The organism is Streptomyces polyasparticus, from assembly GCF_014493765.1.
Classification (GTDB): Bacteria; Actinomycetota; Actinomycetes; order Streptomycetales; family Streptomycetaceae; genus Streptomyces; species Streptomyces polyasparticus.
Window position 1 is genome coordinate 508,481 of sequence record NZ_JACTVJ010000004.1, and the last position, 55,552, is coordinate 564,032.

Consider the following 55,552-nt stretch of genomic DNA (forward strand, 5'->3'; position numbering starts at 1 on the left):
CCACCCTTCGGACAGTTGTCGGTCGCTCGGTACGGACCGTGCGGATCATTCCGTACGGAGCCGCTTGGCGAACTCGGCGGCCGCGGCGGCCGGATCGTCGGCCTCGGTGATCGCACGGACGACCACGACCCGGTCCGCGCCGGCTTCGAGCACCTCGTCCAGATTGCCCAGGTCGATCCCGCCGATCGCGAACCAGGGCCGCTCCGTGCCGAGTTCGGCGGTGCGGCGGACCAGGTCGAGGCCGGGGGCGTGACGGCCGGGCTTGGTGGGGGTCGGCCAGCAGGGGCCGGTGCAGAAGTAGTCGGCGCCCGGCTGTACGGCGGCAGCGGCAGCCTCGGACTCGGCGTGCGTGGAGCGTCCGATGAGCACGTCCTCGCCGAGGATCGCGCGGGCGGCGGGGACCGGCAGATCGCCCTGGCCGAGGTGGAGGACGTCGGCGCCGACGGCGTGCGCGACGTCGGCGCGGTCGTTCACGGCGAGCAGCTTGCCGTGGCGGCGGCAGGCGTCGGCGAAGACGGCGAGGTGCTCGAGCTCCTCGGCGGCCTCCATGCCCTTGTCGCGCAGCTGCACGATGTCGACTCCGCTGCCGAGCACCGCGTCGAGGAACTCGGGCAGATCGCCCTGGCGCCTGCGGGCGTCGGTGCACAGGTAGAGCCGGGCGTCGGCGAGCCGGTCGCGGCGCGTGCCTGCGGTGACAGACATGGGATCCCCCCTGTTTCGCGGCGCACGGGCCCCGGACCAGGGTGCCTTGCGGCGGCCTCGGTCACGGGGCCCGTATGCCGATTACTGGTTGCTCCGCCGGCACAGCGGCGGGGCGGCGGCTGTCAGACGGCGAGCGCCTGGGCGCGGCGCTTCACCTCCGTGCCGCGATTCTCGCTCAGCGCCTGCGCGGGGGTGCCGGGCAGGGTGTCGTCCGGCGTGAAGAGCCACTCCAGCATCTCCTCGTCGGAGAAGCCGTCGTCGCGCAGGAGCGTCAGGAGTCCGGGCAGACCCTTGACGATCTTGTAGCCGTCCTCGGCGTTGCCGTCGATGAACGGCGCCGGCACGTACAGCGCCTTGTTCTCGCCACGGCGCACGGCGATCAGCCGGCCTTCCTTGACATGCTGTCGCACACGCGTCACCTCGACGCCGAACATTTCGGCGATTTCGGGGAGGTTCAGCCACGCAGGGACGAGAGCATCGATCTTTGCGTCAATCTCGGTCACGGTTATTAGGGTGCCACGCCTTGGACGGGTTGGGGGTCGCGTGAGCGCCCGGGCGGGCGTCGCGACCGCTCCCCCGCCCCCTCAGGCCCCGGTCATCGCCTTCTTCAGCGGAAGCGCCGGGTCCGCGGCCAGCTCGGGGTCCAGGGCCGCGCCCATCTCGATCAGCTTGCGGCCCTGGGCCAGGTCGCGGGGGCGGCCCACCGCGAGGACCGCCACCAGGACGCCTTCGCGCAGCCAGCACACCGACCAGGCCGGGGTCGTCGGGTCGCCGCGCCACACCAGCCGGTCCGCGGTGCCGTGGTGGCCCGCGTACTGGACGAAGCGGCCGAACTGCTCCGACCAGAAGTACGGGACCGGGTCGTAGACCGCCGGCTGCGTACCGATCACGTTGGCGGCCACCGCGCGCGGGCCCTGCAGCGCGTTGTCCCAGTGGTGGACCAGGAGGCGGGCCCCGTAGCGGGCCGAGGGGAAGGAGGCGCAGTCCCCCACCGCGTACACATCCGGGGCCGAGGTGCGCAGCGCCGCGTCCGCGACGACCGCTCCGTCCCGGCCGAGCTCGATGCCCGAGTCCGCCAGCCAGGCCGTGGCGGGGCGCGCGCCGATGCCGACGACCACGGCGCCGGCCGGCACTCGGGTGCCGTCGGACAGGACCACCGCGCCGGGCTCGATGGCCTGTACCCGTGCGCCGGTGCGCAGCACGGCGCCCGACTCCGCGTACCAGGCCGTCATCGGCGCCGCGACCTCGGCGGGCAGCGCTCCGGCGAGCGGGCGGTCCGCGGCCTCGACCACGGTGACCGCGCAGCCCGCGTCCCGGGCCGCCGTGGCGAACTCCGCGCCGATCCAGCCCGCGCCCACCACCACGATGTCGTGCTGCTCGGTGAGCACGGGGCGCAGCCGCTGTGCGTCGTCGAGCGTGCGCAGCAGATGGACGCCGGGGATGCCCTCGGCGCCCGGAAGGCGCAGCGGTTCCGCTCCGGTGGCGAGGACCAGGACGTCGTACGGTACGGGCCCCTGCGCGGTGTCGAGCTCATGCGCGTCGACGCGCAGGCCCGTGACCTCGCGGCCCAACTGGAGCTCCACGCCGAGCGATTCGAAGTCCACCTCGAAGGCCGAGCCCTCGGCCTTGCCGAGCAGCACCGCCTTGGACAGCGGTGGCCGGTCGTACGGCTGGTGCGGTTCGGCGCCGATCAGGGTGACCGGTCCCTCGAAGCCCTGTTCGCGCAGGGCCACCGCCGTCTGCACACCGGCCATGCCGGCCCCGACGATCACCACGCGACGCTGCCCCACAGGTACCTCCCGCTGCTCGCTCATCCGGCCACCATAAACAACTGACGGACCGTCAGGAATGGCGGACCGCACAGGTCAGGACGTGACCTGTTCCACAACACTCGTGCCCTTGCCGGGCCGCGACTCCCACTCCCAGGTCTCCAGAAGCCTGATCCGCCCGTCCGGGAGCTCCACGACCTCCGAGACGCAGTGCCCGGACGCCGTCTCGCCGTCCGTCTTCAACTGCACGTAACGGAAGTCGAGAACGTCCCCTGCGCGCGTCCCGACGAGCTCGCCCCGTACGACATCCCCGCCCGCGTACGAGGCCCGGATCACGCCGTCCTGCTCGTGATACGTGAAGCGGGTGCGGGTCCCCACCTGACCTGGTGCTTGGTCCTCGACCGGGGCCATCACGAGTCCGTCGAGCGAGCGGGCAGCCATGGGCCGCTCCCTTCAAGAGCGTTGATACGTCGGGCTATGGTGGCCAACGTAAAGCACTCGCGGGAGCCCGGACGTGCCGGGCTGAGAGGGAGGCGGCGGCCTCCGACCGTATGAACCTGATCCGGGTCATGCCGGCGAAGGGAGGGGCTGGACGCCCATGTCGCAATTGTCCGTTGAAGTGCCGTCCGACGTCCTCGTCGTGGGGGGCGGCATCATCGGCCTGGTCACGGCCTGGCGGTCCGCGCAGCAGGGGCTGCGCACCGCGGTCGTGGACCCGGCGCCCGGCGGCGGTGCCGCGCAGGTCGCGGCCGGGATGCTCGCCGCCGTCACCGAACTCCACTACGGCGAGGAGACCCTGCTCGCCCTCAACCTGGCCTCCGCCGCCCGCTATCCGTCCTTCGCCGCCGAGCTCACCGAGGCGAGCGGCGAGGAGCTCGGCTACCGCTCCTGCGGCACGCTCTCGGTCGCCCTCGACGCCGACGACCGGGCGCATCTGCGCGAGGTGCACGCGCTGCAGCAGCGCTCGGGGCTCGCCTCCGAGTGGCTCTCGGGCCGCGAGTGCCGACGCCTCGAACCCATGCTGGCACCCGGGGTGCGCGGCGGTCTGCGGGCCGAGGACGACCACCAGATCGATCCGCGCCGGCTCGCGAAAGCCCTGGTCATCGCGTGCGAGAGGGCGGGTGTCACCTTCCACCGGCAGTGGGCGGAGAAGCTCTCGGTCGTACGGGACAGGGCGGTGGGAGCCGTGCTCGCGGACGGCACCGAGCTGGGCGCCGGCCAGGTGGTGCTCGCGGGCGGCAGCCACAGCGGCCTGCTCGCGGGACTTCCGGTCGACGTGCCGGTGCGACCCGTCAAGGGACAGGTGCTGCGGCTGCGGATACCGCCCTCGTACGCGCCCTTCCTGCAGCGCACCGTGCGCGCGGTCGTCCGCGGCAGCGAGGTGTACCTCGTGCCGCGCGAGAACGGCGAGCTGGTCATCGGGGCCACCAGCGAGGAGCAGGGGTACGACACCACGGTCACGGCCGGCGGGGTCTACGAACTCCTGCGGGACGCCCATGAGTTGATCCCAGGGATCACGGAGCTCCCCCTGGTGGAGACCCGCGCGGGCCTGCGGCCCGGGTCCCCGGACAACGCACCGCTGATCGGGCCGGCCGAGCTGCCGGGCCTGCTGCTCGCCACCGGGCACCACCGCAACGGTGTGCTGCTCACCCCCGTCACCGGCGACGCGATGGCGCACGCCCTGACCACAGGGGAACTCCCCGAGGCCGTCCGGCCCTTCAGCCCGCTGCGTTTCTCCGTACCGGATCCCCTGCGGTTCTCCGTACGGGAAGGGAGCACCGTATGAGCACGATCGCCGTCCTCGTGAACGGTGAGGCGCGGGACGTGTCGTACGGCACGACCCTCGGCGCCCTGGTCGCCGATGTCACCACCGCGCCGTCCGGGGTGGCCGCGGCGCTCAACGAGACCGTCGTACCGCGCGGCGAATGGCAGCGCACCGCGCTGTCCGCCGGTGACCGCGTCGAGGTCCTGACCGCAGTGCAGGGAGGCTGACGACCATGGCCGACGATTCCCTCGTCATCGGGGACCGGACCTTCACCTCCCGCCTGATCATGGGCACGGGCGGGGCGCCCAGCCTGGACGTCCTCGAGCGTTCCCTCGCCGCCTCCGGCACCGAGCTGACGACGGTCGCGATGCGCCGCGTCGACCCCGGCACCAAGGGCTCGGTGCTCTCCGTCCTGACCTCGCTCGGCATCGAGGTGCTGCCGAACACGGCAGGCTGCTTCACCGCGGGCGAGGCGGTGCTCACGGCCCGCCTCGCGCGCGAGGCGCTCGGCACGGACCTGGTGAAGGTGGAGGTCATCGCCGACGAGCGCACGCTCCTGCCGGATCCGGTGGAGACCCTGGAGGCCTGCGAGACCCTCGTCGACGACGGCTTCACGGTCCTGCCGTACACGAACGACGACCCGGTGCTCGCCCGCAGGCTGGAGGACGTGGGCTGCGCGGCGATCATGCCGCTCGGCTCCCCCATCGGCTCGGGCCTCGGCATCCGCAATCCGCACAACTTCCAGCTGATCGTGGAGAGCGCGGGCGTCCCCGTGATCCTCGACGCGGGCGCGGGCACGGCGAGCGATGCGGCCCTGGCCATGGAGCTGGGCTGCTCGGCGGTGATGCTGGCGTCCGCGGTGACGCGGGCCCAGGAGCCGGTCCTGATGGCGGAGGCCATGCGGCACGGCGTCGAGGCCGGACGGCTCGCCTACCGTGCGGGCCGCATCCCGCGCCGCCATTTCGCGGAGGCCTCCTCACCGATGGAGGGCCGGGCCCGGCTCGATCCGGAGCGGCCGGCCTTCTGAGCCCCGTGACCGTGCGTCGGCGGCGTCGGCGCACGGTCACAGGTCAGCTTCAGAACCGGCCCACCTCCCCCCAACCAGGCAAACCTCCAAGCCACGGCTCGTACACTCGCCCCGTGGACACGACCCTTCAGGACCCTCTCGTCGGGCAGGTGCTCGACGGCCGGTACCGGATCGACGCCCGGATCGCGGTGGGCGGGATGGCCACGGTCTACCGGGCCGTGGACACCCGCCTCGACCGCGTGCTCGCGCTCAAGGTGATGCATCCGACGCTCGCCGCCGACGCCGCCTTCGTCGACCGCTTCATCCGCGAGGCGAAGTCCGTGGCGCGGCTCGCGCACCCCAATGTGGTCGCCGTCTTCGACCAGGGCGCCCAGGGCGCGTACGTCTACCTCGCCATGGAGTACGTGGCGGGCTGCACCCTGCGCGACGTCCTGCGCGAACGCGGCGCCCTGCAGCCGCGCGCCGCCCTCGACATCCTGGAGCCGGTGCTCGCCGCACTCGGCGCCGCACACCGCGCGGGCTTCGTGCACCGCGACATGAAGCCCGAGAACGTCCTGATAGGGGACGACGGGCGGGTCAAGGTCGCCGACTTCGGTCTCGTACGGTCCGTGGACACCGTGACGAACACCACCGGCGCGGTCCTCGGCACCATCTCGTATCTCGCCCCCGAGCAGATCGAGCGCGGCGAGGCCGACCCGCGCGTGGATGTGTACGCGTGCGGTGTCGTGCTCTACGAGATGCTCACCGGCGCCAAGCCGCACACCGGTGAATCGCCCGCGCAGATCCTCTACAAGCATCTGCACGAGGACATCCCGCCGCCGTCCGCCGCCGTCCCCGGCCTGCCCGTCGACCTCGACGAACTGGTGGCCCTCGCGACCGCCCGCAACCCCGAGGTGCGTCCCTACGACGCTGCCGCGTTGCTCGGCCGGACCCTCCAGGCGCGCGCCGCGCTCACCGAGGCCCAGCTGGACGCGGTGCCGCCGGCCGCCGTACAGGACGCCCACAGCAGTTCCGAGGACCGTACGAGCGTGATCCCGCGCGCGGTCGCCTCCGTGCCGCGGCCGCTGCCGGCCGAGGAGCAGCTCAACCGCACCAGCCGTTTCGAGATGCCGCCCCCGCCGCCGGCCGCCCCGGCCGCGCCCGGCCGCGCGCAGCGGCCACGGCGCGGGATGTACACGGTGATCGCCGCCGTGATCTTGGCGCTCGGGATCGGCGCGGGTGTCTGGTACATCAACTCCGGCCAGTTCACCCAGGTCCCGCTGATCCTCGCCAAGACGGAGGCCGAGGCCCGCAAGAAGCTGGAGGACGCGGGCCTGCGGGTCAACGACGAGGTCCGGCGCAAGTACAGCGCCGCCTACGACCGCGGCACCGTGATGGACAGCGACCCCGACCAGGGCAAGCGGATCCGCAGCGGCGGCGAGGTCACGCTCACCGTCTCCCTCGGCCAGCGCATAGTGCGGGTCCCGGATGTCAGCGGCAGTTCGCTGGACGAGGCGAAGAAGGAGCTGCAGAAGGCCGGGCTCGAACCGGGCACGGTCACCCGGGAGTTCAGCGACGAGGTGCGCCGCGGCGACGTGATCCGCACCAGCCCCACCTCCGGTACGCAGCGCAAATCGGGCACGGCCGTCGCGATCACCGTGAGCAAGGGCGAGCCGGTCGAGGTGCCCGATGTCACCGGCAAGACCCCCGATGAGGCACGCGCCGAGCTCGAAGAGGACGGCCTGAAGGTCGAGATCTCCCAGGAGCAGGTCCACTCCGAGCACGACAAGGGCCTGGTCGGCGAGCAGTCGCCGGGCGGCGGCGCCTCGCTGGCCGAGGGCGACACCGTCACGCTGAAGATCTCCAAGGGTCCGGAGATGGTCGAGGTCCCCGATGTCGTCGGCATGAAGGTCGGCGAGGCCAAGGACGAGCTCACGGCCGCCGGATTCGAGGTCGACGAGGACCGTGGCTTCCTGGGCCTGTTCGGCGACACCGTGGAGAGCCAGTCGGTCGAGGGCGGCGAGGAAGCGGCCAAGGGCTCGACGATCACCATCAAGATCCGCTGAGCAGGTGCCGGCGGCGGACCGCCGCCGGCACCGTGCCACCCTTGAGGGCGTGAAGCACACCCGTAACCCCGTCGGCAGCCATGTCCCCGTGGCCGGCGGTCTCGCCACCAAAGGCCTCGCGTACGCACGGGAGTTGGGCTGCGAGACCGTCCAGGTCTTCGTCGCCAACCCCCGCGGCTGGGCCACCCCGCCCGGCAGCCCCGCCGAGGACGAGGCCTTCCGCGCCGCCTGCGCGGCCGAGTCGATCCCGGCGTACATCCACGCCCCGTATCTGATCAACTTCGGCTCGCACTCCCCCGAGACGGTCGAGAAGTCGGTGGCCTCGCTGCGCCACTCGCTGCGCCGCGGCCGGGAGATCGGCGCGCTCGGGGTCGTGGTGCACACGGGTTCCGCGACACAGGGACGCGACCGTGCGGAGGCCCTCGATCAGGTACGCCGCCACATGCGGCCGCTCCTCGACGAGCTCACGCACGAGGACGACCCGTACCTCCTGCTCGAATCGACGGCCGGCCAGGGCTACTCGATCTGCTCGCGCACCTGGGACTTCGGCCCGTACTTCGACGCGCTCGACCACCACCCCAAGCTCGGCATCTGCCTGGACACCTGCCACGTCTTCGCCGCGGGCCACGACCTCACCGGCCCGCACGGCATGCACCAGACCCTCGACCAGCTGGTGGAGACGGTCGGCACGGGCCGGCTCAAACTGATCCACGCCAACGACTCCAAGGACGTGGTCGGCGCCAAGAAGGACCGGCACGCCAACATCGGGCAGGGCCATATCGGCGAGGACGCATTCCGGGCCCTGATGAGGCACCCGGAGATGGACGGCGTACCCCTGATCATCGAGACACCGGGCGGCCAGTCGGGACACACGGCGGATGTCGAGCTCCTGAAGAAGCTGCGGGACGGGTGAGGCCCGAGGATCCGCCCACCACTTGAGGGAATACCCCTAGGGGGTATACGGTTCCTGTCATCGACAGGAACCGCTACCTGACGTTGGGGGCCATCCGCCATGCAGCACGAAACGCATGAGCCGCACACAGCGCACGCGCACCACCAGCATCACGAGGGCCACGGCGAGCACGCCGGCCATACGGGCCACGGCGAGCACGCCGACCACGGCAGCCATCAAGGTCACCAGGGCCACGGCGGCCACCACGGCCACGGCAAGGTCTCCTGGGCCATGGCCGCCAAAGCCACGCTGCACTGCCTCACCGGGTGCGCCATCGGCGAGGTGCTCGGCATGATCATCGGCACGGCGCTCGGCTGGGGCACCGCCCCCACGATGGTCCTGGCCATCGCGCTCGCCTTCTTCTTCGGCTACTCGCTCACGCTGTTCGCGGTCGTCCGCGCCGGCGTCTCACTGAAGGCCGCGATCGGCGTCGCGCTCGCCGCCGACACCCTGTCGATCACGGTGATGGAGATCGTCGACAACGGCGTCCTGCTCGCCGTGCCGGGCGCGATGGAGGCCCACCTGAGCGATGCCCTGTTCTGGGGCGCCCTGGCCTTCGCCTTCGCGATCGCCTTCCTGGTCACGACCCCGGTCAACAAGTGGCTGATCGGCCGCGGCAAGGGCCACGCGGTGGTGCACCAGTACCACTGACCCGCGGAGCGGAAGCCGGGATCAGAGCTCGGGACCGTCCCCGGGCTCCTCCTGGTACGAGTAGCGCTGCTCGCGCCAGGGGTCGCCGATGTTGTGATAGCCGCGCTCCTCCCAGAAGCCACGGCGGTCGGCGGTCATGTACTCGATGCCGCGGACCCATTTGGGTCCCTTCCAGGCGTACAGATGCGGGACGACGAGCCGCAGCGGAAAGCCGTGCTCGGCCGTGAGCAGCTCGCCGTCGCGGTGCGTGGCGAAGATCGTCTGCTCGGCCGTGAAGTCGGAGATCCGCAGGTTGGAGCTGAAGCCGTACTCGGCCCAGACCATCACATGGGTGACATCGGGCGCGGGCGGCGCGAGATCGAGCACGGCACGCGCGGGCACACCGCCCCATTCGGCGCCGAGCACCGAGAATTTGGTGACGCAGTGCAGATCGGCGAGGACCGTGGCGTACGGCAGCGCGCCGAACTCCTCATGGGTCCAGCAGTGCTTCTCGCCGTCGGCAGTGGCGCCGAAGACCCTGAACTCCCAGCGTTCCGGCCGGAATTTCGGTACGGGCCCGTAGTGGGTGACCGGCCAGCCCCGCTGCAGCCGCTGCCCCGGAGGAAGCTCGTTCTGCTTCGCGTGACGGCTATCCGGCTGACCCATGTCTCCATGATGACAGCCCGCGGAGGGTGGACGTGACCAGGTCTGCACCGATTCGGGCAACTCCTACTAAGCATGCACTTACTGGACGGCCCCTGAAAACCGGTGCAAGGATGCGGCGCACCTGCCCCAGTCACGCGCTTGGAAGGAGCCTCTGCGATGCAGGGCGACCCCGAGGTCATCGAATTTCTCAATGAGCAGCTGACCGCCGAGCTCACGGCCATCAATCAGTACTTCCTGCACGCGAAGATGCAGGAGAACTTCGGCTGGACCAAGCTCGCGAAGTACACGCGGCACGAGTCGATCGACGAGATGAAGCACGCGGAGGTGCTCACCGACCGGATTCTCTTCCTGGACGGGCTGCCGAACTACCAGCGGCTCTTCCACGTACGCGTGGGACAGACGGTCACCGAGATGTTCCAGGCGGACCGGCAGGTCGAGGTCGAGGCCATCGACCGACTGAAGCGGGGCATCGACGTGATGCGCGCGAAGGGCGACATCACCTCGGCGAACATCTTCGAGTCGATTCTCGAGGACGAGGAGCACCACATCGACTATCTCGACACTCAGCTCGAGCTGATCGAGAAGCTCGGCGAGCCGCTGTACATCGCCCAGCTGATCGAGCAGCCCTCGGCCTGAGGAACGCTCAGGCGGCTTCTTCCAGGGATTCGGTCAGTGCGGGCTCGGGGGCCAGAGCGGCCACCGCGTTGCCCTGCTCGACCAGCTCGCGCCTGGGGCACGCACCCCGGCCGAGAATCGCCTGGATGCGGCGTACGCAGGACCCGCAGTCGGTGCCGGCCTTGCACTTGGAGGCTATCTGCCGAGGGGTGCAGGCACCGGCGTCCGCATGGTCCTTGACCTGCTGCTCGGTGATGCCGAAGCAAGAGCAGACGTACACGCCGATTCACCTCCCGCGGGACAGGACTGGTTCGCTCTCCCGATGATCGGTGAGGCTAACCTAACCTTACCCGCCGAGAACAGCCCGCAAAAGCACTATGGGGCGCGGATCACAAGGATCCGCGCCCCATAGGTGTGTCGGGTGCTACTGGTCCCGGTACATCTCCGCGACCAGGAAGGCCAGGTCGAGGGACTGGCTGCGGTTCAGACGGGGGTCGCAGGCCGTCTCGTAGCGCTGGTGCAGATCGTCGACGAAGATCTCGTCGCCGCCGCCCACGCACTCGGTGACATCGTCACCGGTGAGCTCGACGTGGATACCGCCCGGGTGCGTGCCGAGCGCCTTGTGCACCTCGAAGAAGCCCTTGACCTCGTCGAGCACGTCGTCGAAGCGGCGGGTCTTGTGGCCCGAGGCGGCCTCGAAGGTGTTGCCGTGCATCGGGTCGGTGACCCACGCGACGGTGGCACCGGAGGCCGTGACCTTCTCGACCAGGGTGGGGAGCTTGTCGCGGATCTTGTCCGCGCCCATCCTCACGATGAAGGTCAGGCGGCCCGGCTCGCGGTCCGGGTCGAGGCGCTCGATGTACTGCAGCGCCTCCTCCGGGGTGGTCGTCGGGCCCAGCTTGATGCCGATCGGGTTGCGGATCTTCGAGGCGAACTCGATGTGCGCGCCGTCCAGCTGACGGGTGCGCTCGCCGATCCAGACCATGTGGCCCGAGACGTCGTACAGACGGCCCGTGCGCGAGTCCACGCGGGTCAGCGCCGACTCGTAGTCGAGAAGCAGCGCCTCGTGCGAGGAGAAGAACTCGACGGTCTTGAACTCCTCGGGGTCCGTGCCGCAGGCCCGCATGAAGTTCAGCGCGTTGTCGATCTCCCGCGCGAGCTGCTCGTAGCGCTGGCCCGACGGGGAGTTCTTGACGAAGTCCTGGTTCCAGGCGTGCACCTGGCGCAGGTCGGCATAGCCGCCGGTGGTGAAGGCGCGCACCAGGTTCAGCGTGGAGGCCGAGGCGTGGTACATCCGCTTCAGGCGCTCGGGGTCCGGGATACGGGCCTCGGCGTTGAAGTCGAAGCCGTTGACGGAGTCGCCGCGGTAGGTCGGCAGGGTCACGCCGTCGCGGGTCTCGGTGTCCTTGGAGCGCGGCTTGGAGTACTGGCCGGCGATCCGGCCCACCTTCACGACCGGCACGGAGGCCGCGTACGTGAGGACGGCGCCCATCTGGAGCAGCGTCTTGAGCTTGTTGCGGATGTGGTCGGCGGACACGGCATCGAAGGCCTCGGCGCAGTCGCCGCCCTGCAGCAGGAACGCCTCACCCTTGGCCACAGCGGCCATCCGGTTGCGCAGCTGATCGCACTCGCCCGCGAAGACGAGCGGCGGATACGACTCGAGGTCCGCGATCACATCGCGCAGAGCCTCGGCATCGGGGTACGTGGGCTGCTGCGCCGCGGGAAGGTCTCGCCAGGTGTTGCCACCGTTTGCGGTGGTCTTAGCGTTCACGGTCACCTCGTCAACATTACGGGGTCGGAGCGTGCGTCCATTCTTCAGCCCACCTATTGAGACAGCGGGTGAGCAGTCGTACGCACCGTGACACGGCGGCCGGTGAATGCGCTATGGTCGGCGCCATGTACACGCAGCAGCACCAGAACTGGTGGTGGACCGCTCATCCGGCGGCCCACTGACTGCGCGTTCCCTGACTCGCGAAGGCCGCCCGAGGGGCGGCCTTTTCTGTTTCTCCACGGCCGTTCCTCCCCGAGATCCCCATCCCGCCGGAAGGAACCCATGCCATGGACCACCGCCGCTTCAACCTCAGCCGACTTATCGACTCGGACACCCCTTTCGCCCTCCTCCGCCGTCGTACCCCGGGCCGCGACCACGACACCGTCGAGGTCCTGACCGGCCCGGTGCGCGAGGCGCAGCGGCTCTCGGAGCTGCCCGACACCGGCCATCCCCTCCTCGCCCTCGTCCCCTTCCGGCAGATCCGCGAGCGCGGCTTCGAGGTGACGGACGACGCCACGCCGCTGTCGTATCTGATCGCGCACGAGTCGTACGAGATGAGCCTGGCCGAGGCGCTCGATCAGCTGCCCGCGCAGGATGTACAGGTGCGCGGCGGTGGCTTCGACATCGACGACGAGACGTATGCCGGGATCGTGGAGCGGGTGATCCGGGACGAGATCGGGCAGGGCGAAGGCGCGAACTTCGTGATCCGGCGGACCTACGAGGGGGAGATCGAGGGGTTCTCGCGGGCGGACGCGCTGGCGCTGTTCCGGCGGCTGCTGGACGGGGAGAGGGGCGCGTACTGGACGTTCGTCGTGCACACGGGAGACCGGACGCTGGTAGGCGCGAGCCCCGAGGTCCACGTCCGCATGAGCGGCGGCACGGTCGTGATGAACCCGATCTCCGGCACCTACCGCTACCCTGCCGAGGGCCCGACGGCGGACGGTCTGCTCGGCTTCCTCGCCGACGCCAAGGAGCGCGCCGAGCTGTCGATGGTGGTCGACGAGGAGCTCAAGATGATGTGCACCGTCGGCGACCAGGGCGGGGTCGTCGTCGGACCGCGGCTCAAGGAGATGGCGCATCTCGCGCACACCGAGTACGAGCTGCGCGGGAAGTCCAGCCTGGATGTGCGCGAGGTGCTCAAGGAGACGATGTTCGCGGCGACCGTCACGGGCTCGCCGGTGGAGAACGCCTGCCGGGTCATCCGGCGGTACGAGGGCGGCGGCCGGGGCTACTACGCGGGAGCGCTCGCCCTGATCGGCCGGGACGCGGGCGGTGCGCAGACGCTCGACTCCCCCATCCTGATCCGCACCGCGGACATCGCGGCGGACGGCCGGCTTCGCGTGCCGGTCGGCGCCACGCTCGTACGGGACTCCGTGCCGGCGAACGAGGTGGCCGAGACGCATGCGAAGGCGGCCGGGATCCTGGCCGCGCTCGGGGTGCGGCCCGGGCGCCCGCGCACGGAGCGGGCGAAGCCGCGGCTCGGCGACGACCCCCGCGTACAGGAGGCGCTCGACTCGCGGCGCGGGGCGCTCGCGCCGTTCTGGCTGCGGATGCAGGAGCGGACCGATGAGCTCAGCGGGCACGCCCTGGTGATCGACGGCGAGGACACCTTCACCGCGATGCTCGCCCATGTGCTGCGCTCCTGCGGCCTGTCGGTCACGGTCCGGCGCTACGACGAGCCGGGACTGCGCGAGGCGGCGCTCGCGCACGAGGGGCCCATCTTCCTGGGGCCCGGCCCGGGCGACCCCTCGGACGCGGCCGACCCGAAGATGCGCTTCCTGCGCGCGCTGACCGCCGATCTCGTGCGCAACCACCGGCACGGGCTGCTGGGGGTCTGCCTCGGGCACGAGCTGCTCGCGGCCGAACTCGGCCTGCAGATCGTGCGCAAGCAGGTGCCGTACCAGGGGGCGCAGACGCGGATCGTGCTGTTCGGGCGGCCCGAGACGGTCGGCTACTACAACAGCTTCACCGCGGTGTGCGACGGCGAGACGGCGGCCGAGCTCGCGGCGCACGGGATCGAGGTGAGCCGCAGCTCGGGAACCGGCGAGGTGCACGCGCTGCGCGGGCCCGGGTTCGCGGGGGTGCAGTTCCATCCCGAGTCGGTCCTGACGTTGCGCGGGACCGCGGTGGTGCGGGAACTGATCGAGTCGGTGCGGTCCACGGTCCGGGTCTGAGGCTGCCCGCGGAGGGTCCGGGTCCCGGGGGCGGCCCGGCCCGGACCCCCGTATATTCGCGCATATCCGGCCAGAAGCCTCACCTTCTGGAAGTCCTGGGGAGCGTTGGGAGCAGTCGTGGAAATCCTGTCATTCGGCGTGCAGGCCGACGAGAAGCCGCTCATCGAGAAGGCCTTCGAAGGACACCACGAGGTCCGCTGCCTGGACGTGTTCCTCACCGAGGACACAGCGCCGATCGCTGCGGGTTACGAGATCATCACGGTCAGCGTCAACGCCAATGTCAGCAGCCGGGTCCTGCAGACCCTGGCCGCCGGCGGCACCCAGATGATCGCCACACGCTCCACCGGGTTCAACCACATCGACCTGGAGGTGGCCGAGCGCCTCGGCCTGACGGTCGCGCGGGTCTCGTACTACTCGCCGTTCTCGGTGGCCGAGTTCGCCTGGACCCTCGCGATGGCGGTCAACCGCCGGATCGTGCGCGCCTCCAACCGCACCCGTGACTTCGACTTCCGGCTCGACGGCCTGATGGGGCGCGACATGCGCGGCCGTACGGTCGGCGTGCTCGGCACCGGCAAGATCGGTGAGGCCTTCACCCGTATCGCCCACGGATTCGGCATGAATCTGCTGGGCTGGGACGTCGCCCAGAACCCGGCCTGTCTGGAACTCGGCATGAAGTACGTCGAGAAGGACCAGCTCTTCGCCGAGTCCGACCTGGTCAGCCTGCATGTGCCGCTGCTCCCGGCCACGCAGCACATCATCAACGCCGACGTGCTGCGCACCATGAAGGACGACGCGATCCTGGTGAACTCCAGCCGCGGCGGTCTCATCGACACGGAGGCCCTGGTCAACGAGCTGCGCCAGGGCCGCTTCACGGGGGTCGGGCTCGATGTGTACGAGGCCGAGGCGGGTCTGTTCTTCTTCGACAAGTCGATCCAGGGCGTCGAGGACGACGTCCTCGCACGGCTCCTGACGTTCCCGAACGTCGTGGTCACCTCGCACCAGGCGTACTACACGCTGGACGCGCTGAACCAGATCATCGAGACGACGCTGCAGAACGTGCTCGACTACAAGGCGGGCAGGCGCGGCGAGAACGTGCTGGTCCCGGCCGCGCCGAAGGCCGGGAGCTGAGGCTCCCGGCCCTGCGGGACGCTCATCGCAGCGCTCAGCCGAAGAAGACGCCGACCTCCTTGTAGAGCTCGGGGTCCACGGTCTTGAGCTTGGCCGTGGCCTGCGCGATCGGCACCCGCACGATGTCCGTGCCCTGCAGCGCGACCATCTTGCCGAAGTCGCCGTCGTGTACGGCCTCGATGGCGTGCAGTCCGAAGCGGGTGGCGAGCCAGCGGTCGAAGGCGCTCGGGGTGCCGCCGCGCTGGACGTGGCCGAGCACCGTGGTGCGGGACTCCTTGCCGGTGCGCCTCTCGATCTCCTTCGACAGCCACTCGCCGACGCCGGAGAGCCGGACGTGCCCGAACGAGTCGAGCGTGCCGTCCTTGAGGACCATCTCGCCGTCCTTGGGCATCGCGCCCTCGGCGACGACCACGATCGGGGCGTACGAGGCCTTGAAGCGCGAGGTGACCCAGGCGCAGACCTGGTCCACGTCGAAGCGCTGCTCGGGGATGAGGATGACGTTGGCGCCGCCCGCGAGCCCGGAGTGCAGGGCGATCCAGCCCGCGTGGCGGCCCATGACCTCGACGACGAGGACGCGCATGTGGGACTCGGCGGTGGTGTGCAGCCGGTCGATCGCCTCGGTCGCGATGCCGACGGCCGTGTCGAAGCCGAAGGTGTAGTCGGTGGCGGACAGATCGTTGTCGATGGTCTTCGGCACGCCGACGACCGGGATGCCGTACTCGTCGGTGAGTTTGGCGGCGACGCCGAGGGTGTCCTCGCCGCCGATCGCGATCAGTGAGTCCACCTCGTACTTGGCGAGGTTCTCCTTGATCCTGCGGATCCCGTTCTCCTCCTTGAACGGGTTCGTCCGCGAGGAGCCGAGGATGGTGCCGCCGCGGGGCAGGATGCCGCGCACGGCCGGGATGTCGAGCGGCACGGTGTCGCCTTCGAGCGGCCCGCGCCACCCGTCACGGAAGCCCACGAAGTCGTAGTCGTACTCCTGGACGCCCTTGCGGACGATGCCGCGGATGACGGCATTGAGCCCGGGGCAGTCTCCGCCACCGGTCAGCACGCCGATTTTCTTGGCCCCCATGGGGAAGTCCCTTCGCCGCGTTCGCTGTGTGACCCGTCACGCTAATGGTGATCCAGGTCACTTCACGGTGTCGAGGGCGCCAAATCCCTTGGAAAGCTTGGCAGTTGATCAGCGGCTTTCACTCGTACGAGGGGACGGCGTCGCCGCGTGAGCGCTCGGCCTCCCCGGTCAGAGCCGCCCGTCAGCGGGCACGACGGCTTCGCAGGCATCGCACAAGGCCAGAAGGATCCGCCTCGTCTCCCTGAGCGAGGCCGCGTTTCCGCAACGCTCGCATACGGAGGCGCTGAGCTCCTCGAAGGCGTCGGTGATCTCGTCAATACGGTGGTGTTCGGCGCGGCTCCAGTTGCCGCCGGGCTGCCAGGAGCCCGGGAGCGCCTGGTAGGCGAGACGCCCGAGCTTCTGCTTGACGGCGTTGAGTTGGTAGCCGGGAAACTCCGCGACCACCGCCTGATGACAACGGGCCACCAGGCCCACCCAGCCGGGGCCGATCTCCGGCCGGGCCCCCGGCGTCCGGAAGTGGGGGGCGAGAACCCGCTCCAAGGCCTCCCGCTCCGGACCGCTACTCGTCGTCAAGCCCGCGCTCTATCGCGTACCGCACCAGTTCCACGCGGTTGTGGAGCTGGAGTTTGCCCAGGGTGTTCTGGACGTGGTTCTGGACCGTGCGGTGGGAGATGACCAGGCGTTCGGCGATCTGCTTGTAGCTGAGGCCCTTGGCGACGAGGCGGAGTACTTCCGTTTCGCGGTCGGTGAGCTGGGGGGCCTTGGGCTCGTCGGGGGTCGACGGGGCGGGCTCGGAGGCGAGGCGGCGGTACTCGCCGAGGACCAGGCCCGCGAGGCCGGGTGTGAAGACCGGGTCGCCGACCGCGGTGCGGCGGACCGCGTCGATCAGCTCCTCCGTGGAGGCCGACTTCAGGAGGTAGCCCGTCGCGCCGGACTTGACCGCCTCCAGGACGTCCGCGTGCTCGCCCGAGGCGGACAGGACGAGGACGCGCAGCTTCGGGTTCGCGCCCACGAGTTCCTTGCAGACCTGGACGCCCGGCTTCAGGGGGAGGTTCAGGTCGAGGACCAGGACGTCCGGCGCCGCGGCCTTCGCGCGCCGTACCGCCTGTTCACCGTCGCCCGCCGTGGCCACCACGTCCAGGCCGGACTCGGCCAGGTCGCGGGCGACCGCGTCGCGCCACATCGGGTGGTCGTCGACCACCATCACCTTGATCGGCTGCTCACTCATCAACTCGCCTTCCCCCGTGGGACCTTCAGTTCAACTTCCGTGCCCTGCCCGGGCACCGAGATCAGTTCCGCCGTGCCGCCGATATCGCGCAGCCGGCCGCGGATCGACAGCGCCACACCGAGCCTGCCCTCCCCCTCGGCCTGCACGAGCCGCCCCTCCGGAATGCCGGGGCCGTCGTCGCGCACCGTCACGATCACCTCGTCCGTCCAGTCCTCGACGAGGATCCAGGCCCGCGCGCCCTCGCCCGCGTGCATCCGGACATTGTCCAGTGCGGCCCCGACGGCGGCCGCGAGCTCGCGCGCCGCGGGCGGCGGGAGCAGCACGGGCGCACCCGGTTCGGAGAGGGTGACACGGGAGCCTGCGTACGGGGAGAGCATCGTGCGGATGTCACGCGGAAGGTCGTCCGGATCCTCGTCGGGTTCCTCGACCATCCGGACAAATGCCCCCTGCTGCGCATCCTCGGAGACCCGCGATGCCGGGATGAGCCCGCCCGCGACCAGAGTGCGCAGCGCGACCTCCTGTTCGCCGGCCATCCGCCCGAGCTCGGCCGCCTCGCCGCCGAGCGCGGTGCCGCGGCGCTGGACCATGGCGAGGACCTGCAGGACGTTGTCGTGGATGTCGCGGGCGAGCCGCTCGCGTTCGCGGGTCGCGGCCTCGATCTCCAGCGCACGGGCGAGGGTGCGCTCGGAGGCCCGGGCGACCTCCACCACGTATCCGATCGCTATGGAGGCGACCCAGACGAGCAGGACGTTGTGCAGGGTGTCCTGGCTGGGGTGGCCGCGCTGGACGATGTTCGCGATGCCGACCAGGGCGGAGGCCACGGCCGCCCAGCGCCAGCCGCCCTTGAGCGCGTACGCGAGGACGGCGCCGGCGGTCCAGATGGACGGCAGCGTCGGGCCGTCCCCGGCGATCCGCTGCGCGGAGTCGGCCACCGGGGTGAGCAGGATGCCGGTCAGCGAGATGGTCAGGTCGACGAACAGGAACCGCTTGGTGCAGGCCGCGGCGTTCGCGACGAAGCGCAGGGTGGCGAGGGTCCACACGGCGAGCACCGTGAAGTAGACGATCGCGACCCAGGGCCGGTGGAACTTCTCGTACGCGGCCACGAAGAGCCCGATCGCGTACACCATCGTGCCGATGCGGTACGCGGTCAGAGCACGCCACAGCGGCAGCTCGACCGACATCCGCATCACACGTTCACGCTTGGCCATGTCCCCCGCCCCTTCGGTCCCCGCGCCCCGCCGGACCGTTCCTGCCCCTGGTCCGTCCCGGCCTATGCGGCCCGTTCGTCCTCGCCGGCCCGCTCGGCCTTCTGGTCCTTGCCGGCCTTCTCGGCCTTCGCGAGCTCGGCCTTCTGGTCCTTGCCGGCCTTCTCGGCCTTCGCGAGCTCGGCCTTCTCGGCCTTGGCGGCCTCCGCCTTCTTCTTGGCTTCGTCCGCGATCATCCGCTTGGCGGCCGTGGCGTAGATGTCCACGTACTCCTGGCCGGAGAGCTTCATGATTTCGTACATCACCTCGTCCGTCACCGAACGGAGGATGAACCGGTCGCTCTCCATGCCGTGATACCGGCTGAAGTCCAGCGGCTTGCCGATCCGGATGCCCGGGCGCATCAGCTTGGGCACCACCTTGCCGGGCGGCTGGATCTTCTCGGTGTCGATCATCGCGACGGGGATGACCGGAGCGCCGGTGGCCAGCGCCACCCGGGCGAGCCCGCCGGGCTTGCCGCGGTAGAGACGGCCGTCCGGGGAGCGGGTGCCCTCGGGGTAGATGCCGAAGAGCTCGCCGCGCTCCACGACCTCGATACCGCTCTTGATGGCCGCCTCACCGGCGCCGCGCGCACCCGAGCGGTCCACCGGGAGCTGGCCGACGCCCTTGAAGAAGGCGGCCGTGAGCTTGCCCTTCACGCCCGGGCTGTTGAAGTACTCGGCCTTCGCGATGAAGGTGACCTTGCGGTCGAGCACCGCGGGCAGGAAGAAGGAGTCCGAGAAGGACAGATGATTGCTCGCGAGGATCGCGGGACCCTCGGCGGGGATGTTCTCCAGACCCTCGACCCAGGGCCGGAAGACGGTCTTCAGACTCCCGCCGACGGTGAGCTTCATGAACCCGTAGATCAACGCAGGTGCCTTTCTCGTATCGTCACGTCGACCTTAACCCGTGCCGGGCCTGCGCTCCTTCCCGGGAACCCGTGGCCGCGGCGCCGCGGACGGGTCACAACGGCCCTGGTCGGTGTCGGTCCGGTCGCGTACCGTGAACGCAACTCCCGACCCGACTCCGGCGGCCCCGAGCCGGAGCCTGCCTCAAGAAGGAGACCGATGGTGCCGGTCCTCCCCGGAGCCGAGCCCTACCGCCATGAAGGCGGCGAGGTCGGCGTCCTGCTCTGCCACGGTTTCACCGGTTCCCCGCAGTCGCTGCGCCCGTGGGCGGAGCACTTGGCCGCGCGCGGCCTGACGGTGTCCCTGCCGCTGCTCCCCGGGCACGGCACGCGCTGGCAGGACCTGGCGCTGACCGGGTGGCAGGACTGGTACGCGGAGGTGGACCGCGAGCTGCGCGCCCTGAGCGAGCGGTGCTCGCAGGTCTTCGTGTTCGGCCTGTCGATGGGCGGCGCCCTGACGCTGCGGCTGGCGGCCAAGCACGGTGACGCGATCAGCGGCATCGTCCTGGTGAACCCGTTCAACAAGATGCACGACCCGATGGCCTTCGCCCTGCCGGTGGCCCGCCACTTCGTGCGCTCCACCAAGGGCGTCGTGAGCGATATCGCCAAGGAGGGCTCCGAGGAGCTCGGCTACACCCGCGTACCGCTGCACGCCGCGCACTCGCTGCGGCAGTTCTCGCGGGTCGTCGATGCCGAACTGCCGCAGGTCACCCAGCCGCTCCTGCTGCTGCACAGCCCGCAGGACCATGTCGTCGCGCCGGCCGACTCGGCGCGCATCCTGGGCCGGGTCTCGTCCACGGACGTCACCGAGATCCTGCTGGAACAGAGCTACCACGTGGCGACGTTGGACCATGACGCGGACCGGATCTTCGAGGAGAGCGTCTCCTTCGTCGACCGGCTCGCATCCGACGCGAAGGATTCCCGGGAAGGTACGACGGCCGGTGGCTGAGCACGAAGCGGCGGACCGCGACGAGAGCCGCGAGGAGCACGACGAGCAGGAGCAGCACGACGCGGCCCTGCGCGATCCGCTGGCCAAGTCCCCCGAGGCACCGGAGCAGAAGCCGGAGCCGCTGGACGAGGACGCCGCCTGGGCGGCGATCATCGCCGGATACGGGGAGCAGCCGGCCGATCCGCCGGGCGCCAAGCCCTTCAAGTCCGTGGAGGACCTCGCGGGCCTGGTCGCGGAGGCGGAGGAGGCCGAGCGCGGCCCCGCCAAGACCGGCTCGGACAAGCCCGTGGCCGGTTCGATCGTCTTCGCCCCGGGCGTGGGTCCGCGTGACTATGACGTGGCCGAGGCCTCGGAGGACGACCTCGACGAGAGCGACGAGGGCCACTTCGTACCGCCGGAGCCGCCGCCGCTGCCGGAGGCCGACACCACCGCCAAGTTCGCCTGGCTCGCAGTGGTCGGCGGCCCTCTCCTGATGCTGCTCGCCGTCCTGCTCGGCTGGCCGATGACATGGTGGCTCACCACCCTCGGCATCGGCGGCTTCCTGGGCGGCTTCGCCACGCTGGTGATGCGGATGGGCGACGGGGACGAGAACGACGAGGATCCGGGGCGCGGCGCGGTCGTCTGAGCGCCACCGATTGCACGAGGGCCCGTACCGGTTCATTCCGGGCGGGCCCTTCGCGTATCCGGACCGGATGGAACTAGATCGCGGCGTACGGCGAAGTACCGGTGAACAACAAGCCCGAGCCTTCGAGGCGTTCACCCGACGAGAGGAGCCCCGATGACCGTCGAACCGGGCGTCCGTACCCGCGAGGAGGCCACCCGCGAGGACAGTGACGCCCGCGTGATCGACCGGTCGCGGGATGAGCCCGAGCAGTTCGCCGTCCTCTTCGACCGGCATGCCGACGCGGTGCACCGCTATGCGGCACGCCGGCTCGGCACCGAGGCGGCGGAGGATCTGATGGCGGAGACCTTCACCACCGCGTTCCGGCTGCGGCACCGCTACGACCGGGAACGGTCCGATGCCCGGCCCTGGCTGTTCGGCATCGCGACCAATCTCATCGGCCGGCACAAGAGGGGCGAGGCACGCCGCTTCAAGGTGCTCTCCCTGCTGCCGGTCCCGGTGGAACCGGACGAAGCCGTGGACGACCGGGCGGTGGCGCGGGCCGGCGCGCACGGGGTGCGCCGCGAGCTCGCGGCGGCCCTCGCGGGCCTGTCCGGGCGCCACCGCGACGTGGTGCTCCTGATCGCGTGGGCCGGCCTCGATTACGAGGAGACGGCCCAGGCCCTGGGGATCCCGGTCGGCACCGTCAGATCACGGCTGCATCGAGCTCGCAGCACATTGCGCGAAGCACTGGGCGGATCCGATCCGACCGCTTTCCGGGAGGCACGCCCATGAAAGAGCAGACGCCCATGCAGGACGAACTCGACCGCTTGAGGGAGTGGCACGCCGACGCGCCCCCGCTCGACGAGGACACGCGCCATCGTGCGCGGGTGCGGCTCTTCGCCGCGATCAACGAACAGCCTTCCTCCGTACGTCCCTTGTGGCGACGGCCCGTGCTGCGGATCCTCGCCACAGGTGTCGTGACGGCGGCGGTGGCCGCCACGGTCCTGGTGTCCGTGGACAGCGGCCCGCAGGGCGGACCGCAGGCCAAGCCGCCGGCGAGCAGCGCGCCTCCGATGGCCAACGTCAGCGCCCAGACCGTGCTCAACGGTGCGGCCGCCTGGGAGCGCAAGCACGAGAAGCCGGCGGCTCCCCGGGACGACCAGTTCATCTACACCAAGGAGATCATCAAGGAGACCGACGACAAGACGGGCGAGACCAAGACCCACGTCGACGAGATCTGGCGCTCCGTGGACGGCTCCCAGCGCTCCTGGATCATGGAGATCGGCAAGGGCTGGTGGTCCGAACCGCTGAAGAAGAACGAGTCCGTCTGGCCTCCGCAGGACTGGGGCACGCTCGAGAAGCTCCCGACGGATCCCGAAAAGCTGATCCTCTCCAGGCTGTACAGGTCGAGCGCCGACGACAAGAACGACTCGCTGGACGGGATCACCGACGAGGAGTGGAGCTCGGTCCACTTCGATCTCGCCGGACTCCTCAAGCTCGTCCCGGTCATGCCGGAGGGCCTGCGCCCGGCCGCGTACGAGGCGCTCGGCATGATCCCCGGCGTGCGGACGGTCCCGGACCAGAGGGACGCCAAGGGCCGTACCGGTATCGCCATCACCTATGACGACCCGACCCTGCCCGAGGGCGTCGCCGGTTGGGGCGGCTACTTCATCTTCGACCCGGAGACCTACGAATTCCTGGGCTTCCGCGACGAGCGCACCTCGGGTGACGGCCCCGGTATGAAGCGCTACACCCAGCTCTCCTACCTGGACAGCTGGGCGATCACCGACAAGGCCAAGCAGCGCCCGTAGAGCTTTACCGAGTGGGGGGCACCCTGAGGGCGGCCAGGACCGGCAGATGGTCCGTGGCCGCCCTCAGGTCCGTCTCCGAGATGCCCGCGTGGCCCAACGGGACGCCGCAGCCGAGGACTTCGATACCGCGCGAGGCGAAGATCGCGTCGATCCGCTGGCGCGGCGTCTTCGGCTCCGAGGTGTACTCGCCGCCCCAGGGCTTCGTCGCCCAGCAGTCCTGGAGCGCACCCGCGAGCAGCCGGAACGTACGGCCGTTCGGCCGGTCGTTGAGGTCGCCGCCCGCCACCGTGTGCTCGACGCCCATGCCCGCGAGCCGGTCGAGCAGCATGCCGCCCTGGTCGTAGCGCTCGTCGGTCTGCAGGGACAGATGGCAGCTCAGAACGCCGAGCCTGGCGCCTGCGATCCGTACGACGGCCGTGGAGAAGCCGCGGCGGTGCAGCCCGGGCGTCAAGGGAAGCAGCACGTCCTCCGTGCGCTCGACCGTGACGCGCAGCGAGCACAGCAGCGCCGGGCCCGCGGCCGGTGCGCCGCCTCCGAGGATCACCAGGTCCGAGGCCTTGGCGAGGCGGGCGAGCTTCTTGTTCCAGCGGAAGAAGCGCGGGGCCTCCTGGATCAGGACGAGGTCGGGGTCGCAGGCGCTGATCACCCGGGCGAGCGCGGCGGTGTCGTCGCGCATCGAGCGGATGTTGTACGAGAGCACCCTGACGACGGCCGAACCGTCCGGTTCCGTACGGGAGTTGGGCAGCGAGATGGGCTGGTCCTGTCCGGTCACCGGGCCACGATATGACAGCGCCCGCCGGTCCTGTACGGAACACGGCGGGCGACGGTCACGGCATGTGGGTCACATGACCGGGTCGGGCTCCCTGGCCAGGTCGGCGGCGCCCACGAGGCCCGCCTTGTTGCCCAGCTGAGCGGCGATCACCTCGGCCTGCGGGCGCCAGTTGCCGCCCACGAGCCAGCGCTTGTACGACTTGCGGATGGGGTCGAGGACCAGCTCGCCCTCGTCCGAGAGACCGCCGCCGATGATGAACGCGGACGGGTCGAAGAGCGAGGCCAGGTCGGCCAGACCGGCGCCGGCCCAACGGGCCAGCTCACGGTAGGAGTCGACCGCGACCAGGTCGCCCTGGCGGGCGGCCATCGAGATGTGCTTGCCCTCGATGCCGTCCGGGGTGCCGTCGCCCAGGGAGAGCAGCAACTCGGCGTTCTCCGGGGTGGCGTTGGCGCGCTGCTTCGCGTACCGCACGAGGGCGCTGCCGGAGGCGTACTGCTCCCAGCAGCCCTGGCTGCCGCAGCCGCACAGAAGGCCGTCGGGGACCATCCGGATGTGGCCGAACTCGGCGGCCACGCCGAAGTGTCCGCGGCGCAGCTTGTTGCCGATGATGATGCCGCCGCCGAGGCCGGTGCCGAGGGTGATGCAGATGACGTTGCGATGCCCCTTGCCCGCACCGAACTTGTACTCGCCCCAGGCTGCGGCGTTCGCGTCGTTCTCCACCACCACGGGCAGGCCGACGCGGCCTTCGACCTTCTCCTTGAGCGTCTCGTGGCGCCAGTCGATGTTCGGCGCGAAGTAGACGGTGGAGCGCTGACGGTTGACGTAACCGGCCGCGCCGATGCCCACGCCCACGATCTCGTGGCCGGCTCGCGCGCCTTCCACGGCCGAGGCGATCGCGTCCACGATGGCCTCGGGCGTGCTGGGAGTCGGCACCTTGAAGGTGGAAAGGATCGTGCCTTCCTCGTCGACCACGCCGGCCGCGATCTTCGTGCCGCCGATGTCGACGCCGATGGTGAGTCCCATGTGTCCCTCAGTTTTCGGTCGAGCCCCGCTGCCGCCCAGCCTAACCGAGGGGAACGTCCGTGCCGGTCGCTGCGGCCGCCAGTCCAGGGGTCGGGACCGCTAGTCCAAGTCGATGTGGTCCCCGCCGGACTTGCCTTCGTCCGTGCGGTCGTCGTCCGCCGTCCACCGCTTCTCGTGGCCCTGGACCGCGCTGCGGTAGGCGGCGAGGAGCTCGGATCCGGCGGCTGCGAGGTGGTCGAACACATCGGGATTGCGCTGGATGACGGGTTCGACGACCGATTTCGCCTGGTTGATCAGCTGGTTGACGGCGCCTTGGGCGGCCATCCCGGCGATCGGGGTCTGCAGCCCGGACAGCTTCTCGCTCACCGCGTCGACCAGGCGCCGCAGTTCCTCGGCGGCGGATCCGGGCGGTGTGCCGTACTGGGCGCGGCGCCGGGCCCGCTCGGCGGCGAGGTCCTCGGCACAGGCCTTCTCCCATGCGTCGTCGTCGACCGCTCGGGGCTGGTCGGCGGGGCGCTCGGTGTCGCTCATGGCGGGCTCCTGCGGCGGTCGGACGGTACGTGGCTGCGTACCTTCGACGGTACCCGAACGGCGGTACGCGGATCAGGGTGTGGCCGGTACGGGATCAGCCGGCCGGACGGTGGGCGGGCTGCCGCCGGACGTCGGACGAGCGGCTCCCGGGCTCGGGCTGTCCCGCTCCCGCGCTCAGGACAAGCGGCTCCCGGGCTCGGACTCTCCCGCTCCCGGACTCAGGTCGTCTGCCGCCCCTGCGGCCACAGGCCCGGGTCCGGCGTGAACCGGATGCCCAGCTCGCCGTCCGCGAGCCCGGCGCCGGAGACGGTGCAGCGGCGCAGTGCTGACGGCAGCGGCACGATCCGGCGGAACTCCCCCGCGGTGACGGCGAGTTCGTCCCCGCGCCGTACGAGATCGAGCTCCTCGCGTACGGCGCCGGGCAGCGGTATCCGCCACACGAGGATGCCGTCGTCGGCGAGGCGGTCGTCTATCGGCCAGGTCTCCTGGGGCGCCACGTGTCCCGGGGCCGGGACACCGAGCGCGGCCAGGTCGTCGCCGCCGCGGGGATCGCGTCCGAGGTGGGCGACCTCCGCCACGGGCAGTCCGTCGCCGCGCCACTGCGCGAGGACCTTGTCCTGCTGGGCGGCGAGGCCCGCGAGCCAGGGGTCGGCGGAGCCCCCCGGCAGGACGCGGTTGGCGAGGACGCTCTCGGTCCTGAGCCCGTACAGCGCAAGCCCCATGGCGGCGGTCCGCACGGCGTCGGCGCCCGCGGGGCCGGGCTCCGCGACGATCCGTACGGCGGTGTCCTCGCTCTCGATCACGGCCTGCACGCCGGCGAGATGCGCATCCCACCGGGCGGCCGACTCGTACAGCCACTGCGCGGGCATGGGCACGCCCGCGAGCTGGGCGAGCATGGGCCGCAGCGCACGCGCGGCCTGGCGCTCGGGCGGCAGCAGCCGGCGGACGTAGCGGCGCAGCTGGGCCGGGAGCGCGAGGGCCGCCAGGGCCTGCGCGGTGGGCGGCAGATCGACCACGACCAGGTCGTACGGACCCAGCTGCGCCTCGCCCACCGCCCTGAGCAGGGCGAGTTCCGCGGCCCCGGGCAGCGGCGTCAGCTCGTCGTCGTCGAGCCGCCGGGCCCCGAACAGGTCGAGGGCCGTGGCGGCACGCTCCTGGAGCGCGAGCAGCTCGGCGCGGAAGTGCCGCGCGGGGTCCACCGCCTTGACGGTCACCCCGTCCACGCCGTGCGGGTCGTCACCGAGCAGCAGGGTCCGGGACCCCTGCGCCGCGGCGGCCTGTGCGGTGGCCGCGGCGACGGTGGTACGACCGGCACCACCGGGTCCGGTGACAAAGAGGGTGCGCAAGAGAACCAGCCCGTCCGGCGTTCGAGGACATCCGAGCGAAGCTCGGATACGGGGTCTGGGGCGCAGCCCCAGTTTCGGGAAGGGGCGGGGTGGGGGAAGAAGCCCGCCGCAGGCGCCGCACCCCGCAGACAGAAGTGGACCCGCGCCCTACTTGGGGCCCGCCTCCACCCGCTTCTTCAGACCCGCAAGCGCCCGGTCGATGATGACCTTCTCCGCCTTGCGCTTGATCATCCCGAGCATCGGGATCTTCACGTCGACGGTGAGCTTGTACGTGACCTCGGTGCCCTTGCCCGCAGGCGCGAGCACATAGCTGCCGTCGAGCGCCCGCAGCATCTGGGACTTGACCAGCGTCCAGCTGACCTCGTTGTCCCCGGTCCAGGTGTAGCCGAGCACCTGGTCGTCCTTGATCGCGCCGGCGTCCATGACCAGACGCACCTGCTCGGCCCGCCCCGCGGCGTCGGTCTCGAGCACCTCCGCCTGCTTCACCTCGCCGGTCCAGTCGGGGTAGCGGGCGAAGTCGGCGATCACCGCCATGACCTCGGCGGGCGAGGCCTCGATCGTGATGCTCGAGCTGGTGTGTTCCGCCATCGCCGTGGCTCCTCCAGTACTGGCCGAAATGCAAGGGACGAGCGGGGTGGGCCCGCCGCCGTGAAGGCTACCGCGCCGGAGCGCACCCGGGTCCTGCCGCCTCGGCTGCCGGGACGGATCGGCCGCCGGGAGCGGCCGGGCTCACCGTTCCACCGCCGCCGGCAGCGGCCGGGCTCACCACTCCAGCGCCCACGGCCTGCCGGATCCCGCGAAGTGCCCGACGTTGACGCACTCCGTGACGCCGATCCGCATCCGGCGCACCAGCGGCTGGTGCACATGCCCGAAGAGGGCGTACCGGGGCCGGGTCCGCCGTATCGCCTCCAGGAGCGCGACGCTGCCGCGCTCGAAGCGCCGCGCCACCGTGTCGTACACGAGCTCCGGCACCTCCGGCGGGATGTGCGTGCACAGCACGTCCACCTCGCCGACCGCCTCGATCTTCGCCGCGTACTCCTCGTCGTCGATCTCGTACGGGGTGCGCATGGGCGTCCTGAGTCCGCCGCCGACGAAGCCGAAGACGAGGCCCCCGATCTCCACCCGCTCGCCGTCGAGAACGGTGGTGCCCGGGCCCGCGTACTCCTTCCACAGGCGGGGGATGTCGACATTGCCGTACGTCGCGTACGTCGGGGTCGGCAAGGCCGCGAACATCTCGGCGTATTGCCTGCGTACCGCGCTCTCGATCGCCGCGTTGCGGTCGATCCCCTGCCAGAGCGAGGCACCGAAGGCGCGGGCCTCCTCGAAACGGCGTTCCGTGCGCAGCTCGACGAGCCGCGTGGCGTTCTCCGCGCCGAAGAGGTCGGGGAAGATGCCGCGCGAGTGGTCGGCGTAATCGAGGAAGAGCACCAGGTCACCGAGGCAGACGAGGGCGTCGGCGCCCTCGCCCGCGCGGGCGAGCGCCTCGGTGTTGCCGTGTACGTCGCTGACCACATGCACTCGCATGCCGATCACCCTAGAACCCCGGGCCGCGGCCTGGTAGACCACACCAGTCCCCCACGGAACCCCCACCGGACCTGCGGTTACTTCCGAGTCGCCGGAAGCGTCGACTACTGTGCGAAGTGCAACGCCTTGTCGTGTGACGCAGCGAACATCTGGCCCGGCCCCCCTATCGGAGAAGCCGTACCGATGGGTAACGTCCGGGCAGTCCAGTCGTGCTCCCGTGTCTTCGCACCAGCCCAGGCACCCGAGCACCTGCCCGATCTTGGACCGCACCGTCGCAGCACACAACGTCGTGGCGCCGGCGCCCTATGAGGAGCAGCAGTCTTGCGCGAGTTCAGCCTTCCGGCCCTTTACGAGGTCCCCGCGGACGGCAATCTGACCGACATCGTCCACCGCAACGCCACGCAGCACCCTGACGTCGCGGTCATCGGACGCAAGGTGAACGGCACTTGGCAGGACGTCACGGCCAGAGACTTCTACGCCGAGGTGCGTGCCGCGGCCAAGGGCCTCATCGCCTCCGGCGTGCAGCCCGGCGACCGCGTCGGCCTGATGTCCCGTACGCGCTACGAGTGGACGCTGCTCGACTTCGCGATCTGGAGCGCGGGCGCGGTCACGGTCCCCGTGTACGAGACGAGCTCGCCCGAGCAGATCCAGTGGATCCTCGGCGACTCGGGCGCGGTCGGCTGCTTCGTGGAGCTGGACGCCCACGCCGAGGCGGTCGGGTCCGTACGCGACCGGCTCCCCGCGCTGGCGAACGTCTGGCAGATCGAGGGCGGCGGCCTGGACGGCCTGCGCGCCGCGGGCGCCGAGGTCACCGACGAGACCGTCGACGAGCGCTCGGCCGTGGCGAAGGCCGACGACCCGGCGACGATCGTCTACACCTCGGGCACCACCGGCCGCCCCAAGGGCTGTGTACTCACCCACCGCAGCTTCTTCGCGGAGTGCGGCAACGTGGTGGAGCGCCTTCGCCCCCTGTTCCGTACGGGCGAGTGCTCGGTCCTGCTGTTCCTGCCGCTCGCGCATGTCTTCGGGCGCCTGGTGCAGGTCGCGCCCATGATGGCGCCCATCAAGCTCGGTCACGTACCGGACATCAAGCACCTCACGGACGAACTGGCTTCGTTCCGGCCGACGTTGATCCTCGGCGTCCCGCGCGTCTTCGAGAAGGTCTACAACTCGGCGCGCGCCAAGGCGCAGGCGGACGGCAAGGGCAAGATCTTCGACAAGGCGGCGGACACGGCGATCGCGTACAGCCGCGCGCTCGACACCCCGTCCGGCCCGTCGCTCGGCCTCAAGCTGAAGCACAAGGCCTTCGACAAGCTCGTCTTCAGCAAGCTGCGCGCGGTGCTCGGCGGCCGCGGCGAGTACGCGATCTCGGGCGGCGCCCCGCTCGGCGAGCGGCTCGGCCACTTCTTCCGCGGCATCGGCTTCACGGTCCTCGAGGGCTACGGCCTCACCGAGTCGTGCGCCGCGACCGCGTTCAACCCCTGGGACCGCCAGAAGATCGGCACGGTCGGCCAGCCGCTGCCCGGCTCGGTCGTGCGGATCGCCGACGACGGCGAAGTCCTGCTGCACGGTGAGCACTTGTTCGCGGGCTACTGGAACAACGAGGGCGCGACCGCGGAGGCGCTTGCCGACGGCTGGTTCCACACCGGGGACATCGGCACGCTCGACGAGGACGGCTATCTCGCGATCACCGGCCGCAAGAAGGAGATCATCGTCACGGCCGGCGGCAAGAACGTCGCGCCCGCGGTGATCGAGGACCGGATCCGCGCGCACGCCCTGGTCGCCGAGTGCATGGTGGTCGGCGACGGCCGTCCGTTCGTGGGCGCCCTGGTCACCCTCGACGAGGAGTTCCTGGCCCGCTGGGCCGCCGAGCACGGCAAGGCCTCGGTCGAGGCGGCGGACCTGCGCAAGGACCCCGAGCTGCTCGCCACGATCCAGGGCGCGGTGGACGACGGCAACGCGGCGGTCTCGAAGGCCGAGTCCGTACGCAAGTTCCGCATCCTCGCCTCCCAGTTCTCGGAGGAGTCGGGCCATCTGACGCCGTCCCTGAAGCTGAAGCGGAACGTCGTGGCGAAGGACTTCGCGGACGAGATCGAGGCGATCTACCGGGGCTGATTCCCCGCAGGGCATACGGAGTGGGGGGCCCCCCCGCCCCGGGGGGGGGCCCCCCCCGCGGGGGGGGGCCCCCCCACTCCGTATGCCCTGCTCCCCGTATGCCCTAGAGCAGTTCCTTCAGCTTCTCCGCCAGCAGATCCCAGCGCCACTTCTCCTCGACCCACTGCCGCCCCCGCGTCCCCATCCGGGCCCGCAGCTCGGGGTCGAGCAGCAGCGCGACGACCCGCTCCGCGGACTCCTCTGCGGAGCCGCCCCGCACCACCCACCCGGTCTCCCCGTCGAGCACCGCGTCCGGCGCCCCGCCCGAGTCACCGGCGACGACGGGCAGTCCGGTGGCGGAGGCCTCCAGGTAGACGATGCCGAGGCCCTCGACGTCGAGGCCGCCGCGCCGCGTACGGCACGGCATGGCGAACACATCGCCCGCCCCGTAGTGCGCGGGCAGTTCGCTCCACGGCACGGACCCGGTGAAGTGCACGGACCCGGCGACCCCGGTCTCCGCGGCCAGCTTGCGCAGATCCTTCTCGTACGGGCCGCCGCCCACGATGAGCAGCACCGCGTCCGGCACCTTCGCCAGGATCAGCGGCATGGCCTCGATCAGCGTGTCCTGCCCCTTGCGCGGCACGAGCCGCGAGACGCAGACGATCACCGGCCGGTCGCTGAACCCGAGCCGGGCCCGCACCTCGGCCCCGCCCGAGCCCGGGTGGAAGGTCTTCTCGTCGACGCCGGGCGGCAGTTGCACCATGCGCGCCGCGGCCTCGGGGGTGAGCGCCGCGGCGATACGCGACCGCGTGTACTCCCCGAGATAGGTGATCGTGTCCGTCGACTCGCCGATCCTGCGAAGCAGTTGCCGCGATGCGGGCAGCTGGGCCCAGCCCGCCTCGTGCCCGTGGGTGGTGGCGACCAGCCGGGTCGCACCCGCCTTGCGCAGCGCCCCGCCCATCAGGCCGAGCGGCGCGGCCGCGCCGAACCACACCGACGTACAGCCGTGCTCCTCAAGCAGCGAGACGGCCCGCCGGGTGACGCGCGGGGTCGGCAGAAGCATCGTCGTACGGTCCCGTACGACCTTGAAGGGCTGCTCCGCGTCGAAGGCGGCGGTCGCCTCGGCGCCTTCGTGGCCGCGCTTCCAGGTGGAGGCGTAGACGACGATCTGCTCGGGGTCCAGACGCAGCGCCATGTTGTGCAGGAAGGCCTGGATGCCACCGGGGCGGGGCGGGAAGTCGTTCGTGACGATCAGGGTCTTGTGCATCGACGCCGACAGTAGCCGAAGGCGCCCGGGCCCGCGCCGCGGCCACCGCCGGTCGCGCCTCACCCCCGGCCCCGCCGCTGCCACCCGGTCGTCGCGCCTCACCCCTTCCCCCGCGCGCCGACGGCATCATGACTGCCCATAACTCGGCACAAATACGGGCAAGGCACACATGACGTCCGCTCAGCGACCCGATCTTCTCCGCACGCTCGCACAACTCCCCCTGACGGTCCGGCTCCTGGCCGTCTGGCTGCCCACGCGCGCCCTGCTGCTGCTCTGGGTCTTCAAGGTGTTCACAGCCCCGGGTCCCGACGTCACCGGCGATGTCGAGGTCATCTACCAGAGCTGGTTCGAGATCCTGCGCACCGGAACGTTCCCGCTGGACGATGTCACCTGGCAGTACCCGCCGGCCGCCGCGCTCCCGGTCCTGGCGCCCGCGCTGCTGCCGTTCCTCGCATACACCTCTGCCTTCTTCGTCCTCGCGTTCGTCACGGACGCGGTGGTGCTCGGACTCCTCCGGTACGCGGCGGGCCGGCCCGGCAAGTCGGCAGCGGGCGCCTGGGTGTGGGTCGCCGGGGTGCCGCTGCTCGGCCCGACCGCGTACGCCCGCTACGACCTGTTCGTCACCGCGGTCGCCGTGACCGCCCTGCTCGCGGGCGCCCGGCACGCCCGCACGCAAGGCGCCCTGGTCGCGCTCGGCGCCCTGCTCAAGGTCTGGCCCGCGCTGCTCCTGATCGGCACTCCTCCCGCGCGCGCCACCCGCCAGGCCTGGACCACCGCGGTGGCGACGGCGCTCGCCCTGACCCTGGCGTTCACGGTGACGATGCCGGGCGCGCTCGCCTTCCTCGGCTTCCAGCGCGACCGCGGCACGGAGGTCGAATCGCTCGGCGCGCTGCCCTTCCATGTGGCCCGCCACTTGGGCTGGCCCGGCCTCATGCAGCTCAACTACGGCTCGGTGGAATTCCTCGGCCCGTACGTCCCGTTCGTCACCACCGCCGCCCAGGCGCTCACGGCGGCGGCCTTCGGCTGGCTGCTCCTGTGGCGGGTGCGGGCCCGCGTCTGGGCGCCGTCCACGCCCGCGGACGCGGCGTTCACCGCGGTGCTCCTGTTCACGGTCACGAGCCGGGTGATCAGCCCGCAGTATCTGCTGTGGCTGGTGGGCCTGGCCGCGGTCTGCCTGATCTTCCGTACGAGCCGGATGCGCGGGCCCGCGCTGCTCACCCTGGCGGCGACGGGGGTCACATTCCTGGAGTTCCCGATCTGGTTCTCGCACGTGGCGGCGAGCGACCTCTGGGGCATCACGCTCCTGTCCGTGCGCAACGGGCTGCTCGTGGCGGCCACGCTGCTCGCCGCCCGGCGGCTGTGGCGGCAGACCGTCGCCGAACCGCGTGAGCGCGCGGGCCTGCCGGCTCAGGCGGCACGCGAGAAGACCGGCGCCGGCATCTGACGCACGCGCCGCACGAGCAGCCCGAGCGCGGCGCACTGCACCGCCGCCGCGAGCCCCATCGCCAGGGCCACACCGGCGAGGCCGAGCCCTGACAGGGCGTACGCGAGCGGCAGTTGGACCAGGGCGCCAAGGGCGGTGATCCGCAGCAGCCGGGCGCTGTGCCCGCTGCCTTCGAGGACACCGCCGAGCGCGATGAAGCAGGCGAGCAGGACCAGATACGGACCCAGGCAGCGCAGGAACACGGCCCCCTGCCCCGCCACTTCGGGCCCGGCCCCGAAGGCGGCGAGCACCGCGGGGGCGCCCGCGCACAGCAGCCCGGCCGCGAGAGTGCCGAGCGTGCCGGCCACCAACAGGGTCTGCCGCCCGACGAGTCGGTACCCCTCGCGCCCCTCGAGCTCCCCGCCGAGAAGGTGCGCGGTGTGGATCGCGGCGGCCTGCCGTACGGCATAGAAGGCCATGGTGGCCACGTACATCGCCTTGGTGGCGATCCCGTACGCGGCGACGGAGGCCACTCCGAGCCGCCCGACGACCGCGACCAGGGCGAGCGTCGCCGCCATCCGCAGCAGGAAGTCCGCGCCCATCGGCAGCCCGGTCCGCAGCGTGCGCAGCGCCGCGCGGACCACCGCCACCCTCGGTCCCGCCGTACGGTGCCGGCGCAGCACGAGCAGTCCGCAGCACAGGGCGACCGCACGGCCGAGCGCCATGGCGAGTGCCGCGCCCTGGATGCCGTACGCGTCGATGAGCAGCGGATCGAGCACAAGAATCAGCCCGCCCGCGAGCAGCGCGAGGCGCATCGGAGTGCGGGTGTCTCCGCCGCCCTTGAGGACCGCGTCCAGCTGGAGCTGGGCGAAGAGCAGTGCGGAGCCGGGCAGCGAGATCGCGAAGTAGGCGGCGGCGAGAGCGACTTCGGGCCCCTCGGCCCCGCCGAGTACGAGCGCGGCGATCGGTTCGCGCAGCAGGAACCCGCCGACCGCCACGGCCGGCGCGAGCACCGCGCACACCGCCCAGCCGCCGGTGACCGCCCCGCGCCGCGCGGCCGTGTCGCCCGCCCCTCGGGCGTGCGCCACCAGGACCGTCGTACCGGAGCCGCCGATCAGGGCGAGGCCGAGCAGCAGGTTCTCGACGTTGGTCGCGACGGCCACGGCGGCGACGGCGGAGCCGCCGAGCCGGGCGACCCAGATCATCGTGACGATGCCTGCGGCGACCGAGGCGAGCAGTTCGAAGTAGACGGGATACGCGAGGGCCACGAGACGCCGCCTGTGCCCCCGCCCCTCTGTCACGTACTCGGCCGCCGCCTTGGCGTCTCGCATCCCAACCCCCTCGTTTCGCTATACCTCGAATCGAGGTACCTCGACGAGAGATACCATGGGGCTCGGGCGACCGGCAAGCTTGCGTGCGAGCCGAAGACGGAGCCGGCGGCGAAGCCGAAGACGAGGGCAGGGGACAGCGTGCTGGAACTGACGATCCTGGGCTTTCTCGGTGAACGCTCTTTGCACGGCTATGAGTTGAAGGCCCGCATCCAGGGCCTCAGCGGCCATGTCCGCCCGGTCAGCGACGGCGCGCTCTACCCCGCGCTCAACCGCCTGGTGAAGGCGGGAAAGCTCGACCAGCGCACGGAACCGGGCACCGGGGCCGTCCCGCGCCGCATCCTCTCGCTCACCCCCGAGGGCCGGGCCGAGCTGCACGAGCGGCTGCGTTCGCCGAAGGACGTGGACATCACCGACGGCCAGCGCTTCTTCACGCTGCTCGCCTTCCTCGGCCAACTGCCCGACCGCGCCGAGCAGGCCGCGGTGCTGCGGCGGCGCCAGGAGTTCCTCTCGGCGCCGGCGAGCTTCTTCTACGAGGACGGGACGCCGGTCAGGGCGGAGACCGAGCCCGACCTGTTCCGCCGGGGAATGCTGCGGATCGCCCGGGCCACCGGCACCGAGGAGAAGAAGTGGCTGACGGAGGCCATCGCGGAGCTGGAGTCCTGACGCGCCCCGCTTACGCCTCGCGGGCACCTGGATCCGCACGGCCGCCGGCTGACGGAACGGTGCGCCCGGCGGGTCGATCCGGGTGACGGGCATGTCACCGCGCACGTACTCCGTGTCTATGCGGATCGGGAACACGGGTCCTCCTGGGAAACGAGAAACGTGAGGGATTCAGCGGGCCACGAGGTCGGCCCCGCACAGATCCGGCGCGAGGAAGGGATGCAACTCGGCCCGGACGGCGTCGCGTTCGAGCAGGCCGTCGAGCACGCCCTGGTGCAGGGCGCAGACCACCTCGGGCGCCCTGCGGGCCAGATCGCGGTACGGGCACCCGTGCAGCAGGATCCGCTCGATGCCGGCCGGGGCGGGCACCGTTTCGGGACCGAAGCCGAGGCGCGCGGCGTGCCCGTGCACACGCTCGGCCGCCGGAGCGGGAGCCACGGTCCGAGCGAGGCGGCTGCCCCAGGTCCGTCCCGCGTCACGGGCGGAGGGCGCGCCGGCCGCGAGGGCGTCGACGAGGGCGCCCGCCAGGTCGCGGTGGGCACGGTCCTCGGCGCCGCCCCCGGGGAGGTCGGGCGCGGGCCTGCTCGCGATGGACGAGCTCACCGGCGCCACCGGTCTTTCGGCGGCCACGGTGCGGCACCATCCCGCCGCGCTCGCCGAGGCCGGAATGTGAGTCCTTACGTCAGCTCCTGCCGCACGTACTCCCGCCACTCCCCCGTGAACCGCTCCAGATCCGTGCCGAGCACCTCGTCGAGCGCGTCCTCCACCGCCCCGTCCCGCCGTTCGTGCGCGCCGACCGCCTTGTAGAAGGCGAGCAGTTTCTGTTCGCCCCACCGCTCGGCGATCAGCTTGCAGGCCAGCCAGCCGCCCTCGTACGCCTGGGCGAGCCGTGACGCGTTGCCCGCGAAGGCGAACTCGTCGTCCGCGGGCAGCGCGACGGGCTGCTCCGAGCGGTCGAGCGCCTGGTCGAGCTCCGGGGCCGCCTGCTGCGCCGTACGGCCGGAGCCGCGGTAGCCGAGCCAGTCGGCGAACCCCTCCGAGAACCACAGCGGAGTCGCCGGGGTGGTGGCGGTGCGCGTGGCGACATGGGTGGTCTCGTGCGTGAGCACCACCTGCTGTCCGAAGTCGCCCAGCACGTCGAACGCTTCGGGGTTGAGGATGATCCGGTCCGCCGGCGCCTCGCCGGACCCGCCCGCCTCGCCGGTGGTGACGGCGGCGATGCCCTGATAGCCGGAGGCGGGCGCGCCGAGCAGCTTGCCCATGGCGTCCAGGGACTGCGGCACGAGGACGACCACGCGCCCCGACCAGCCCTTGCCCCACACCTCCTGGACCGCGGGGACGGCCCGGTCCGCGAGATCCGCGTAACGGCGCAGTCTCTCGGTGCTGCGGCCGACGCCGAGTACGAGACTGTGCTGCCCCTGCACGACCTTGACCTCACCCTGCTCCCAGAGCTGCTCCGCGCCCTTGCTCCGGGGCCGGTCGGAGGCGACGCGCCAGGTGCCGTCCCCGCCGCGCAGCTTCAGAGTGCGTTCCGCGGTGATCGGGGCGAGGTCGTAACCGGTGATCCGGTACTGAAGCCGCACCGTGGCGGTCGCTTCGCCGCCGGCCGGCTCCAGGCGGATCAGCTCGTACTTCCAGGCGCTGAGCGGCACTTGGGCCAGATCGTCCAGCTCGTCGGCGTCCCCGTCGGCCTCGGTCGCCCGGAAGGCCCCGGCATCACCGGCGAGCACCGCGGCGGCCCTGCGCTCCAGGAGCTCCCTGACCGCCCGGTGGTCGGCAGGCTCGCTCGGCACCCCGGCACACCCGGCGAGCGCCGCCCCCACGACGAGCCCTGCAACCCCGGCTCTCACACGCCTTCGACCAGCCACATTCTCGATCGTACGGGGGGCCGGGCCGGTGCGGGACGCCTGCGCGAGGCGTCCCGCACCGGCCGGGCCCGTCCGTCAGACCCTCGTCACCGAGGAGATCGGCATCATTCCGACGGGGTCGTAGCGCACCGGAGCCCCGGGGTAGGGCGCGTGCACCACCTGGCCGTTGCCCATGTACATCCCGATATGGCTGGCGTCGTCGCGGTACGTCACCAGGTCGCCGGGCTGCGCCTCCGCGAGGGAGACCTGCCGCCCCGCGTAGCGCTGGGCCTGCGAGGTCCGCGGCAGGCCCACGCCCGCCTGCGAGTACGCCCACTGCGTCAGACCCGAGCAGTCGAACCCGTACGGTCCGCTGGCGCCCCACACGTACGGCCGCCCGACAGCCTGCCGGGCGGCGGCGATCGCGGACGCGGCCCGCGCGGAGGCGGGGGCGCCGCCGAGCGCGGGCATCTCGGTGCGGCCCGAGCGCGAAGCCCGGTCGAACGCGGCCCGTTCGGCACCCGGCAGGGAGTTCAGGAGCCGGCGCGCCTCGGCGAGCTTCTTCTCCACGATCCGCTTCTGCCGGGCCACGGTCTTGCGGGACTTCTCCAGTTCGGCCAGCTTGTGCTGCGCCTCGTCCCGCTGCTGCGCCAGCTTGCGCTGGGCCTCCTGGAGATCGGCGAGCCCGGCGGCGTGCCGCGCGCTGATCCGGTCGAGCGTGGCGGCCTTGTCCAGATACGTGTCCGGGTTCTCGGACAGCATCAGGGCGAGCGTCGGGTCGATCCCGCCGGAGCGGTACTGCGCGCCGGCGAGCGAACCGAGCGCGCCCCGCATGGTGTTGATCCGCTCCTGGCCGCGCGCGACCCGGTCCTTGGCCCGGTCGATCTGCTCGCGCAGCTTCCCGGCCTGCTCATCCGCCTTGTTGTACGCCTCCGTTGCCCGCTCGGCCTCCGCGTAGAGCCGGTCGACCTTGGCCCGGGTGCCGCCCGCGGGCTCCCCCGGGTCGGCGCCGGCCGGTGCGGTGGCGAGGGTCGCGGCGGCGGTGGCCATGGCCGCGGACAGGACGGTGACGCGGGCGCCCCGGTCGAAACCGGAGGATGCCTGACGGCGATGGGACCCCACGGGGTACGGCTCTCCTTCCTGCTGCCGCTGCCGCCCGCCCTCGTGAGCGGCGGGCTGCCGGAGATCAGCGGCAGTGCGGACGTCCGGCCCCTTGCGAACCTCCTGGGGCCTCCGGCCTGCCGTCCGCGGCGCGAACGGCTTCCGGCGGGTTCCCGCTTCAACGGCCCCCGCCGAAACCGCAGTTCCGGCACCTCGGAGCCTCCGCAGGCATCACGTCCCGCCCGTCCGGCGGTAGGTCCGCCCGGCGAGAGCGCGGGCGAACGACGCGGAAGCTATCACCGACTCAGGGCCCGGCGGCGCAAGCGCGCAACACGACGCCCCACCATCGACGCAGGTCGACGGCGGGGCGTGGGGTCAGCAGACTATGCGGGAATTCGCCCGTTCGGAGGGCGGGTCACCGTGCATGAGCGCCCTCCGGAGAGGGCACGGGACGTCAGATACGGACGCCGAACATGTACGGCATGTTGTTGATCGACTCGTAGCGCACGCTGGCACCGGGCTTGGGAGCGTGCAGCACCTGGCCGTTGCCCGCGTAGAAGCCGACGTGGTGCAGGTCGCTGTAGAAGATGACCAGGTCACCGACCTTGAGGTCGGACTGCGAGGATATGCGCGTGCCATAGCTGGCCTGCGCCTGCGAGGTCCGGGGTATCTGGACGCCGGCCTGGCCGTAGGCCCAGGAGGTCAGGCCCGAGCAGTCGAAGGAGCCGGGGCCCGAGGCGCCGTAGACGTACGGCGAACCGATCTTGCCCTGGGCGGCCTGGAAGGCGGCCATCGCACGGCCGGAGCCCTGCGCGGCACCGCTGAGGTCGACCCGGTCGCCGGAGGCGCGGCTGGCACGCGCGTCCTCTTCGGCGAGCGCGGCGCGCTCCTTGGCGGTCAGGGTGTTGAGGAGCTTCTGCGCCTCGCCGAGCTTGCCCTGGACTTCCTTCTTCTTCTTGCCGAGCTCCTCGCGGGTGTCCTCGAGGTCGTTCAGCTTCTGCGTGGCTTCCTTGCGCTGCTGCGCGAGGGTGCACTGCTTGTCCTGGATCTTCTCCAGGGCGCCGGCCTGCTTGGCGGTCAGCTGGTCGAGCGTGGAGGCCTTGTCCAGGTACGTGTCCGGGTCGGACGACAGGAAGAGCTGGACCGTCGGGTCGATGCCGCCGCTGCGGTACTGGGCGCTGGCCATCGAACCGAGGCTGTCGCGCAGCTCGTTGAGCTCGTCCTGGCCGCGGGCGACCTTGTCCTGGAGCTCGTCGATGTCGTCCTGGAGCTTGCCCTGCTGCTCCTTGGCGCCGTTGTACTTCTCGGTGGCCTTCTCGGCCTCCTCGTACAACTTGTCGACCTTCGCCTTGACTTCGGCCTTCGTGGGCTTGTCGTCGGCCTGCGCGGTCTGGGAGGTGAGCGCAACGGCGGCGGCTGCGGTCGCGGTGAGCACGGTCACACGGGTGCGGCTCGGCTGCTTGGGTCGACGGTGGGACGCCACGAAGGCGGGCTCCTTCTCCTCAAGCCGCCTACCGAACGAACCGGCGGGCGGTGAACCTGCCGTCACCCCTTATGGGTGATCAACCGTGCGAAGGTTCGAGCGTGACCTTAGTGACCTTCCTGTGATCAGTTCAAACTCAGGTGACAAAAAATCGCTCGCGGGACGTTTTCTTTACCGAGAACCCACGTGCAGTGATGGAGGGTTGACGCTACGTCGTGTGAAGGTCTCGCGAATTCGGGCATACGTCACAGGAGTTGACGATTGCCTCGATAGTCGGCCGATCCCTGCGCAAGCGCGTGACTCAGCGCGACAGTCGCTTCAGGAGCATCACAGAGGGCACGGGACGCGCCCCGGCCTTGGCCACCCCGTCGGCGACCTCCCGGTCCGTGGAGACCACCGTCACGGGCCGTCCCGGGGGTTCCGCGCGCACCAGCTGGCGGATCAGTTCGTCGGCCGTCACGCCGGGCTTGGAGAACAGCACCCGCACTCCGCGCGGCGGCGCGAGCAGGACGGGCGCGGCCAGTTCGGCCCCGTCGAAGACACAGGTGACCTCGGCGCCGGTCTGCGCCGCGAGCGCGGAGAGGCCGCCGAGCAGCCGTAGCCGCTGCTTCTCCAGGGGCATGGTGGGATAGCCCGTCTTCGTCACGTTGTAGCCGTCGACCACGAGATGGGCCTGCGGCAGCGCGAGCAGCTGGTCGAGGATCGCCGGATCGGCCTCGGACAGGGCGCGTGCCGCGATGTCCTTGGGCGACATCCGGCCGGGCTCGACCGCGTCCACCGTCTCGGCGGGCCGTACGTCCACGGGCGGCAGCGCGAGTTCACGGCGCAGGCCCTGGGCCGACTCCAGGAGGGTGTCGAGCAGCAGCCGCACCCGCATGTCCTCGATCGACCGGCCCTCGCGCACCGCCTTGCGGCTGGCCTCCAGGGCGGACTCCGCCTCCGCGAGCCGGGCCTTGAGCCGCCGCGACTCGCTCTCGGCGGCGGACTGCGCGGTGTGCGCCTCGGCACGCTGGGCGTCGAACTCGGCCTGCGCCTTGCGCAGCGCGGCCTCGCCCCGCTTGACGTCGCTGACCGCGCTGCGCAGCTTGCGGTGAAGCGATTCGGCTTCCTTCTTCGCCGACTCCAGCTCGCAGCGCAGCCGTTCGGTCTCGGTGCGGGTGTGCTCCTGGGCGGCGGCCAGCTCCGCGCGCAGCCGGTCGAGCTCGGCCCTGGTCTCCTCGTCGGCCCGCTCGGACTCGGCGCGCTGCGCCTCCTCACCCGCGGCGGTGACCAGCTTGACCCAGCCGACGGGACGAAGGACATAGGCCGCGGCCGCCACATCGAGCAGATCCGCGGCCGGCGGCGGCGACCCCGAGTCGAGGGCGCCGGCGAGCTCGGGCTGGGTCTCTCTGAAGCGTTCGCCGATGCGCTGGCGGAACAGCGGGTCGGACTCGAGCGCCGAGGCCATCGCATTGCCGGCGAACTTCAGCCGCCGCGACGGCGTGAACCGCGCGTACTGGCGCAGCTGCGCGGGCAGTTCCGTCATCGTCAGGGAGCCGAAGCCCTCCGAGGTGAGCGCGATGACTCTGCGCCGTACACCTTCGGGCAGCGGGCGGTCGAGCACCTCAGCGGCGCCGTCGCCCGGCTCCCCGCCCTGGTTCTCCACCATCCGTCACCCCAAATTCCGTGGGGGCGGAACTCCTCAGGAGCCCGCGCCCGGCCTGTCCACCAGTTCGACCTGGTCCTGTGCGTTGCACCAGCGGCACCGCACCGACTCGATGGTCTCACTGACCACCTCGCGCTCCTCCACCTTCGGCTCACCGGCCAGGTCGAGATGGACGTACTCCACGACCTTCGAGGAACGCGTCACGTCGAAGCGCGTGAGGTTGCCGCAGAGCGTGCAGCGCCAGCGGGTCTCGGCGGTAGGCAGGGGAACCGTCATGGTGGCGGGGCGCCTTTCGGGTGGCTTTCGCATCGGATCCGCAAGGGATCGCACTCCCCGTAACCCTACGGCCTGGCGGGGTGCCGTGCGGACGCCGCCCGGAGTTCGGACGCTGATCACACCGGCGAGGCGGTCTATGCACATCGGTCCCGTTCCGTCAGGATCTGTGCATGATCACCAAGCCCGGAGCGGTCGGCCAGAGCCTGCGCACATCGGCCGCGCGGATCCTTTCCGGGCGCGGCCCCTTGGTCACGTACGGCCTGATCGCCCTGTGCTGCGCGGTGTTCGTCCTCTCCCCCGCCGCGGGCCTCAATCCGGCGTACGGCACCGGCGACGCACTCCTCGCCGCGCAGCGCACCTTCTTCGCGCGCTGGGGCGTGATCCCGGCCGAGCTGCTCAGCGGCTCGCCGCGGGCCGCGATCACCCCGGTGACCGCGCTGTTCGTGCACGGCAGCTGGCTGCATCTGCTCGGCAACATGCTCTTCCTGTACGTCTTCGGCGGCATGGTCGAGGAACGGCTCGGGCATCTGCAGTTCGCGCTGTTCTATCTGGGCTGCGGCGCACTGGCCCTGTTCGTGTACGCGCTGGCCAACGCCGGCTCCACCCAGACCCTGGTCGGGGCGTCCGGAGCGATCTCCGCGGTGCTCGGCGCGTTCCTGAAGCTGTTCCCCAAGGCCCGGGTCACCAGCCTGCTGCCCTTCCTCTTCTTCCTGCCGCTGCGCTTCCCGGCCTGGATCGTGCTGCCGTTCTGGGTGACGCTGCAGTGGCTGGCGGCGCAGCGCGCCGAGAACGGTCCGGGCGTCGCGTATCTGGCACATCTGGCGGGCTTCTCGCTGGGGTTCCTCTACGCGTGGGGCCGTTATGCACGCAAGGATCGCCGTCCTTCCCGTACGTCTAAAGTGAAAGGGCCCGCCGGGCACAGGGCGCCGGCCAGCGAGGGAGACAGTCAGCCGTGATCACCGCGATCGTGCTCATCAAGACCAGCGTGGACCGGATCCCGGAGATCGCCGAGTCCATCGCCGCCCTCGACAGCGTCAGCGAGGTGTTCTCGGTGACGGGCACGTACGACCTGATCGCGATGGTCCGTGTCCACCAGCACGAGAACCTCGCGGACATCATCCCCGGCAAGATCAGCAAGATCCCGGGCGTCGAGGCCACGGACACGCATGTGGCGTTCCGTACGTACTCGCAGCACGACCTGGAGGCGGCCTTCGCCATCGGGCTCGACAACTGACGAGGCATGTGGCGCAGATGAAGACTTCTTCATCTGCGGCTCATCCTGGGCGCGGGGTCGCGGGCGCACCCTGGGGGGCATGGCTTTCTCGCACCGCATAGCAACCCTCGCCGCCGTGGTGGCGATCCCCCTCGGCATCGCCGCGACGAGCTACGCCCTGACCGACAGCCCTCAGACCCCCAAGGTGCCGCCGAAGGTCGAGCTCGACAACAGCACGTCGGGGACGCCTTCTTCGCCGTCGCCCTCGGCGACGGCGGGCACGAAGAGTCCCGGTGCGGACCCGAGCGACGAGGTCGTCTCCCGGCCCCCGGTGGACGACGACGATGACGAGGACGACGACCGCGACGACGGGTGATCCCGCCGGCCGACGGCCGGCCCCGGCCCATGACGACGTTTCGAGCACGATGAGCGACAACAGTCCGCAGGAGCGGATATCCGAGGCCGGGCGGTCCGCGCCGGCGGACCGTTCCTCGTCGCCCTGGCGGCTCTCCGCACGTCTGCGCATCCTCCTGTGGCTGCTCGCCGTGATGGCGGTGGCGCTCGCGGCGGTGGCGGGCACCACCCGCTCGATCCTCCTGCGCGATGTGGACCAGCGCGTCTCCCTGCTGCTCAGCCAGGAGGCGAACGAGTTCAAGAACTTCGTCGAGGTCGGCAGGGACCCGGCGACGAACAAGCCCTTCACGGACACGCGTGAGCTCCTGAAGGTCTTCCTGGAGCGCCAGTACGCCGATCCCGACGAGGAGTTGCTCGGCCTGATCGCGCGCGAGCACGACCCCGACCCGGCGCGGCTCGCCCAGGAGCGCGAGGTCCGCGCCGACTACGCCCTCTACGACGACGACGCGTCCCGCCGGCAGATCTTCGACTCCCCCGCGTCCACCGGCACCCTCGAGCGCCCGTCGGGCGAGGTGCGGTGGGCCAAGGTCGAGGTCGCGCTGCGCGGCCAGGAGGCACAGGCCGCGTTCGTCGTGGCCTTCCACCCCGCACACGACCAGGCGCGCGCCGACCAGGTGTTCCGGGTGCTGCTCGCGATCTCCGGTGTGGCCCTGGTGATGACGACAGGTATCGGCTGGGTGGTGGCGGGCCGCATCCTCAAGCCCGTACGTCTGGTCCGTACGACGGCCGCGCAGCTCACCGAGCAGGATCTGACCCGGCGGATACCCGTGCAGGGCAAGGACGACGTGGCCGCGCTCGCCGAGACCTTCAACGGCATGCTCGACCGCCTCGAGCGGGCCTTCGCCGCGCAGCGGCAGTTCGTCGACGACGCGGGCCATGAACTGCGCACGCCCATCACGATCGTGCGCGGCCACCTGGAGCTGATGGGCGACGATCCGGCCGAGCGCGAGGAGACGGTACGGATCGTCACCGACGAACTCGACCGGATGAGCCGGATCGTCGAGGACCTGCTCCTGCTCGCGAAGGCCGAGCGGCCCGACTTCGTCACTCCCGAGCCGGTGCAGCTCGCCGAACTCACCGCCGATGTCTACGTCAAGGCCCGTACGCTCGGCGACCGCGACTGGCAGCTGGCCGAAGTGGCCGACTGCGAGGCCGCGTTGGACCCGCAGCGGGTCACCCAGGCCATGGTCCAGCTGGCGCAGAACGCCGTGCAGCACACGGCCGCGGGCGAGACCATCCGGATCGGCTCGCGGACGCGCGGCCCGCTCGTCGAGCTGTACGTGGCCGACTCCGGCCCCGGCGTACGGCCGCAGGACGCCGAGCTGATCTTCGAGAGGTTCCGCCGCGGGACCACACGACGGGCCGCGTCCGGCGGCGCCGGGCTCGGCCTGTCCATCGTCAAGGCGATCGCCGAGGGCCACCGGGGGCGCGTGGTGCTGCGGCGGACCGAGGGCGGCGGCGCCACCTTCGTCCTGGCGTTCGGCCCGGCTGATCCATCCGGTCCCTCCGGTCCGCGGGACTCCCCCGATGCGCACGTCCCGCGCGACTCGCACACCCCGCGCAGCACCTACGTCCCGTACGGAAAGGGAAGTTCACGATGAACCGGATCCTCATCGTCGAGGACGAGGAGCGCATCGCCTCCTTCGTGGAGAAGGGCCTGCGCGCCAACGGCTTCACCACGACGGTCGTCCCGGACGGCGAGACCGGCTTCGACTACGCGCTGACCGGCGGCTTCGACCTGGTGGTCCTGGACATCGGACTGCCCGGCAAGGACGGGTTCACCGTCCTGCGCCAGCTGCGCGAGGCCCGCGCCACCGTCCCGGTGATCGTGCTCACCGCCCGCGATTCGGTGGGCGACGCGGTGGCCGGCCTGGAGGGCGGCGCCGACGACTGGATGACCAAGCCGTTCCGCTTCGAGGAGCTGCTCGCGCGGGTACGGCTGCGGCTGCGCACCGCCGCCCGCGCCCCCGAGGTGACCCTGCTCAAGAGCGGTGACCTCTCGCTCGATCTGCGCACCCGCAGGGCTCGCGCCGAGGACCGCACGGTCGATCTCACGGCCCGCGAGTTCGTGCTCCTCGAACTGTTCCTGCGCCATCCCGGCCAGGTCCTGTCGCGCGAGCAGATCCTGTCGCACGTCTGGGGGTACGACTTCGACCCCGGGTCCAACATCGTCGACGTCTACGTACGGGCGCTGCGCAAGAAGCTCGGTGCGCGGCACGTGGAGACGGTGCGGGGCATGGGGTACCGGCTGCCCTCCGTGTGACGGGCGGAGCACCGGGCAGGCGGGTGAACTTTCCTTCATCCACGGCTCATTGAGGGCTCACCGCCGAGCACAACGCTGTTCACCGTGACACTGAACGTACGGCAGACAGCAACCCTCGTGGTGGCCCTCAGCATCTGCGGGCTGCTCCTGGTCCCCACCAACTTCCCGGGCCTGGACGGCGACGCCCGCCTCACCCTCGCGGTGTTCGCCCTGGCGACCTGTGCGTGGATCGGCACCCCGATCGACGACACGTACATCGCCCTCGGCGCCGGGCTCGCGCTCACCGCGACCGGAGTGATCAGCAGCGAGACGCTGTTCGGGACGCTCGGCGACGAGACCGTGTGGCTGCTGATCTGCGCGTTCGTGCTCGCCGCCGCCGTACGGCGCACCGGGCTCGCGGGCCGGGCCGCGGCGTTCCTGGTCAGCGGGGCACGAGGGGGGTCCCCCCTGTCCGAGCGAAGCCGAGGACGCGGGGGAGTACGGCAGTTGACCCATCTCACCACCGCGGCGCTGGTCGTCACCGCCTTCGCGGTGCCCGCGACCTCGGGCCGCGCGGCCCTCGCGCTGCCGGTGTTCCTCGCCCTGGCCAAGGTGCTCGGTGACCGCAAGCGGGTCGTCGTCATGCTGGCGCTGCTCTTCCCGACGGTGATCCTGCTGTCGGCGGTCGCCACGCTGATCGGCGCCGGAGCCCATCTGATCACCGTGAACGTCCTGTTCGAGGCGACCGGCGAGCAGATCGGCTTCACCCAGTGGCTGCTTCTCGGCCTGCCGCTGGCCGTCACGTCCTCCCATCTGGCCGCGGAGGCCGTCCTGTTGACGATGACCCGGCGCGAGGACCGGACCGGGCCCGTCCGGATCACCGCGACCCAGATACAGGAGCACAGCGAGCAGCCGGTCACGGGCCCGCTCAGCACCGAGGAGACCCGCTGCGCCCTGCTGCTCGGCACGGTGGTCCTGCTGTGGTGCAGCGAGCCCCTGCACCAGGTGCCGCCCGCCGTGGTCGCGCTGATCGGCGCGGTCGTCGCGTCCTCCCCGGCCCTCGGCACCGTACGCCTGAAGGACGCACTGAAGACCGTGCCATGGCCACTGCTGCTCTTCATGGCGGCCACGATGGCGATGGGTGTCGCGCTCGCCGACTCGGGCGCGGCGAAGTGGCTGGTCGGCGGGTTGCCGAGCGGTCTTTCCCCGGCGGTCTTCCTCGGCGTGGTGATCGCCGTCAGCACGGCCGCGCACCTCGTCCTGCAGTCCCGCTCTGCCCGCTCCTCGGTCCTGGTCCCGCTGGTGGTGGTCGCCGCCGTGGGCGCCGGTGTGAACCCGGTGGCCGCCGCACTCGCCTCGACCGCCGCTGCCGGGTTCTGCCACACGCTGCCCGCGTCCGCCAAGCCGGTCACGCTCTTCGCCGACATCCCCGGCACACCCACCTACAGCCCGCGCGACCTGCTGCGCCTGTCCGCGGTCCTGGCCCCGCTGACGGCGGCGCTGGTGCTCCTGTTCGCCCTCGCGGTCTGGCCCTTGCTCGGCGTGCCCGTACTCGCGCCGTGACCCGCCCCGGCCCAACTCCCCCCACCCCGTACGTCTTCCAAGGCCTCACCCATCCCGCCAAGGAGCCCGTCATGATCACCCGAGTCGCCATCGCCCCCAGCGGCTTCAAGGAGTCCCTCTCCGCCGAGACCGCCGCCGAGGCGATCGCCGAGGGCGTACGACGCGTCGTACCCGAGGCCGAAGTCGACCTGATCCCGCTGGTGGACGGCGGCGAGGGCACCGCGGCCACGCTCGCCGCGGGCACTCCGGGCGGGCGGCTCGTGCGCACCAGGGCCACCGGCCCGGTCGGCTCCCTCGTCGGCACCCACTTCGCGCTGCTCGGCCCGGACACCGCGGTCGTCGAGATGGCCGCCGTCGCGGGCCTGGCCCTCGTCCCGCACCACCTGCGCGACCCGGGCGCCACCACCACGTACGGCGTCGGCGAACTGATCCGCGCCGCCCTGGACACGGGAGTACGCCGCATCCTCGTCGGCTGCGGAGATTCCGGTACGTCGGACGGCGGGGCCGGTGCACTGCAGGCCCTGGGGGCACGTCTCCTTAACGCAGAAGGCAGCGCACTCCCGTACGGCGGAGGCGCCTTGACGCGACTCGACCGCATCGACCCGACCGGCCTCGACCCGCGCCTGAAGGACACGGAGCTGCTCGTGGCCTGCAACCCCTTCAACGTCCTGTGCGGCGAGCGCGGCGTCGCCCGCGTCTTCGGACCGCAGAAGGGCGCGAGCCCCCGGCAGGTCGAGGAGCTCTCGGCGGCACTCGACCGGTGGGCGTCCGTGCTCGAACGTGACCTGCCGGTCGACCTGGATCTGCGCGAGGGCCCCGGCACCGGCGCCTCCGGCGGCCTCGGCGCCGGCCTCGCCGCACTCGGCGCCCGGCTGCTCCCCCGCTTCGACGTCCTCCTCGACCACCTGGACCTGGACGCCCGGCTGGCCCGCGCGGACCTCGTACTCACCGCCGAGGGCGCGCTCGACTTCCAGAGCCCGCGCGGCAAGGTCCCCGCCGAGGTGGCCCGGCGCGCCAAGCTCTCCGGCCGCCCGGTCCTGGTCCTCGCGGGCACCATCGGCGAGGGCGCCCACCACATCCGCGCCTCGGGCGTGGACGCCTACAGCGGCATCCTGCCCGCTCCCGTATCGCTGCCGGAGGCGCTGGGCCGGGGCGGCGAGTTCCTCACGGACGCGACGGAGCGGGCGCTGCGGATGGTGCTCCTGGGGGCGCGCCTGGCCGCATGAAAGTCAGGCGGACGTGTCGGGCACGCAACGCCCGTCCTCGGTCCGGTAGTTCCACTTCGCGCCCTCACGCACCAGCTCGCGCACGGCGTGCACGAAGCGCTCCACGTGCTCGTCGGGCGTGCCCGCACCGAAGCTCACCCGGATCGCGTTCAGCGACTTCTCACCGGGCGCCGCCTCGGGCGCACCGCACTCGCCCTGCTCCTGCGGGTCGCTGCCGAGCAGGGTGCGCACCAGCGGATGGGCGCAGAAGAGGCCGTCGCGCACCCCGATGCCGTACTCGGCGGAGAGCGCGGCGGCGAAGTGCGAGCTGTTCCAGCCCTCGACCACGAAGGAGATGACGCCCACGCGCGGAGCGTCGTTACCGAACAGCGAGAGCACCTTCACCTCGGGCACCTCGGCAAGTCCCGTACGGACCCGCGCGATCAGCTCCTGCTCCCGCGCGACCAGGCCCTCGAAGCCCGCCTCGGTGAGCGCCTTGCAGGCGGAGGCGATGGAGTAGGCGCCGATCACGTTCGGCGAACCGGCCTCGTGCCGCGCCGCGGTGGTGTGCCACTCCACGTCCACACCGCCGTCGGTGCGCCGCGCGACCGCCTTCGAGGCGCCGCCGCCGGCGAGGTACGGCTCGGCCTCCTGCAGCCAGTCCGCACGCCCGGCGAGCACACCCGACCCGAAGGGCGCGTACAGCTTGTGCCCGGAGAAGGCGACCCAGTCCACGTCCAACTCCCGTACGGAGACGGGGTGATGGGGCGCGAGCTGGGCGGCGTCGAGCACGATGCGGGCACCGTGCGCGTGAGCGGCCGCCGCCAGCTCGCGCACCGGCCAGAGCTCGCCGGTGACGTTGGACGCACCGGTCACGCATACGAGGGCGGGACCGTGGGGGTCGCGGTCGGCGAGGGCACGCTCCAGGGTCTGGACGGCCTCCCCCGGCGTACGGGGAGCGTTGAGGTAGGTGACGCGGGCATCGCGCCAGGGCAGCAGCGACGCGTGGTGCTCGGTCTCGAAGACGAACACCTGGCAGTCGGCGGGCAGCGCCCGGGCGAGCAGGTTGAGCGAGTCGGTGGTCGAGCGCGTGAAGATCACCTGGTCGCCGTCGCGGCAGTCGAGGAACTCCTCGACGGTCCGCCGCGCGTTCTCGAACAGGTCGGTGGACAGCTGCGACAGGTACCCGGCACCGCGGTGCACGCTGCCGTAGTACGGCGCGTACGCGGCCACGTCGTCCCAGACGCGCTGCAGTGCGGGGGCGCTGGCCGCGTAGTCCAGGGCGGCGTAGGTGACTTCGCCACCGGTCACGAGCGGGACGCGGACATCGCGGCCGAGGACCTGGAGCGGCTCGGTACAGGCCGGCTCGGCGGCGGCTTCGAGGGTGCTGGCGTTGGTGTTCAGGTACGCGGACATGGCGAACTCCCGTGGCAGGCAGGCGAATTCACCGCGCGAGCAGCTGTGTGCGTCGAGCGCGGAGAACGCGGAAGGAAGGAAAAGAGGTGCGCGGAAAGGGGGCGGATTCGCCCTATCGCATTCGCTTGCTCACGAGACTGCTCCCTTGAGGACCAGGACCCCAGGGTGTGCAGGGGTCCGCGCTTGCCACAGACCTTGTTGTCTGCGGCCTGGTCTTCACCCGGGGCACCCCGCCACGGACGGAGGGTTGCCGGACAGCGGGCCGGGGCCGTAGTCGCTGTCACTCATGACCTGTGCAGCATCTTGCCAGAAGATCTTCCACGCGCAAGGCGCAGTCCGTATCCCGGACTGCGCCCTGCGTCACATCCGTACGGACCTCAGGAGTTGCTGGCCTTGATCCAGCGCTCCAGCGTCCTGCGTGCCGCCCCCGAGTCGATCGCCTCGGCGGCCTTGTCCATCCCGGCCCTGATCTGCTCGGCGAGCGGCGCGTCCGTCGGGTTCAACGCGACAAGCGCCGCGGCCGAGTTGAGCAGCACCGCGTCCCGTACGGGCCCGGTCTCCCCCGCGAGCACCTTGCGGGCGACCTCCGCGTTGTACGAGGCGTCGGCACCGCGCAGCGCCTCCACGGGCACCAGCTCCAGGCCGACATCCCGCGGATCGAAACGCTCCTCGCGTACGAGACCGTCGCGCACGATCCACACCCGCGAGGACGCCGTGGTGGTCAGCTCGTCGAGCCCGTCGTCGCCGCGGAACACCAGCGAGGAGTTCCCGCGCTCGGCGAACACCCCGGCCACGATCGGCGCCATCCGCGGATCGGCCACGCCCACGGCCTGCGCCTTCACGCGCGCCGGGTTGGTCAGCGGACCGAGCACATTGAAGATCGTCCGGATGCCCAACTGCCCGCGCGCGGCGCCCGCGTGGCGCAGCGCCGGATGGAACTTCACGGCGAAGCAGAAGGTGATCCCGGCCTCTTCGGCCACCTCGGCCACCCGCTGCGGCGTCAGCTCCAGATTGACCCCGAGCTTCTCGAGCACGTCGGAGGACCCGGAGGCGGACGAGGCGGCCCGGTTGCCGTGCTTGACGACCTTGGCCCCGGTGCCGGCGATGACGATGGACGACATCGTCGAGATGTTGACGGTCTTGGCCCCGTCACCACCGGTGCCGACGATGTCCACGGTCGGCCCGGACACCTCGATGACATTGGCGTGCTCGTACATCGCCCGGACGAGCCCGGTGATCTCGTCCACCGTCTCGCCCTTGGCCCGCAGGGCGACCACGAACCCGGCGATCTGTGCGTCGGTGGCCTCACCGCGCATGATCCGGTCCATCGCCCAGAACGTGTCCTCGGCGCTCTGGTCCCGCCCGTCGAGCAGCCCGTTCAGTACGGCGGGCCAGGAACGGACCGCCGTGGTGTCGCCTCCAGCGGGGGTCACAGCGCTCATGGTCGCTCCTGGTGTCATACGAAAACGGTCGGGGCTCAGCCTAGCCAAGCACTCCGTACGGCAAGGAGCCCCGTCCAGCGAGTGGACGGGGCTCCTGCCGTGGCGTTCAGCTACGGAGATCAGTGGTGGCCGTGGCCGCTGGTGATCTCCTTGTACTCCTCGGCAGTCGGCTTGGGAATCTGGCTGTCCTCGCCGTACATGCCCTGCGAGAGCTTCGCGCGGAGCTTCTGCGAACCCTTGACCTTGCGCTCGACACCGTTCTCGTCGACCGTCGGACCGAGCTCGAGCGGCTTGTTCTGCTCGTGCGCGGTGAGGGTGTGCAGCTGCTCCTGGCTGAGCGGCTCGTGCACCTCGATGAACTCACCGTGCGGCAGGCGCTTGATGATGCCGGACTCGCGTCCGTGCAGCACCTTGTCCTTGTCGCGGCGCTGGAGGCCGAGGCAGATCCGCTTGGTGATGATGAAGGCGATGACCGGGGCCACGAAGAACGCGATCCGGACGAACCAGGTGATCGAGTTGATCGACAGGTGGAAGTGGGTCGCCCAGAGGTCGTTTCCACCACCGATCAGGAGCACGAAGTACCAGGTCAGCCAGGCCACACCGAAGGCCGTACGGGTCGGGGCGTTGCGCGGGCGGTCCAGGATGTGGTGCTCACGCTTGTCGCCGGTGACCCAGGACTCGATGAACGGCCAGACCGCGATCGCCACGAGCACCAGCGGGAAGATGACCAGCGGGATGAACACACCCAGGACGAGCGTGTGACCCCAGAGGTTGATCTCCCAGCCCGGCATGACACGGATCAGGCCTTCGGAGAAGCCCATGTACCAGTCGGGCTGTGCACCGGTGGACACCTGGTCCGGACGGTACGGGCCGAGCGCCCAGATCGGGTTGATCGAGGCGAGCGCCGAGATGGCCGCGATGACACCGAAGACCAGGAAGAAGAAGCCGCCGGCCTTCGCCATGTACACGGGCAGAAGCGGCATGCCGACCACGTTCTTGTTGGTCTTGCCGGGACCCGCGAACTGGGTGTGCTTGTGGTAGAAGACCAGGATCAGGTGCGCCACCACGAGGCCGAGCATGATGCCCGGCAGCAGCAGGATGTGCACCGAGTAGAACCGGGCCACGAAGTCGCCGCCGGGGAACTCTCCGCCGAACAGGAACATCGACAGATACGTACCGACGATCGGCACCGAGAGCACCGCGCCCTGCATGAAGCGGACACCGGTACCCGACAGCAGGTCGTCCGGCAGCGAGTAACCGGTGAAGCCGGTGAACATGCCGAGGACCAGCAGCAGGAAGCCGAACAGCCAGTTGACCTCACGCGGCTTGCGGAACGCGCCGGTGAAGAACACGCGCATCATGTGCACGAGCATGGCCGCGACGAAGATCAGCGCCGCCCAGTGGTGGATCTGACGGATCAGCAGACCACCGCGCACATCGAAGGAGATGTGCATGGTCGAGTTGAACGCCTCGGACATCAGCTGGCCCTGCAGGGGCACGTAGCTGCCGTGGTACTCCACCTCGTTCATCGACGGGTGGAAGAACAGCGTCAGGTACACACCCGTGAGGATGATGATGATGAAGCTGTAGAGGCAGATCTCGCCGAGCATGAAGGACCAGTGGTCCGGGAAGATCTTCCGCATGTTGGCCTTGGCCAGGGAGTAGATCCCGAGGCGGCCGTCGGCCCAGTCGGCAACCCGCTCGCCGGCGGGTGCTTTGCGCTTTTCCGTAGAAGAAGCTGTTGTGGTGCTCATCCGCGCTCCCAGAAGGCAGGACCGACAGGCTCCTCGAAGTCGCCAAGCGCCTGGAGGTAGCCCTCCTCGTTCACGCCGATGCGCAGCTGCGGCAGGGCGTGGCCGGCGGGACCGAAGATCACTCGGGCACCGTCGGTGAGGTCGAAGGTGGACTGGTGGCACGGGCAGAGGACGTGGTGCGTCTGCTGCTCGTACAGGGAGATCGGGCAGCCCACGTGGGTGCAGATCTTCGAGTACGCCACGATGCCCTCGTGGGACCACTCGAGTTCCTGCTTGTCCTTGATGTCGTCCGGCTCGATGCGGACGATCATCAGGGCGGCCTTGGCGATCTGGGTCTGGAAGTCGTGGTCGTGCTCCTCCAGGCCTTCCGGCTTGGCGAAGGTCAGCGAACCGACGGCCACGTCCGAGGGACGCAGCGGCTCGTTCGTGTTCTGGTTCACGAGCAGCTTGCCCTTGGCCCACAGCGTGTGCCGGAGCTTGTCCTCCGGCAGCGGACCGAGGTCACGCAGCAGGACGACACCGGACAGCGGGACCAGGGTCAGCGCACCGAACATGGTGTTGCGGATCAGCTTGCGCCGTCCGATCGCCGACTCCTTGGCGCCCTGCTTGAAGTCCGCGAGTACCTTCGCCTTGACCTCGGGCGGCGCCTCGATGGCGTGCCGCTCGTCGGCGATCTCCTCGTCGGACATCAGGGTGCGGGCCCAGTGGACCGCGCCCGCGCCGATGCAGAACAGCGCGACACCGAGGGTCATGCCCAGGGCGAAGTTCAGCGCGCTGATGTGCCCGATCGGCCAGACGTAGATGCTCTTGTCGACCGGGAACGCCACGTACGAGGCGATGAAGCCGATCGTGGCCAGCATCGACAGCGTGAACAGGAACGCCACGGTGCGCTCGGAGCGCTTGGCGGCCCGCTCGTCGATGTCCTGGATGCGGTGCTCATGGGGCGGCAGTCCGGGGTCGGCGAACGGGTTGTCCCCGTGCTTCTCCAGGTCGGCGCCGTCGGCCTGCGCTACGGGCAGGTTCTCTTCTGGAATGTCTTGGCTGCTCATGACTTCTTGGCCTTTGCGGTCCGCGCGGCGACCCACACAGCGACGGCGATCAGGGCGCCGAGACCGAAGATCCAGGCGAACAGACCCTCACTGACCGGGCCGAGCCCGCCCAGCTTGAGACCGCCGGGGCTCTCCGTCTTCTCACCGTTGACCGCGTCAAGGTACGCGATGATGTCCTTCTTCTGCTTCTCCGGCATCGTCGTGTCGGGGAAGGAGGGCATGTTCTGCGGGCCGGTCTGCATGGCCTCGTAGATGTGCTTGGGGCTGACGCCCTCAAGGCTCGGCGCGAACTTGCCCTTCGTCAGGGCACCGCCCTCACCGGTGAAGTTGTGGCACTGCGCGCAGTTGGTGCGGAACAGCTCGCCACCCTTGGCGATGTCCGCACCCTCCGGGCTGTACTGCTTGTCCGTCGGGGTGACCGGACCGGCGCCGAGGGAGGCGATGTACGCGGCCAGCTGGTCGATCTGGGCCTGCGTGTAGATGTTCTTCTTCTTCGGCACCTGGGCGCCGGGCTGCTGGGCCGGCATACGGCCGGTGCCCACCTGGAAGTCCACCGCGGCGGAGCCGACGCCCACGAGCGACGGACCGTCAGTGGTGCCCTGGCCACCGGTGCCGTGGCAGCTGGCGCAGCCGACCGAGTAGAGCTTCTTGCCCTCCTCGATCGCGAGGGACTGGGAGGTTTCTTCGGCCTGCGCCTTGTCCGCCGGCGCGAACGCGGCGTACAGCCCCCCGGTGGCCGCCAGCGCGAGGATTAGGACGACGACCGCCGCCAGCGGATGGCGTCGTCGTGCGGAGAGCTTTTTCACGGATTACCCCGGTGTCAGGATCTTCTGCGTCGATGCTTCGGAAAGGGTTCGGGTCTCGGCCCGGCTTGCGGGTTCTTCGGCCCGGCTACTTGATCATGTAGATCGTGGCGAAGAGGCCGATCCACACGACATCGACGAAGTGCCAGTAGTAGGACACGACGATGGCTGCGGTCGCCTGCTCGTGGGTGAATCTGCGAGCCGCGTAGGTACGGCCCAGTACGAGCAGGAAGGCGATGAGGCCGCCCGTCACGTGCAGGCCGTGGAAGCCGGTGGTCAGGTAGAACACCGAGCCGTACGGGTCGGACGAGAGCGAGAGACCCTCGTGCTTGACCAGCTCGGTGTACTCGAAGACCTGACCGCCGATGAAGACCGCGCCCATGATGAAGGTCACGATGAACCACATCCGGAGCTTCTTCACGTCCCCGCGCTCGGCGGCGAAGACGCCGAGCTGGCAGGTGAGCGAAGAGAGCACCAGGATCGTGGTGTTCGTCGCCGAGAAGGGGAAGTTCAGGCTCGAGGCCATTTCCTTCCAGTGCTCGGCACCCGTCACCGAACGCAGGGTGAAGTACATCGCGAAGAGGGCCGCGAAGAACATCAGCTCGGAACTCAACCAGATGATGGTTCCGACGCTGGTGAGGTTCGGCCGATTGACCGACGGGTGCGCGTGCCCGGTTTCTACTGTCGTTGCTGTCGCCACGACCGACATTATGTCGGTCGCTTATCTGGCACTCACTCCGGGGGGTGCCGTTCGGAGTGTTCGCGCCCGATGTCCAGCCCGGATGGCCCATCGAAGGCCTCTGCGTACCGGTGTTGACGGGGTGTTTGACGGAGTAGCATCCGCGCAACGGTGTACGGCCTTTCCCACGGAGGAACCATGCAGTCGACCGCCACGGTCCTGGTCTACAGCGACGACGCCAACACCCGCGAACAGGTGAGGCTGGCGACCGGTCGCAGGCCGGCCGCGGACGTTCCCCAGGTCGAGTTCATCGAGTGCGCCACGCCCGCCGCCGTCCTCAAGGAGCTGGACCGGGGCGGCATCGACGTCTGCGTCTTCGACGGTGAGGCCGTG

At 70.8% G+C, this 55,552-nt stretch carries 57 protein-coding genes and 2 riboswitches (1 of these 59 only partly in view); of the genes, 25 read left to right on the top strand and 32 right to left on the bottom strand.

Annotated features, from left to right (window positions below):
* Window positions 1-45: 45 nt before the first annotated feature.
* The 4 genes from thiE to H9Y04_RS06635 all read right to left on the bottom strand — a co-directional run bounded on the left by thiE (window position 46) and on the right by H9Y04_RS06635 (window position 2,912).
* Window positions 46-702, bottom strand: a complete 657-nt coding sequence (gene thiE / locus H9Y04_RS06620) for a thiamine phosphate synthase (RefSeq protein WP_187812716.1) — start codon at window positions 700-702, stop codon at window positions 46-48.
* 122 nt (window positions 703-824) lie between these two features.
* Window positions 825-1,205, bottom strand: coding sequence for an Rv2175c family DNA-binding protein (locus H9Y04_RS06625; protein WP_187812717.1), 381 nt, complete (start codon window positions 1,203-1,205; stop codon window positions 825-827).
* An 81-nt stretch (window positions 1,206-1,286) separates the two neighbouring features.
* On the bottom strand, window positions 1,287-2,516 hold the full coding sequence (locus H9Y04_RS06630) for an NAD(P)/FAD-dependent oxidoreductase (protein ID WP_187812718.1): 1,230 nt from the start codon (window positions 2,514-2,516) through the stop codon (window positions 1,287-1,289).
* Window positions 2,517-2,567: 51 nt separating this feature from the next.
* Window positions 2,568-2,912 (bottom strand): avidin-fold protein, encoded by a 345-nt coding sequence (locus H9Y04_RS06635; RefSeq protein ID WP_187812719.1) that lies wholly within the window; start codon window positions 2,910-2,912, stop codon window positions 2,568-2,570.
* Window positions 2,913-2,961: 49 nt separating this feature from the next.
* A riboswitch (TPP riboswitch) is annotated at window positions 2,962-3,072 on the top strand.
* On the opposite strand from H9Y04_RS06635, the gene thiO reads away from it, so the two are divergent.
* The 6 genes from thiO to H9Y04_RS06665 all read left to right on the top strand — a co-directional run bounded on the left by thiO (window position 3,070) and on the right by H9Y04_RS06665 (window position 8,911).
* Window positions 3,070-4,257: a glycine oxidase ThiO gene (gene thiO / locus H9Y04_RS06640; RefSeq protein WP_187812720.1), complete on the top strand. Its 1,188-nt coding sequence runs from the start codon at window positions 3,070-3,072 to the stop codon at window positions 4,255-4,257. It overlaps the preceding riboswitch by 3 nt.
* Window positions 4,254-4,463: a sulfur carrier protein ThiS gene (thiS, locus tag H9Y04_RS06645; RefSeq protein ID WP_187812721.1), complete on the top strand. Its 210-nt coding sequence runs from the start codon at window positions 4,254-4,256 to the stop codon at window positions 4,461-4,463. Before thiO ends, thiS begins: the two co-directional genes overlap by 4 nt.
* A gap of 5 nt (window positions 4,464-4,468) precedes the next feature.
* Window positions 4,469-5,263 (top strand): thiazole synthase, encoded by a 795-nt coding sequence (locus H9Y04_RS06650; RefSeq protein ID WP_187812722.1) that lies wholly within the window; start codon window positions 4,469-4,471, stop codon window positions 5,261-5,263.
* 113 nt (window positions 5,264-5,376) lie between these two features.
* Window positions 5,377-7,308, top strand: coding sequence for a Stk1 family PASTA domain-containing Ser/Thr kinase (pknB, locus tag H9Y04_RS06655; RefSeq protein WP_187812723.1), 1,932 nt, complete (start codon window positions 5,377-5,379; stop codon window positions 7,306-7,308).
* Window positions 7,309-7,357: 49 nt separating this feature from the next.
* The gene (locus H9Y04_RS06660) at window positions 7,358-8,221 is read left to right on the top strand and encodes a deoxyribonuclease IV (protein ID WP_187812724.1); all 864 of its coding nucleotides are present in this window, start codon (window positions 7,358-7,360) and stop codon (window positions 8,219-8,221) included.
* Window positions 8,222-8,320: 99 nt separating this feature from the next.
* Window positions 8,321-8,911 carry a DUF4396 domain-containing protein gene (locus tag H9Y04_RS06665; RefSeq protein ID WP_187812725.1) on the top strand — a complete coding sequence of 197 codons (591 nt, stop codon included), beginning with the start codon at window positions 8,321-8,323 and terminating at the stop codon, window positions 8,909-8,911.
* A 21-nt stretch (window positions 8,912-8,932) separates the two neighbouring features.
* On the opposite strand, the gene H9Y04_RS06670 is transcribed toward H9Y04_RS06665, so the two are convergent.
* Window positions 8,933-9,556 carry a sulfite oxidase-like oxidoreductase gene (locus tag H9Y04_RS06670; RefSeq protein WP_187812726.1) on the bottom strand — a complete coding sequence of 208 codons (624 nt, stop codon included), beginning with the start codon at window positions 9,554-9,556 and terminating at the stop codon, window positions 8,933-8,935.
* 156 nt (window positions 9,557-9,712) lie between these two features.
* Between H9Y04_RS06670 and bfr the strand changes: the two genes are divergently transcribed.
* On the top strand, window positions 9,713-10,192 hold the full coding sequence (bfr, locus tag H9Y04_RS06675; protein WP_187812727.1) for a bacterioferritin: 480 nt from the start codon (window positions 9,713-9,715) through the stop codon (window positions 10,190-10,192).
* 7 nt (window positions 10,193-10,199) lie between these two features.
* Here bfr and H9Y04_RS06680 read toward each other — a convergent pair whose 3' ends face one another.
* Window positions 10,200-10,451, bottom strand: coding sequence for a (2Fe-2S)-binding protein (locus tag H9Y04_RS06680; RefSeq protein WP_187812728.1), 252 nt, complete (start codon window positions 10,449-10,451; stop codon window positions 10,200-10,202).
* 144 nt (window positions 10,452-10,595) lie between these two features.
* On the bottom strand, window positions 10,596-11,948 hold the full coding sequence (locus tag H9Y04_RS06685; protein ID WP_187812729.1) for a class II 3-deoxy-7-phosphoheptulonate synthase: 1,353 nt from the start codon (window positions 11,946-11,948) through the stop codon (window positions 10,596-10,598).
* A 119-nt stretch (window positions 11,949-12,067) separates the two neighbouring features.
* Between H9Y04_RS06685 and H9Y04_RS48405 the strand changes: the two genes are divergently transcribed.
* The 3 genes from H9Y04_RS48405 (at window position 12,068) to H9Y04_RS06700 (ending at window position 15,244) form a co-directional block, all read left to right on the top strand.
* Entirely contained in the window at window positions 12,068-12,124 is a 57-nt protein-coding gene (locus tag H9Y04_RS48405) for a trp operon leader peptide (protein ID WP_368858426.1), read from the top strand.
* 105 nt (window positions 12,125-12,229) lie between these two features.
* The gene (locus tag H9Y04_RS06695; RefSeq protein ID WP_187812731.1) at window positions 12,230-14,116 is read left to right on the top strand and encodes an anthranilate synthase family protein; all 1,887 of its coding nucleotides are present in this window, start codon (window positions 12,230-12,232) and stop codon (window positions 14,114-14,116) included.
* 117 nt (window positions 14,117-14,233) lie between these two features.
* Complete coding sequence (locus H9Y04_RS06700) at window positions 14,234-15,244, top strand: 2-hydroxyacid dehydrogenase (protein ID WP_187812732.1); 1,011 nt, start codon at window positions 14,234-14,236, stop codon at window positions 15,242-15,244.
* Between the two features lie 34 nt (window positions 15,245-15,278).
* Here the strand turns inward: H9Y04_RS06700 and H9Y04_RS06705 are convergent, their stop codons facing one another.
* The 5 genes from H9Y04_RS06705 to H9Y04_RS06725 all read right to left on the bottom strand — a co-directional run bounded on the left by H9Y04_RS06705 (window position 15,279) and on the right by H9Y04_RS06725 (window position 19,639).
* Window positions 15,279-16,316, bottom strand: coding sequence for a 6-phosphofructokinase (locus tag H9Y04_RS06705; protein WP_187812733.1), 1,038 nt, complete (start codon window positions 16,314-16,316; stop codon window positions 15,279-15,281).
* 168 nt (window positions 16,317-16,484) lie between these two features.
* Window positions 16,485-16,889, bottom strand: a complete 405-nt coding sequence (locus H9Y04_RS06710; protein ID WP_187812734.1) for a hypothetical protein — start codon at window positions 16,887-16,889, stop codon at window positions 16,485-16,487.
* Window positions 16,876-17,544, bottom strand: coding sequence for a response regulator (locus H9Y04_RS06715; RefSeq protein WP_187812735.1), 669 nt, complete (start codon window positions 17,542-17,544; stop codon window positions 16,876-16,878). The genes H9Y04_RS06710 and H9Y04_RS06715 overlap by 14 nt, the downstream gene beginning before the upstream one ends.
* Window positions 17,544-18,752 carry a MacS family sensor histidine kinase gene (macS, locus tag H9Y04_RS06720; protein WP_187812736.1) on the bottom strand — a complete coding sequence of 403 codons (1,209 nt, stop codon included), beginning with the start codon at window positions 18,750-18,752 and terminating at the stop codon, window positions 17,544-17,546. The genes H9Y04_RS06715 and macS overlap by 1 nt, the downstream gene beginning before the upstream one ends.
* Window positions 18,753-18,814: 62 nt before the next feature.
* Window positions 18,815-19,639 carry a lysophospholipid acyltransferase family protein gene (locus H9Y04_RS06725; protein ID WP_187812737.1) on the bottom strand — a complete coding sequence of 275 codons (825 nt, stop codon included), beginning with the start codon at window positions 19,637-19,639 and terminating at the stop codon, window positions 18,815-18,817.
* Window positions 19,640-19,855: 216 nt separating this feature from the next.
* Here H9Y04_RS06725 and H9Y04_RS06730 point away from each other — a divergent pair, with 216 nt between their 5' ends.
* The 4 genes from H9Y04_RS06730 to H9Y04_RS06745 all read left to right on the top strand — a co-directional run bounded on the left by H9Y04_RS06730 (window position 19,856) and on the right by H9Y04_RS06745 (window position 23,056).
* On the top strand, window positions 19,856-20,641 hold the full coding sequence (locus H9Y04_RS06730; protein WP_187813070.1) for an alpha/beta hydrolase: 786 nt from the start codon (window positions 19,856-19,858) through the stop codon (window positions 20,639-20,641).
* Window positions 20,634-21,266, top strand: a complete 633-nt coding sequence (locus tag H9Y04_RS06735; RefSeq protein ID WP_187812738.1) for a hypothetical protein — start codon at window positions 20,634-20,636, stop codon at window positions 21,264-21,266. Before H9Y04_RS06730 ends, H9Y04_RS06735 begins: the two co-directional genes overlap by 8 nt.
* 153 nt (window positions 21,267-21,419) lie before the next feature.
* A complete protein-coding gene (locus H9Y04_RS06740) occupies window positions 21,420-22,037 on the top strand; it encodes an RNA polymerase sigma factor (protein ID WP_187812739.1) in 618 nt (205 codons plus the stop codon).
* Window positions 22,034-23,056 carry a CU044_5270 family protein gene (locus tag H9Y04_RS06745; protein ID WP_187812740.1) on the top strand — a complete coding sequence of 341 codons (1,023 nt, stop codon included), beginning with the start codon at window positions 22,034-22,036 and terminating at the stop codon, window positions 23,054-23,056. The genes H9Y04_RS06740 and H9Y04_RS06745 overlap by 4 nt, the downstream gene beginning before the upstream one ends.
* A gap of 4 nt (window positions 23,057-23,060) precedes the next feature.
* On the opposite strand, the gene H9Y04_RS06750 is transcribed toward H9Y04_RS06745, so the two are convergent.
* The 6 genes from H9Y04_RS06750 to H9Y04_RS06775 form a co-directional block, all read right to left on the bottom strand.
* The gene (locus H9Y04_RS06750) at window positions 23,061-23,828 is read right to left on the bottom strand and encodes an endonuclease/exonuclease/phosphatase family protein (protein ID WP_187812741.1); all 768 of its coding nucleotides are present in this window, start codon (window positions 23,826-23,828) and stop codon (window positions 23,061-23,063) included.
* A gap of 69 nt (window positions 23,829-23,897) precedes the next feature.
* Complete coding sequence (locus H9Y04_RS06755; RefSeq protein ID WP_187812742.1) at window positions 23,898-24,851, bottom strand: ROK family glucokinase; 954 nt, start codon at window positions 24,849-24,851, stop codon at window positions 23,898-23,900.
* Between the two features lie 99 nt (window positions 24,852-24,950).
* A complete protein-coding gene (locus H9Y04_RS06760; protein ID WP_187812743.1) occupies window positions 24,951-25,382 on the bottom strand; it encodes a DUF5304 domain-containing protein in 432 nt (143 codons plus the stop codon).
* A gap of 218 nt (window positions 25,383-25,600) precedes the next feature.
* Complete coding sequence (locus tag H9Y04_RS06765; protein WP_187812744.1) at window positions 25,601-26,728, bottom strand: ArsA family ATPase; 1,128 nt, start codon at window positions 26,726-26,728, stop codon at window positions 25,601-25,603.
* Between the two features lie 147 nt (window positions 26,729-26,875).
* Window positions 26,876-27,316, bottom strand: coding sequence for an SRPBCC family protein (locus tag H9Y04_RS06770; protein ID WP_187812745.1), 441 nt, complete (start codon window positions 27,314-27,316; stop codon window positions 26,876-26,878).
* A gap of 174 nt (window positions 27,317-27,490) precedes the next feature.
* Window positions 27,491-28,252, bottom strand: a complete 762-nt coding sequence (locus H9Y04_RS06775; protein WP_187812746.1) for a metallophosphoesterase family protein — start codon at window positions 28,250-28,252, stop codon at window positions 27,491-27,493.
* A gap of 321 nt (window positions 28,253-28,573) precedes the next feature.
* Between H9Y04_RS06775 and H9Y04_RS06780 the strand changes: the two genes are divergently transcribed.
* The gene (locus H9Y04_RS06780) at window positions 28,574-30,367 is read left to right on the top strand and encodes an AMP-dependent synthetase/ligase (protein ID WP_187812747.1); all 1,794 of its coding nucleotides are present in this window, start codon (window positions 28,574-28,576) and stop codon (window positions 30,365-30,367) included.
* Between the two features lie 103 nt (window positions 30,368-30,470).
* On the opposite strand, the gene H9Y04_RS06785 is transcribed toward H9Y04_RS06780, so the two are convergent.
* Window positions 30,471-31,613, bottom strand: coding sequence for a glycosyltransferase family 4 protein (locus H9Y04_RS06785; RefSeq protein WP_187812748.1), 1,143 nt, complete (start codon window positions 31,611-31,613; stop codon window positions 30,471-30,473).
* A 169-nt stretch (window positions 31,614-31,782) separates the two neighbouring features.
* On the opposite strand from H9Y04_RS06785, the gene H9Y04_RS06790 reads away from it, so the two are divergent.
* On the top strand, window positions 31,783-33,057 hold the full coding sequence (locus H9Y04_RS06790; RefSeq protein WP_187812749.1) for a glycosyltransferase 87 family protein: 1,275 nt from the start codon (window positions 31,783-31,785) through the stop codon (window positions 33,055-33,057).
* Here H9Y04_RS06790 and H9Y04_RS06795 read toward each other — a convergent pair.
* Window positions 33,021-34,367, bottom strand: coding sequence for an MATE family efflux transporter (locus H9Y04_RS06795; protein ID WP_187812750.1), 1,347 nt, complete (start codon window positions 34,365-34,367; stop codon window positions 33,021-33,023). The two genes, H9Y04_RS06790 and H9Y04_RS06795, sit on opposite strands and share 37 nt — an antisense overlap.
* 138 nt (window positions 34,368-34,505) lie before the next feature.
* Between H9Y04_RS06795 and H9Y04_RS06800 the strand changes: the two genes are divergently transcribed.
* On the top strand, window positions 34,506-35,030 hold the full coding sequence (locus H9Y04_RS06800; protein WP_187812751.1) for a PadR family transcriptional regulator: 525 nt from the start codon (window positions 34,506-34,508) through the stop codon (window positions 35,028-35,030).
* A 168-nt stretch (window positions 35,031-35,198) separates the two neighbouring features.
* Here the strand turns inward: H9Y04_RS06800 and H9Y04_RS06805 are convergent, their stop codons facing one another.
* The 6 genes from H9Y04_RS06805 to H9Y04_RS06830 all read right to left on the bottom strand — a co-directional run bounded on the left by H9Y04_RS06805 (window position 35,199) and on the right by H9Y04_RS06830 (window position 41,379).
* On the bottom strand, window positions 35,199-35,657 hold the full coding sequence (locus H9Y04_RS06805) for a helix-turn-helix domain-containing protein (RefSeq protein WP_187812752.1): 459 nt from the start codon (window positions 35,655-35,657) through the stop codon (window positions 35,199-35,201).
* A 47-nt stretch (window positions 35,658-35,704) separates the two neighbouring features.
* Window positions 35,705-36,895, bottom strand: coding sequence for a hypothetical protein (locus tag H9Y04_RS06810; protein WP_187812753.1), 1,191 nt, complete (start codon window positions 36,893-36,895; stop codon window positions 35,705-35,707).
* 75 nt (window positions 36,896-36,970) lie between these two features.
* Window positions 36,971-37,996 carry a C40 family peptidase gene (locus H9Y04_RS06815; RefSeq protein WP_187812754.1) on the bottom strand — a complete coding sequence of 342 codons (1,026 nt, stop codon included), beginning with the start codon at window positions 37,994-37,996 and terminating at the stop codon, window positions 36,971-36,973.
* Between the two features lie 433 nt (window positions 37,997-38,429).
* Window positions 38,430-39,458 carry a C40 family peptidase gene (locus tag H9Y04_RS06820; protein WP_187812755.1) on the bottom strand — a complete coding sequence of 343 codons (1,029 nt, stop codon included), beginning with the start codon at window positions 39,456-39,458 and terminating at the stop codon, window positions 38,430-38,432.
* A 301-nt stretch (window positions 39,459-39,759) separates the two neighbouring features.
* The gene (locus H9Y04_RS06825) at window positions 39,760-41,106 is read right to left on the bottom strand and encodes an NYN domain-containing protein (RefSeq protein ID WP_187812756.1); all 1,347 of its coding nucleotides are present in this window, start codon (window positions 41,104-41,106) and stop codon (window positions 39,760-39,762) included.
* 33 nt (window positions 41,107-41,139) lie between these two features.
* On the bottom strand, window positions 41,140-41,379 hold the full coding sequence (locus H9Y04_RS06830; protein ID WP_093609527.1) for a hypothetical protein: 240 nt from the start codon (window positions 41,377-41,379) through the stop codon (window positions 41,140-41,142).
* 170 nt (window positions 41,380-41,549) lie between these two features.
* Between H9Y04_RS06830 and H9Y04_RS06835 the strand changes: the two genes are divergently transcribed.
* The 7 genes from H9Y04_RS06835 (at window position 41,550) to H9Y04_RS06865 (ending at window position 48,037) form a co-directional block, all read left to right on the top strand.
* On the top strand, window positions 41,550-42,335 hold the full coding sequence (locus H9Y04_RS06835) for a rhomboid family intramembrane serine protease (RefSeq protein WP_187812757.1): 786 nt from the start codon (window positions 41,550-41,552) through the stop codon (window positions 42,333-42,335).
* Window positions 42,332-42,613, top strand: a complete 282-nt coding sequence (locus H9Y04_RS06840) for an Lrp/AsnC family transcriptional regulator (RefSeq protein ID WP_165332092.1) — start codon at window positions 42,332-42,334, stop codon at window positions 42,611-42,613. The genes H9Y04_RS06835 and H9Y04_RS06840 overlap by 4 nt, the downstream gene beginning before the upstream one ends.
* Window positions 42,614-42,692: 79 nt before the next feature.
* Window positions 42,693-42,968: a small hydrophilic protein gene (locus H9Y04_RS06845; protein WP_187812758.1), complete on the top strand. Its 276-nt coding sequence runs from the start codon at window positions 42,693-42,695 to the stop codon at window positions 42,966-42,968.
* Window positions 42,969-43,140: 172 nt separating this feature from the next.
* On the top strand, window positions 43,141-44,607 hold the full coding sequence (locus H9Y04_RS06850; RefSeq protein WP_187813071.1) for a sensor histidine kinase: 1,467 nt from the start codon (window positions 43,141-43,143) through the stop codon (window positions 44,605-44,607).
* A complete protein-coding gene (locus H9Y04_RS06855) occupies window positions 44,604-45,269 on the top strand; it encodes a response regulator transcription factor (protein WP_187812759.1) in 666 nt (221 codons plus the stop codon). The genes H9Y04_RS06850 and H9Y04_RS06855 overlap by 4 nt, the downstream gene beginning before the upstream one ends.
* 84 nt (window positions 45,270-45,353) lie before the next feature.
* A complete protein-coding gene (locus tag H9Y04_RS06860; RefSeq protein ID WP_187812760.1) occupies window positions 45,354-46,811 on the top strand; it encodes an SLC13 family permease in 1,458 nt (485 codons plus the stop codon).
* A 71-nt stretch (window positions 46,812-46,882) separates the two neighbouring features.
* Window positions 46,883-48,037, top strand: coding sequence for a glycerate kinase family protein (locus H9Y04_RS06865; protein ID WP_187812761.1), 1,155 nt, complete (start codon window positions 46,883-46,885; stop codon window positions 48,035-48,037).
* A gap of 3 nt (window positions 48,038-48,040) precedes the next feature.
* Here H9Y04_RS06865 and H9Y04_RS06870 read toward each other — a convergent pair whose 3' ends face one another.
* The 6 genes from H9Y04_RS06870 to ctaE all read right to left on the bottom strand — a co-directional run bounded on the left by H9Y04_RS06870 (window position 48,041) and on the right by ctaE (window position 55,189).
* On the bottom strand, window positions 48,041-49,432 hold the full coding sequence (locus H9Y04_RS06870; RefSeq protein ID WP_187812762.1) for an aminotransferase class V-fold PLP-dependent enzyme: 1,392 nt from the start codon (window positions 49,430-49,432) through the stop codon (window positions 48,041-48,043).
* A gap of 174 nt (window positions 49,433-49,606) precedes the next feature.
* Window positions 49,607-49,724, bottom strand: a riboswitch (SAM riboswitch).
* A gap of 85 nt (window positions 49,725-49,809) precedes the next feature.
* Entirely contained in the window at window positions 49,810-50,874 is a 1,065-nt protein-coding gene (trpD, locus tag H9Y04_RS06875) for an anthranilate phosphoribosyltransferase (RefSeq protein WP_187812763.1), read from the bottom strand.
* Between the two features lie 119 nt (window positions 50,875-50,993).
* Window positions 50,994-52,628, bottom strand: coding sequence for a cytochrome bc1 complex cytochrome b subunit (gene qcrB / locus H9Y04_RS06880; protein ID WP_187812764.1), 1,635 nt, complete (start codon window positions 52,626-52,628; stop codon window positions 50,994-50,996).
* Complete coding sequence (qcrA, locus tag H9Y04_RS06885; protein ID WP_187812765.1) at window positions 52,625-53,677, bottom strand: cytochrome bc1 complex Rieske iron-sulfur subunit; 1,053 nt, start codon at window positions 53,675-53,677, stop codon at window positions 52,625-52,627. The genes qcrB and qcrA overlap by 4 nt, the downstream gene beginning before the upstream one ends.
* Entirely contained in the window at window positions 53,674-54,483 is an 810-nt protein-coding gene (gene qcrC / locus H9Y04_RS06890; protein ID WP_187812766.1) for a cytochrome bc1 complex diheme cytochrome c subunit, read from the bottom strand. The genes qcrA and qcrC overlap by 4 nt, the downstream gene beginning before the upstream one ends.
* A gap of 85 nt (window positions 54,484-54,568) precedes the next feature.
* On the bottom strand, window positions 54,569-55,189 hold the full coding sequence (gene ctaE / locus H9Y04_RS06895; protein WP_165332102.1) for an aa3-type cytochrome oxidase subunit III: 621 nt from the start codon (window positions 55,187-55,189) through the stop codon (window positions 54,569-54,571).
* A 168-nt stretch (window positions 55,190-55,357) separates the two neighbouring features.
* Here ctaE and H9Y04_RS06900 point away from each other — a divergent pair, with 168 nt between their 5' ends.
* A protein-coding gene (locus H9Y04_RS06900) for a response regulator (RefSeq protein ID WP_187812767.1) crosses the window boundary here: on the top strand, window positions 55,358-55,552 show its 5' end (the start). Its footprint extends 207 nt past the window's final position; 195 of the gene's 402 nt are visible here — the first part of the coding sequence; its start codon is at window positions 55,358-55,360; the stop codon falls past the right edge of the window.

Coding starts and splice junctions, on each gene's coding strand:
- thiE (WP_187812716.1), bottom strand. CDS start 702: ATGTCTGTCACCGCAGGCACGCGCCGCGACCGGCTCGCCGACGCCCGG.
- H9Y04_RS06630 (WP_187812718.1), bottom strand. CDS start 2,516: ATGAGCGAGCAGCGGGAGGTACCTGTGGGGCAGCGTCGCGTGGTGATC.
- H9Y04_RS06635 (WP_187812719.1), bottom strand. CDS start 2,912: ATGGCTGCCCGCTCGCTCGACGGACTCGTGATGGCCCCGGTCGAGGAC.
- thiO (WP_187812720.1), top strand. CDS start 3,070: ATGTCGCAATTGTCCGTTGAAGTGCCGTCCGACGTCCTCGTCGTGGGG.
- thiS (WP_187812721.1), top strand. CDS start 4,254: ATGAGCACGATCGCCGTCCTCGTGAACGGTGAGGCGCGGGACGTGTCG.
- H9Y04_RS06650 (WP_187812722.1), top strand. CDS start 4,469: ATGGCCGACGATTCCCTCGTCATCGGGGACCGGACCTTCACCTCCCGC.
- H9Y04_RS06665 (WP_187812725.1), top strand. CDS start 8,321: ATGCAGCACGAAACGCATGAGCCGCACACAGCGCACGCGCACCACCAG.
- H9Y04_RS06670 (WP_187812726.1), bottom strand. CDS start 9,556: ATGGGTCAGCCGGATAGCCGTCACGCGAAGCAGAACGAGCTTCCTCCG.
- bfr (WP_187812727.1), top strand. CDS start 9,713: ATGCAGGGCGACCCCGAGGTCATCGAATTTCTCAATGAGCAGCTGACC.
- H9Y04_RS06695 (WP_187812731.1), top strand. CDS start 12,230: ATGGACCACCGCCGCTTCAACCTCAGCCGACTTATCGACTCGGACACC.
- H9Y04_RS06705 (WP_187812733.1), bottom strand. CDS start 16,316: ATGGGGGCCAAGAAAATCGGCGTGCTGACCGGTGGCGGAGACTGCCCC.
- H9Y04_RS06715 (WP_187812735.1), bottom strand. CDS start 17,544: ATGAGTGAGCAGCCGATCAAGGTGATGGTGGTCGACGACCACCCGATG.
- macS (WP_187812736.1), bottom strand. CDS start 18,752: ATGGCCAAGCGTGAACGTGTGATGCGGATGTCGGTCGAGCTGCCGCTG.
- H9Y04_RS06725 (WP_187812737.1), bottom strand. CDS start 19,639: ATGAAGCTCACCGTCGGCGGGAGTCTGAAGACCGTCTTCCGGCCCTGG.
- H9Y04_RS06740 (WP_187812739.1), top strand. CDS start 21,420: ATGACCGTCGAACCGGGCGTCCGTACCCGCGAGGAGGCCACCCGCGAG.
- H9Y04_RS06745 (WP_187812740.1), top strand. CDS start 22,034: ATGAAAGAGCAGACGCCCATGCAGGACGAACTCGACCGCTTGAGGGAG.
- H9Y04_RS06755 (WP_187812742.1), bottom strand. CDS start 24,851: ATGGGACTCACCATCGGCGTCGACATCGGCGGCACGAAGATCGCGGCC.
- H9Y04_RS06760 (WP_187812743.1), bottom strand. CDS start 25,382: ATGAGCGACACCGAGCGCCCCGCCGACCAGCCCCGAGCGGTCGACGAC.
- H9Y04_RS06770 (WP_187812745.1), bottom strand. CDS start 27,316: ATGGCGGAACACACCAGCTCGAGCATCACGATCGAGGCCTCGCCCGCC.
- H9Y04_RS06775 (WP_187812746.1), bottom strand. CDS start 28,252: ATGCGAGTGCATGTGGTCAGCGACGTACACGGCAACACCGAGGCGCTC.
- H9Y04_RS06785 (WP_187812748.1), bottom strand. CDS start 31,613: ATGCACAAGACCCTGATCGTCACGAACGACTTCCCGCCCCGCCCCGGT.
- H9Y04_RS06790 (WP_187812749.1), top strand. CDS start 31,783: ATGACGTCCGCTCAGCGACCCGATCTTCTCCGCACGCTCGCACAACTC.
- H9Y04_RS06795 (WP_187812750.1), bottom strand. CDS start 34,367: ATGCGAGACGCCAAGGCGGCGGCCGAGTACGTGACAGAGGGGCGGGGG.
- H9Y04_RS06825 (WP_187812756.1), bottom strand. CDS start 41,106: ATGGTGGAGAACCAGGGCGGGGAGCCGGGCGACGGCGCCGCTGAGGTG.
- H9Y04_RS06830 (WP_093609527.1), bottom strand. CDS start 41,379: ATGACGGTTCCCCTGCCTACCGCCGAGACCCGCTGGCGCTGCACGCTC.
- H9Y04_RS06835 (WP_187812757.1), top strand. CDS start 41,550: ATGATCACCAAGCCCGGAGCGGTCGGCCAGAGCCTGCGCACATCGGCC.
- H9Y04_RS06845 (WP_187812758.1), top strand. CDS start 42,693: ATGGCTTTCTCGCACCGCATAGCAACCCTCGCCGCCGTGGTGGCGATC.
- H9Y04_RS06850 (WP_187813071.1), top strand. CDS start 43,141: ATGGCGGTGGCGCTCGCGGCGGTGGCGGGCACCACCCGCTCGATCCTC.
- H9Y04_RS06855 (WP_187812759.1), top strand. CDS start 44,604: ATGAACCGGATCCTCATCGTCGAGGACGAGGAGCGCATCGCCTCCTTC.
- H9Y04_RS06865 (WP_187812761.1), top strand. CDS start 46,883: ATGATCACCCGAGTCGCCATCGCCCCCAGCGGCTTCAAGGAGTCCCTC.
- H9Y04_RS06870 (WP_187812762.1), bottom strand. CDS start 49,432: ATGTCCGCGTACCTGAACACCAACGCCAGCACCCTCGAAGCCGCCGCC.
- trpD (WP_187812763.1), bottom strand. CDS start 50,874: ATGAGCGCTGTGACCCCCGCTGGAGGCGACACCACGGCGGTCCGTTCC.
- qcrB (WP_187812764.1), bottom strand. CDS start 52,628: ATGAGCACCACAACAGCTTCTTCTACGGAAAAGCGCAAAGCACCCGCC.
- qcrA (WP_187812765.1), bottom strand. CDS start 53,677: ATGAGCAGCCAAGACATTCCAGAAGAGAACCTGCCCGTAGCGCAGGCC.
- ctaE (WP_165332102.1), bottom strand. CDS start 55,189: ATGTCGGTCGTGGCGACAGCAACGACAGTAGAAACCGGGCACGCGCAC.